Annotated in this window: 53 protein-coding genes (2 of these 53 cut by a window edge); 23 read left to right on the top strand and 30 right to left on the bottom strand. The window is 62.0% G+C overall.

The annotated features are described in order from the left end of the window. The 6 genes from AMC88_RS15590 to lgt form a co-directional block, all read right to left on the bottom strand. Positions 1-615, bottom strand: the 5' portion of a protein-coding gene (locus tag AMC88_RS15590) for a ribose-phosphate pyrophosphokinase (RefSeq protein WP_004680140.1). Its footprint begins 318 nt before the window's first position; only the first 615 of its 933 coding nucleotides appear in the window; the start codon lies at positions 613-615; the stop codon falls past the left edge of the window. Positions 616-720: 105 nt separating this feature from the next. Then, positions 721-1,539: a hypothetical protein gene (locus AMC88_RS15585; protein ID WP_012484650.1), complete on the bottom strand. Its 819-nt coding sequence runs from the start codon at positions 1,537-1,539 to the stop codon at positions 721-723. A 102-nt stretch (positions 1,540-1,641) separates the two neighbouring features. Beyond that, complete coding sequence (locus AMC88_RS15580; protein WP_012484649.1) at positions 1,642-2,793, bottom strand: M24 family metallopeptidase; 1,152 nt, start codon at positions 2,791-2,793, stop codon at positions 1,642-1,644. Positions 2,794-2,798: 5 nt separating this feature from the next. Next, on the bottom strand, positions 2,799-3,593 hold the full coding sequence (gene pgeF / locus AMC88_RS15575) for a peptidoglycan editing factor PgeF (protein WP_012484648.1): 795 nt from the start codon (positions 3,591-3,593) through the stop codon (positions 2,799-2,801). Positions 3,594-3,703: 110 nt separating this feature from the next. After that, positions 3,704-4,804, bottom strand: coding sequence for a class I SAM-dependent methyltransferase (locus AMC88_RS15570; protein WP_012484647.1), 1,101 nt, complete (start codon positions 4,802-4,804; stop codon positions 3,704-3,706). Positions 4,805-4,819: 15 nt separating this feature from the next. Beyond that, positions 4,820-5,668, bottom strand: coding sequence for a prolipoprotein diacylglyceryl transferase (lgt, locus tag AMC88_RS15565; RefSeq protein WP_041683718.1), 849 nt, complete (start codon positions 5,666-5,668; stop codon positions 4,820-4,822). A 202-nt stretch (positions 5,669-5,870) separates the two neighbouring features. On the opposite strand from lgt, the gene AMC88_RS15560 reads away from it, so the two are divergent. The 4 genes from AMC88_RS15560 to AMC88_RS15545 all read left to right on the top strand — a co-directional run bounded on the left by AMC88_RS15560 (position 5,871) and on the right by AMC88_RS15545 (position 8,203). After that, a complete protein-coding gene (locus tag AMC88_RS15560; RefSeq protein WP_004680151.1) occupies positions 5,871-6,131 on the top strand; it encodes an accessory factor UbiK family protein in 261 nt (86 codons plus the stop codon). A 390-nt stretch (positions 6,132-6,521) separates the two neighbouring features. After that, a complete protein-coding gene (locus AMC88_RS15555; protein ID WP_004680153.1) occupies positions 6,522-7,022 on the top strand; it encodes a type III secretion system chaperone family protein in 501 nt (166 codons plus the stop codon). Position 7,023: 1 nt separating this feature from the next. After that, positions 7,024-7,851, top strand: coding sequence for a pyrroline-5-carboxylate reductase (gene proC, locus AMC88_RS15550; protein WP_012484644.1), 828 nt, complete (start codon positions 7,024-7,026; stop codon positions 7,849-7,851). A gap of 10 nt (positions 7,852-7,861) precedes the next feature. Further along, complete coding sequence (locus tag AMC88_RS15545) at positions 7,862-8,203, top strand: tRNA-binding protein (RefSeq protein ID WP_004680158.1); 342 nt, start codon at positions 7,862-7,864, stop codon at positions 8,201-8,203. A 15-nt stretch (positions 8,204-8,218) separates the two neighbouring features. On the opposite strand, the gene AMC88_RS15540 is transcribed toward AMC88_RS15545, so the two are convergent. Next, the gene (locus AMC88_RS15540) at positions 8,219-8,908 is read right to left on the bottom strand and encodes an MBL fold metallo-hydrolase (RefSeq protein ID WP_012484643.1); all 690 of its coding nucleotides are present in this window, start codon (positions 8,906-8,908) and stop codon (positions 8,219-8,221) included. A 286-nt stretch (positions 8,909-9,194) separates the two neighbouring features. Between AMC88_RS15540 and AMC88_RS15535 the strand changes: the two genes are divergently transcribed. The 5 genes from AMC88_RS15535 to AMC88_RS15515 all read left to right on the top strand — a co-directional run bounded on the left by AMC88_RS15535 (position 9,195) and on the right by AMC88_RS15515 (position 13,378). Next, the gene (locus AMC88_RS15535) at positions 9,195-9,812 is read left to right on the top strand and encodes a DUF1236 domain-containing protein (protein ID WP_012484642.1); all 618 of its coding nucleotides are present in this window, start codon (positions 9,195-9,197) and stop codon (positions 9,810-9,812) included. Positions 9,813-10,018: 206 nt separating this feature from the next. After that, entirely contained in the window at positions 10,019-10,288 is a 270-nt protein-coding gene (locus AMC88_RS15530; protein WP_010024730.1) for a hypothetical protein, read from the top strand. 442 nt (positions 10,289-10,730) lie between these two features. Next, positions 10,731-11,222, top strand: a complete 492-nt coding sequence (locus AMC88_RS15525) for a MarR family winged helix-turn-helix transcriptional regulator (RefSeq protein ID WP_016733699.1) — start codon at positions 10,731-10,733, stop codon at positions 11,220-11,222. Further along, positions 11,223-11,924: a response regulator gene (locus tag AMC88_RS15520; RefSeq protein WP_004680166.1), complete on the top strand. Its 702-nt coding sequence runs from the start codon at positions 11,223-11,225 to the stop codon at positions 11,922-11,924. 77 nt (positions 11,925-12,001) lie between these two features. After that, positions 12,002-13,378, top strand: a complete 1,377-nt coding sequence (locus tag AMC88_RS15515; RefSeq protein WP_012484640.1) for an ATP-binding protein — start codon at positions 12,002-12,004, stop codon at positions 13,376-13,378. Between the two features lie 93 nt (positions 13,379-13,471). On the opposite strand, the gene AMC88_RS15510 is transcribed toward AMC88_RS15515, so the two are convergent. After that, positions 13,472-13,948, bottom strand: coding sequence for a winged helix-turn-helix transcriptional regulator (locus tag AMC88_RS15510; protein ID WP_012484639.1), 477 nt, complete (start codon positions 13,946-13,948; stop codon positions 13,472-13,474). Between the two features lie 17 nt (positions 13,949-13,965). Here AMC88_RS15510 and AMC88_RS15505 point away from each other — a divergent pair, with 17 nt between their 5' ends. Next, complete coding sequence (locus tag AMC88_RS15505; protein WP_012484638.1) at positions 13,966-14,838, top strand: oxidoreductase; 873 nt, start codon at positions 13,966-13,968, stop codon at positions 14,836-14,838. 59 nt (positions 14,839-14,897) lie between these two features. Here the strand turns inward: AMC88_RS15505 and AMC88_RS15500 are convergent, their stop codons facing one another. The 3 genes from AMC88_RS15500 to AMC88_RS15490 form a co-directional block, all read right to left on the bottom strand. Then, positions 14,898-15,359 carry a BA14K family protein gene (locus tag AMC88_RS15500; RefSeq protein WP_004680172.1) on the bottom strand — a complete coding sequence of 154 codons (462 nt, stop codon included), beginning with the start codon at positions 15,357-15,359 and terminating at the stop codon, positions 14,898-14,900. Positions 15,360-15,508: 149 nt separating this feature from the next. Beyond that, positions 15,509-15,724 (bottom strand): cold-shock protein, encoded by a 216-nt coding sequence (locus AMC88_RS15495; protein WP_003561293.1) that lies wholly within the window; start codon positions 15,722-15,724, stop codon positions 15,509-15,511. A 486-nt stretch (positions 15,725-16,210) separates the two neighbouring features. Next, positions 16,211-17,101 carry a DMT family transporter gene (locus AMC88_RS15490; RefSeq protein WP_064825493.1) on the bottom strand — a complete coding sequence of 297 codons (891 nt, stop codon included), beginning with the start codon at positions 17,099-17,101 and terminating at the stop codon, positions 16,211-16,213. Between the two features lie 99 nt (positions 17,102-17,200). On the opposite strand from AMC88_RS15490, the gene AMC88_RS15485 reads away from it, so the two are divergent. Next, positions 17,201-17,674, top strand: coding sequence for a hypothetical protein (locus tag AMC88_RS15485; protein ID WP_012484635.1), 474 nt, complete (start codon positions 17,201-17,203; stop codon positions 17,672-17,674). 4 nt (positions 17,675-17,678) lie between these two features. On the opposite strand, the gene AMC88_RS15480 is transcribed toward AMC88_RS15485, so the two are convergent. From AMC88_RS15480 to AMC88_RS15465, 4 genes are all read right to left on the bottom strand, one after another. After that, positions 17,679-18,818, bottom strand: a complete 1,140-nt coding sequence (locus tag AMC88_RS15480) for a PQQ-dependent sugar dehydrogenase (protein ID WP_012484634.1) — start codon at positions 18,816-18,818, stop codon at positions 17,679-17,681. A 61-nt stretch (positions 18,819-18,879) separates the two neighbouring features. Beyond that, positions 18,880-19,653 carry a class GN sortase gene (locus tag AMC88_RS15475; protein WP_010018330.1) on the bottom strand — a complete coding sequence of 258 codons (774 nt, stop codon included), beginning with the start codon at positions 19,651-19,653 and terminating at the stop codon, positions 18,880-18,882. Continuing rightward, positions 19,643-22,027: a marine proteobacterial sortase target protein gene (locus AMC88_RS15470; protein ID WP_012484633.1), complete on the bottom strand. Its 2,385-nt coding sequence runs from the start codon at positions 22,025-22,027 to the stop codon at positions 19,643-19,645. Before AMC88_RS15470 ends, AMC88_RS15475 begins: the two co-directional genes overlap by 11 nt. Before the next feature lie 256 nt (positions 22,028-22,283). Continuing rightward, positions 22,284-23,957 carry an ArnT family glycosyltransferase gene (locus tag AMC88_RS15465; protein ID WP_064822464.1) on the bottom strand — a complete coding sequence of 558 codons (1,674 nt, stop codon included), beginning with the start codon at positions 23,955-23,957 and terminating at the stop codon, positions 22,284-22,286. A 235-nt stretch (positions 23,958-24,192) separates the two neighbouring features. Between AMC88_RS15465 and AMC88_RS15460 the strand changes: the two genes are divergently transcribed. From AMC88_RS15460 to AMC88_RS15450, 3 genes are all read left to right on the top strand, one after another. Then, positions 24,193-25,395: a pyridoxal phosphate-dependent aminotransferase gene (locus AMC88_RS15460; RefSeq protein ID WP_012484631.1), complete on the top strand. Its 1,203-nt coding sequence runs from the start codon at positions 24,193-24,195 to the stop codon at positions 25,393-25,395. A gap of 246 nt (positions 25,396-25,641) precedes the next feature. After that, positions 25,642-26,547 carry a glycosyltransferase family 8 protein gene (locus AMC88_RS15455; RefSeq protein WP_029531422.1) on the top strand — a complete coding sequence of 302 codons (906 nt, stop codon included), beginning with the start codon at positions 25,642-25,644 and terminating at the stop codon, positions 26,545-26,547. A 45-nt stretch (positions 26,548-26,592) separates the two neighbouring features. Continuing rightward, positions 26,593-27,462: a hypothetical protein gene (locus tag AMC88_RS15450; RefSeq protein ID WP_012484629.1), complete on the top strand. Its 870-nt coding sequence runs from the start codon at positions 26,593-26,595 to the stop codon at positions 27,460-27,462. 9 nt (positions 27,463-27,471) lie between these two features. On the opposite strand, the gene AMC88_RS15445 is transcribed toward AMC88_RS15450, so the two are convergent. After that, positions 27,472-28,569: a calcium:cation antiporter gene (locus tag AMC88_RS15445; RefSeq protein ID WP_012484628.1), complete on the bottom strand. Its 1,098-nt coding sequence runs from the start codon at positions 28,567-28,569 to the stop codon at positions 27,472-27,474. 231 nt (positions 28,570-28,800) lie between these two features. Here AMC88_RS15445 and AMC88_RS15440 point away from each other — a divergent pair, with 231 nt between their 5' ends. Continuing rightward, positions 28,801-29,082: a DUF2188 domain-containing protein gene (locus AMC88_RS15440; protein WP_004671042.1), complete on the top strand. Its 282-nt coding sequence runs from the start codon at positions 28,801-28,803 to the stop codon at positions 29,080-29,082. A gap of 2 nt (positions 29,083-29,084) precedes the next feature. On the opposite strand, the gene AMC88_RS15435 is transcribed toward AMC88_RS15440, so the two are convergent. Beyond that, on the bottom strand, positions 29,085-29,600 hold the full coding sequence (locus AMC88_RS15435; protein ID WP_064822462.1) for a GrpB family protein: 516 nt from the start codon (positions 29,598-29,600) through the stop codon (positions 29,085-29,087). Between the two features lie 261 nt (positions 29,601-29,861). Then, positions 29,862-30,767, bottom strand: a complete 906-nt coding sequence (locus tag AMC88_RS15430; protein WP_064829994.1) for a LysR family transcriptional regulator — start codon at positions 30,765-30,767, stop codon at positions 29,862-29,864. 91 nt (positions 30,768-30,858) lie between these two features. On the opposite strand from AMC88_RS15430, the gene AMC88_RS15425 reads away from it, so the two are divergent. Further along, positions 30,859-31,884 (top strand): NAD-dependent epimerase/dehydratase family protein, encoded by a 1,026-nt coding sequence (locus AMC88_RS15425; protein ID WP_012484625.1) that lies wholly within the window; start codon positions 30,859-30,861, stop codon positions 31,882-31,884. Here the strand turns inward: AMC88_RS15425 and AMC88_RS15420 are convergent. From AMC88_RS15420 to trxB, 5 genes are all read right to left on the bottom strand, one after another. Further along, the gene (locus AMC88_RS15420) at positions 31,881-32,681 is read right to left on the bottom strand and encodes an aminoglycoside phosphotransferase family protein (RefSeq protein ID WP_012484624.1); all 801 of its coding nucleotides are present in this window, start codon (positions 32,679-32,681) and stop codon (positions 31,881-31,883) included. The genes AMC88_RS15425 and AMC88_RS15420 overlap by 4 nt on opposite strands. Before the next feature lie 77 nt (positions 32,682-32,758). Continuing rightward, on the bottom strand, positions 32,759-33,883 hold the full coding sequence (locus tag AMC88_RS15415; protein ID WP_041683716.1) for an alkene reductase: 1,125 nt from the start codon (positions 33,881-33,883) through the stop codon (positions 32,759-32,761). Positions 33,884-34,008: 125 nt separating this feature from the next. Further along, entirely contained in the window at positions 34,009-34,302 is a 294-nt protein-coding gene (locus AMC88_RS15410) for an ArsR/SmtB family transcription factor (protein ID WP_004671028.1), read from the bottom strand. Positions 34,303-34,855: 553 nt separating this feature from the next. Then, a complete protein-coding gene (locus AMC88_RS15405) occupies positions 34,856-35,752 on the bottom strand; it encodes a LysR family transcriptional regulator VtlR (RefSeq protein ID WP_004671024.1) in 897 nt (298 codons plus the stop codon). Positions 35,753-35,774: 22 nt separating this feature from the next. Beyond that, positions 35,775-36,749: a thioredoxin-disulfide reductase gene (trxB, locus tag AMC88_RS15400; RefSeq protein WP_004671020.1), complete on the bottom strand. Its 975-nt coding sequence runs from the start codon at positions 36,747-36,749 to the stop codon at positions 35,775-35,777. A 231-nt stretch (positions 36,750-36,980) separates the two neighbouring features. Here trxB and AMC88_RS15395 point away from each other — a divergent pair, with 231 nt between their 5' ends. Further along, positions 36,981-37,448, top strand: coding sequence for an Lrp/AsnC family transcriptional regulator (locus AMC88_RS15395; RefSeq protein WP_009992419.1), 468 nt, complete (start codon positions 36,981-36,983; stop codon positions 37,446-37,448). A gap of 1 nt (position 37,449) precedes the next feature. Here the strand turns inward: AMC88_RS15395 and AMC88_RS15390 are convergent, their stop codons facing one another. Beyond that, complete coding sequence (locus tag AMC88_RS15390; RefSeq protein ID WP_012484621.1) at positions 37,450-38,796, bottom strand: sigma-54-dependent transcriptional regulator; 1,347 nt, start codon at positions 38,794-38,796, stop codon at positions 37,450-37,452. A gap of 4 nt (positions 38,797-38,800) precedes the next feature. After that, entirely contained in the window at positions 38,801-40,675 is a 1,875-nt protein-coding gene (locus AMC88_RS15385) for a sensor histidine kinase (RefSeq protein WP_041683715.1), read from the bottom strand. A 225-nt stretch (positions 40,676-40,900) separates the two neighbouring features. Here AMC88_RS15385 and AMC88_RS15380 point away from each other — a divergent pair, with 225 nt between their 5' ends. Next, positions 40,901-42,235, top strand: a complete 1,335-nt coding sequence (locus tag AMC88_RS15380) for a dicarboxylate/amino acid:cation symporter (RefSeq protein WP_012484619.1) — start codon at positions 40,901-40,903, stop codon at positions 42,233-42,235. A 349-nt stretch (positions 42,236-42,584) separates the two neighbouring features. Here AMC88_RS15380 and AMC88_RS15375 read toward each other — a convergent pair whose 3' ends face one another. Continuing rightward, entirely contained in the window at positions 42,585-43,643 is a 1,059-nt protein-coding gene (locus AMC88_RS15375; protein WP_041683714.1) for a glycosyltransferase family 4 protein, read from the bottom strand. A gap of 26 nt (positions 43,644-43,669) precedes the next feature. Further along, positions 43,670-44,146: a transcription elongation factor GreA gene (gene greA, locus AMC88_RS15370; RefSeq protein WP_004672775.1), complete on the bottom strand. Its 477-nt coding sequence runs from the start codon at positions 44,144-44,146 to the stop codon at positions 43,670-43,672. A gap of 264 nt (positions 44,147-44,410) precedes the next feature. Here greA and AMC88_RS15365 point away from each other — a divergent pair, with 264 nt between their 5' ends. Continuing rightward, positions 44,411-45,643, top strand: coding sequence for a putative DNA modification/repair radical SAM protein (locus AMC88_RS15365; RefSeq protein ID WP_012484617.1), 1,233 nt, complete (start codon positions 44,411-44,413; stop codon positions 45,641-45,643). Next, positions 45,643-47,097 (top strand): UdgX family uracil-DNA binding protein, encoded by a 1,455-nt coding sequence (locus AMC88_RS15360; protein WP_016733675.1) that lies wholly within the window; start codon positions 45,643-45,645, stop codon positions 47,095-47,097. The genes AMC88_RS15365 and AMC88_RS15360 overlap by 1 nt, the downstream gene beginning before the upstream one ends. Before the next feature lie 115 nt (positions 47,098-47,212). On the opposite strand, the gene carB is transcribed toward AMC88_RS15360, so the two are convergent. Then, positions 47,213-50,701: a carbamoyl-phosphate synthase large subunit gene (gene carB / locus AMC88_RS15355; protein WP_016733674.1), complete on the bottom strand. Its 3,489-nt coding sequence runs from the start codon at positions 50,699-50,701 to the stop codon at positions 47,213-47,215. A gap of 170 nt (positions 50,702-50,871) precedes the next feature. Beyond that, positions 50,872-51,900 (bottom strand): zinc-dependent alcohol dehydrogenase family protein, encoded by a 1,029-nt coding sequence (locus tag AMC88_RS15350; RefSeq protein ID WP_012484614.1) that lies wholly within the window; start codon positions 51,898-51,900, stop codon positions 50,872-50,874. 484 nt (positions 51,901-52,384) lie between these two features. Between AMC88_RS15350 and ypfJ the strand changes: the two genes are divergently transcribed. Further along, entirely contained in the window at positions 52,385-53,305 is a 921-nt protein-coding gene (gene ypfJ, locus AMC88_RS15340; protein ID WP_012484613.1) for a KPN_02809 family neutral zinc metallopeptidase, read from the top strand. A 213-nt stretch (positions 53,306-53,518) separates the two neighbouring features. Here the strand turns inward: ypfJ and AMC88_RS15335 are convergent, their stop codons facing one another. Then, positions 53,519-54,511: an aldo/keto reductase gene (locus AMC88_RS15335; RefSeq protein ID WP_016733672.1), complete on the bottom strand. Its 993-nt coding sequence runs from the start codon at positions 54,509-54,511 to the stop codon at positions 53,519-53,521. 333 nt (positions 54,512-54,844) lie between these two features. Between AMC88_RS15335 and AMC88_RS15330 the strand changes: the two genes are divergently transcribed. Continuing rightward, on the top strand, positions 54,845-56,089 hold the full coding sequence (locus tag AMC88_RS15330) for a TCR/Tet family MFS transporter (RefSeq protein ID WP_012484611.1): 1,245 nt from the start codon (positions 54,845-54,847) through the stop codon (positions 56,087-56,089). Positions 56,090-56,234: 145 nt separating this feature from the next. Next, positions 56,235-57,069: the 5' portion of an MATE family efflux transporter gene (locus AMC88_RS15325; RefSeq protein ID WP_012484610.1), read on the top strand. It continues 569 nt past the right edge of the window; 835 of the gene's 1,404 nt are visible here — the first part of the coding sequence; the start codon lies at positions 56,235-56,237; the stop codon falls past the right edge of the window.

The following is a 57,069-nucleotide window of genomic DNA, read 5'->3' as shown; positions in this document are numbered from 1 at the left end:
GCCAATGATGTTCATGACTTCGGATTCACCCGGCCGGTCGCGACGCTTGTCGACGATCGACAGAAGACAGTCCAGCCGCTTGGCAAGCGCACGGGCGCGAACGACGCCGCCGACGTCAGGCGAGACGACCATGACGTTGCTGAGGTCATATTGGCTCTTGATGTCGCGCGTCAGGACCGGCAGCGCGTAAAGATTGTCTGTTGGAATATCGAAGAAACCTTGGATCTGGCCGGCGTGGAGATCGAGCGTCATGACGCGGTCGGCGCCGGCTTCCGTGATCAGGTTCGAGACGAGCTTGGCCGAGATGGGTGTGCGGCCGGAGGCGCGGCGGTCCTGGCGGGCATAGCCGAAATAGGGGAGGACGGCCGTGATGCGGCGGGCTGATGAACGACGCATGGCGTCGATCATGATCAGCAGTTCCATCAAATGGTCGTTGGCAGGATAGGACGTGGGCTGTACGAGGAAAACATCCTCGCCGCGGACGTTTTCCTGGATTTCCACGAAGATTTCCTGGTCGGCAAACCTTCGGACACTGGCTTTCCCCAAGGGAACGTTGAGATAGTTGCAGATCGCTTCGGCGAGTTGCCGGTTCGAATTGCCTGCGAAAACCTTCATGTTGGTCCGCCTGTTATGCGCTGATAGCCGCGCTTTTTAGTCAGCTTCCCCGTGAATGCAAGGGCAAAGGCGCCACAGGCTTTGATATTTGCAAAAAGTTTGTGACTAACCGCCCCGCGCCTGCCGCCAAGAGGTGAATTCCGCGATGGTTTTCGAGGCGATCTGCTGCATCACCGAAGCCGGAACGCCCGCCCAGGGGTCGGCCGCCGCCGTCTGCACACTTTCCTGCCCCTGAATGCGGTGCAGGCGGGCGCCGCCGCCGTCGAGAATGTCCCAGACATAGACCACGGTGACCTTGCCCTCGTCGCTGAAGGCGGAGAGATAGCCTTTGAGAATGTAGTCGCTGCTCGTATCGTTCGAGCTCTTGATGGAAAGGCCGTGCGCCCGCGCCTCGGCGCCGAGCTGGCGCGAGAGCGGCGTTACGGCCTGCACCGGCGCGCCGATGATCGGCAGGAAGCGCACGGTATTGCCGGAGGCGGAAGAGGCGCCGGGGGTGAGGGCGGCGGTCTGCTGCGGCTGCGCGTCGAGCGTCTGGTCGGACGGTGCCTGAGGCGCGGCATTGGTCACAGCCGGCGGCAGTGTCTGTCCTTCGATCGGGGCGGAGGCGGCGGGCGAGGTGCTGTTCCTCGACAGGGCGTCTGCCTGTTCCTGCATCGTTGTCGGTGGGGCGCCACTGCCGGGCCGATAGGCGGCCTGCGATTGATTGAAAGCTGGATGATAGCCATTCGGCTGCGAGGTTGCGGCGAAAACCGGTTGACGCGTGCCCGCCAAACCTTCGGCCTCACGCTGGGTCACCGGGCTTGACGACGGGCCTCCGGAGGATTCGCCGATGCCGACCAGCGGCGTCAGTGCGTCGGTGGTATTGCAGGCGGTGAGCAGGGCCATGGTGAACAGGAGCGTGGGCACAGTCGCAGCTCGCGTCATCCAGTGATCCGTCCTTCCCACAATCGCATCAGCCCGCCCGAATTTATGCGGGCGGGGATGGTCGTCTGTCAATTCCGGATTCTCACCGGTCAATCCCGGGCTTCAAAGGCCGATAAAATCGAGCGGATGACGCGACAGTGCGCGTGGCGCATCCGCCGTCGTCAGATAGGTCTGTCCGAGCGTCATCGCCGTCCCGGTATCGGAATCGGCAATGATCATATGCACGAAGAGCGACATGTTCGGCTCGATCGCCTGTGGATTGCCGACATGGAACATCTGATGTTCCATCCAGGAGGGCGAGAAGCGGGCGCCGAGCGAATAACCGCAGGCGTTCAGCCGGTGGCGGGCGAGGCCGCGCTCGTCCATGATGCGGGCATGCATGTCGAAGACGTCGCCGAAGGTGTGGCCGGGCTTCAGCACCGTCTCGATCGCTTCGATGGTCTCGCGGCAGGCATTGTAGAGTTCGCGATGGCGTTGCATCGGCTCGCCGATAACGATCGTGCGCATCATGGCGGCATGATAATGGGCGTAGGTGCCGGCCCATTCGAGCGTCAGCTGATCATTGGCGTCCAGCTTGCGGCGGCCGGCCTTGTAGCGGCAGAGCAGCGCGTCGGCGGCGGAGCCGATGATGAACTCATTGGCGGGATAGTCGCCGCCGCCGGAAAAAATCGCTCCCTGCATGGCGGCGAGGATGTCGGCTTCGTCAGCCCCCGGTTTCGTCAGCCGGATCGCGGCGTCGAGCGCGTCGTCGGCGAGGTCTGCAGCCCGTTCGACATAGGCGACCTCGGTCGGGCTCTTGATCAGGCGAAGACGGCTGACGAGATAGGAGGCATCGACGATCTGGCCGAAAGTGGTCAACTGCGCGTCGAGCAGGCGGGCGACGCGGCCCGTCATGCCGTGCGTATCGTACTCGACGCCGATGCGGGCACCGAGCAGATCCATCTCGACCAGCAGGTTCTTCAGGTCGAGCGTCGGATCGGCATTGACCCTGTCGACCCAGATATGCACATCCTCAAGGATCGATGTGTGTTTAGCCTGGCGAAGATCGGCCGAGCGGGTGATCAGCGCCATCGTGCCGTCGCTCTTGACGATCAACGTCTGGAAGAAGCAGTAGCCGAAGGTGTCGTAGCCGGTCAGCCAGTACATGCTTTCCTGGGCGAAGAGCAGCAGGGCGTCGAGCTTTTCTTCCTTCATCTTCTCGGTGAGGCGCGCAAGTCGGCTTGCAAACTCGGCCTTTTCGAAGTGCAGTGCCATGCTGCTCAAGTCTCCCTGATTGATATCGCTGAAATCTGGCGGCCGTAGTCCGGCTCCTTGCGATGTGTCGTCCGGCGATAGGAAAAGAAGCGTTCGCTGTCCGGATAGGTGCAGAGGCCGAGGCTTTCGGCCCGCACGCCGGCCCGGGTCAGCCTGTCGATGGTCAGTGCCGGCAGATCGAACATGGCGTGGCCCGGCGTTGCGGAAGGCATGAAGAAGCGCTCGTAATCGGGATTTTCGGCGACGAAGCGATCGACGAATTCCGGTCCGACTTCGTAGCTCTCCTGGCTGATCGAGGGGCCGAGGCAGGCCACGATGCCGCCGCGGTCAGCCCCCAGGGCTTCCATGGCTGCGACGGTGTTTTCGAGTACGCCGGTCAGCGCACCCTTCCAGCCGGCATGGGCGGCGCCGATGACGCGATTTTCGGGATCGGCAAAGAGGATGGGGCCGCAATCGGCGGCCAGCACGCCAAGCGCTATGCCGGGGACCGCCGTCACCAGCGCATCGGCATCGGGACGGCCCCCATCATAATCGGCGCCGACCGTCACGACATCGGGAGAATGGACCTGATGGACGGTTGCCAGCCGCTCGACCGGCAGATCGAACCAGGCCGCGACGCGGCGGCGGTTCTCCATTACCTTGCCCCGCTCGTCGCTGGAGCCGAGGCCGACATTGAGACCACGATAGATCCCTTCGGAAACACCGCCGGCCCGGGTGAAATAACCGTGGCGGATGGCGGTGCCGGCTGCTTTGTTCAGCAGCGTGCTTTCGATCGGTGCGGGAGAGGCCGCGTCCTGCATCTGTGATTCCGGGCTTTTCGAGAGGTTTGTTATTGTCCCGAGCGCATCGCATCGGCGGCGCGCTTCAAGTTGCTGTTCGCGCGGATGTTGGCTCAGCCGCGTGCGCCCTGTCAATCCACCGGACGAAAGGGCATGAGATCGACAGCCGGGTGCGAGACGGCCATGACCTTGAAGAGTTCGCCCATCCGGCCTTCACCGGCGCCGGCAAGCCTGTCGACCGCCGTCTGGATGACCTGCTGGGTCTGCGGCTCGCGGTCGCGTCCGAGAGCGGCGGCGCGCTCGAGAATGCCGAGGCCGGTCAGAAAGTCGCCCTGGTGCAGGGCGCCGTTCAGATGTAACCCGGCCGTGAGCGCCGTTTCGGCAAGCTGCTGGAAATCCACATGGCTCGTCAGATCGGCTTCGCCGGGATGGGCAAGCGGCGGGTCGAATTCATGCATGCGCACCGCCTGCAGCGTATCGCCGAAACCGGTGACGAGATGGCCGTAGTCGATGACGAGCGCCGTGCCGCCGAAGGCGCGCAGCCGCTCGCAGATCGCCATCATCACCGCCTGGCGGGCAGGGGAGATCTCGAAAAGTGTGCCGAGCGGCAGGTTTTGCACCGGTTCGGGAAGCAGCGCGGGATCGAGGCCGGCGACACCGGCGGCAAAGGTCAGCTCGCCGTCGGCGTCGAGCCCGACCGTGCGCTCGCGGAAACCTGTCTGCGTGCGGACAAACTGGCGGATCGGGATCGCATCGAACAATTCATTGGCGGCGATCAGGGTAAAGCCGGGCGGGACTTCGTCGAAGCCGTCGTGCCAAGCGATTTTTTCGCCATAGGCTTCGAGCGTCTGGTTCTGGACGTCGCGCAGGCGCTCGCTGGTTTCGACAAGATGCACCGTCATGGTGTCGAAAAGCGGCGGGGCAATGCGCGAGATGACACGCAGCATGTCTGATATCATCGTGCCGCGGCCAGGCCCGATCTCGACGAGGCGCACATCCGCCGGCGTGCCGTGGCGCTGCCAGGCATGGACGATGAAGACGCCGATCATTTCGCCGAAGATCTGGCTGATCTCCGGGGCGGTGACAAAATCGCCGGAACGGCCGAAGGGCTCGCGGGTGCGGTAATAGCCATGTTCGGGATCGGCGAGGCAAAGCGAGAAATAATCGGTGACGCTGATCGGGCCATTGGCCTGGATGATCGCCTTGATCTTTTCGCCGAGAGCGGTGTTCATGTGATTATCCGCCGTTCAGAGCTGGAGCGCAGCCTGGCGACGGGCGCGCAGCATCGCCCAGAGGCCGAGCAGGATCATCGGCGAGGAGAGAACCATGCCCATGGTCAGCCAGGTGGTGCCGAGGAGGTAGCCGAGCTGGGCGTCCGGCTCGCGGAAGAATTCGACGAAGATGCGCGACAGCGCATAGCCGCAGACGAAGACGCCGGTGATGAAGCCCGGAGTTTTCAGCGCACGCATGCCGTAGACGAGGGCGGCCATCACCAGAAGCAGAACGATACCTTCGAGGCCGGCTTCGTAGAGCTGGCTCGGGTGGCGGGCGAAAGGACCACCGGTCGGGAAGACCACGGCCCAGGGCACGTCGGTCAACCGGCCCCAGAGCTCGCCATTGATGAAATTGGCGATGCGGCCAAAGAACAAGCCGAAGGGAACGACCGTGGCGACGATGTCGAACAGGCTCCAGACCGGAATGGCATGGCGGCGGGCAAAGAGGACCATGGCGATCGTCGTGCCGGTCAGGCCGCCATGGAACGACATGCCGCCGTTCCAGATCTGAACCGCACGCACGGGATCGTGCAAGACGGCTGTCAGATCATAGAAGAAAATATAGCCGAGGCGACCGCCGAGGACGACGCCGAGGGCTGCCCAGACGATAAAATCGTCGAGCTGCACTCTTGATATCGGCGATGCGTTGCCGGGCCAGAGACTGTCGTTGGCGGCGAGGCGGCGCGCATAGGCCCAGCCGAGCAGGATACCGGCAACATAGGCGAGACCGTACCAGTGAATCGCCAGCGGACCGATCGAAAAGGCGATCGGATCGATGTCCGGGAAAGGCATGATGGCAAGGAGATCGGCGGCTATCGGCAAGGTTTTCCCATCCGTTGAAGTCGGCGGAACATGCCGCTGCGATCCCGGACGGTCAAGTCCATTGTTCGTGATCTCGCTTGCGCAACGCGGCCGCCGAGGACTATCCGGTGCAAAGCGCTTGCATCGCCGATGGCGAAGCCCTACCTCAATCTTCGAGGCCCTGAAGGGCCGAATTCACCGCATGCGAAGGGAGAAAAACGCCATGACGACCGGAACGAACCGCATCATGGATGAGTTCGCCAAGCTGATGACCGACGCGGCAGGTGCTGCCCAGGGAGTCCGCAAGGAGATCGAGACGGCTTTCAACGCCCAGGCCGAGCGTTGGCTGAACAGCATGGACGTCGTCAAGCGCGAGGAATTCGAAGCCGTGCGCGAGATGGCGATCAAGGCACGCGACGAAAACGAGGCGCTTGCCGCCCGCATCGCGGCGTTGGAAGCAAAGCTTGCCGGCGAGGATCGCTGATATCCCGGTATGGTGCAGACGCGGCGTTGCCTTCATGCCACACGCCGCGTCTGTCACAAAAAATTCCAGCTGAGTTTTCCACCTGTGGACACTGCCAAAAAAGCCAATTCGCAGAGTCGCTTATTCTCCCTTCTGAATTGAGTTTCGAAGAGCTTTCCACAACGGCCCGTCCGTATTTTCCTCCCAGGGGGCTGGCAGGTGGCAAGGGTCATTATACACTGATTTTAAATGATGATTCGAAGCGACTTGGTAAGCTCCGGGCAGGTTATCTGCGTTAAGTCTGGCAGCGGTTCAACGATCATCCGGTGGTAGTTTCCGGTATTTGAGTGTGTCTTTCTTGTGTTCGTACACGAAGTTAAGTCGCATTCATTCCGGTCAAGAAGGTGCTGCATGAACCTGATGGAATTGGAAGTCGAGCGTCAGTCGAACCCGGTCGATATGATCGAGTACGTGGCCTCCAACAATGACTGGTCGTTCGAACGGTCCGGCGAGGACGAGATCGCGATGACGGTCGAAGGGCGCTGGGCGGACTATCATGTCTCCTTCTCCTGGATGGAGGAATTCGAGGCGCTGCACCTTGGCTGCGCATTCGATATCAAGGTTCCCGACATCCGGGTCAACGAGGTGGTCAAGCTGCTCTCTGCGATCAACGGGCAGGTGTTGATGGGGCATTTCGACCTCTGGCGCCAGGAAGACGTCGTCATCTTCAGGCAGTCGCTGCTGCTTGCCGGCGGCGCTGAGCCCACCAACCGCCAGGTGGAGGTGCTGCTTTCCAGCGCGCTCGACACCTGCGAGGCCTATTTTCAGGCTTTCCAGTTCGTCGTCTGGTCCGGCATGGACGCGGCCAAGGCAATGGAAGCCGTGCTGTTCGAAACGGTCGGCGAGGCATAAGATGCCAGCCAAGGCTTTCTCCTCGAAACATCCCGTGGTTCTGATCGGCGCCGGCAATATGGGCGGCGCCATGCTCTCCGGCTGGCTGAAGAGTGGCGTCCCGGGCTCGGCCGTCATCGTCGTCGATCCCGGCCCATCGCCGGCGATGCTGGCGACGATCGGCGAGGCGGGAGCGACCCATCTTGCGGCTGTTCCGGCTGCGTTGAAGGCAGGCGTATTGTTCCTTGCGGTGAAGCCGCAGGTGATGGAGGCGGTGTTGCCGGCGGTGAAAAGCGCTGTCGGGCCGGAGACGGTCGTCGTGTCGGTCGCCGCCGGCAAGACGCTCGGTTTTCTCGAAAAACATCTCGGGAAAGCCGCCATGGTGCGGGCCATGCCGAACACGCCGGCCATGGTCGGTCGCGGCGTCACCGGAGCCTATGCCAATTCAGCGGTCAGCGATCAGCAGCGCGAGCGCGTCCATTCCCTTCTGCGCGTCTCCGGCCCGGTCGAATGGGTGCCAGCGGAAGCCGATATCGACGCCGTGACGGCGCTTTCCGGCAGTGGGCCGGCCTATGTTTTCTATCTCGTCGAATGTATGGCGGAGGCGGGCCGGAAGCTCGGCCTGCAGGCGGACCTCGCCATGCGTCTTGCGCGGGAAACTGTCGCGGGGGCTGGTGAACTTTTGCACCAGTCCCCCGACGATGCCTCGCGGCTGCGGCAGAACGTGACTTCTCCTGGTGGCACGACGGCGGCAGCACTCGCGGTGCTGATGGCCGAGAACGGCATGCAGCCCTTGTTCGATACGGCCCTCGCGGCAGCGCGGAAGCGGGCCGAGGAACTGGCCGGCTGAAAGAGACCTCATGGCCGAAGAGATCTCCTACGCCGATTTCGATCGTGTCGACATCCGCGTCGGCACGATCATCGAGGCCAGTCCCTTTCCGGAAGCGCGCAAGCCAGCGTTCAAGCTGGTGATCGATTTCGGCCCTGACATCGGCATGAAAAAATCTTCGGCGCAAATCACCGTGCATTATACGCCGGAAAGCCTGATCGGCCGGCAGGTGCTCGGCGTTGTCAACTTCCCGCCACGCCAGATCGGACCGTTTCGCTCGGAAGTGTTGACGCTGGGGTTCGCGGATGAGAAAGGCGCGATCGTGCTCGCCGCGGTGGAACAGCCGGTGCCGAACGGCCGCAAGATGATGTGAGCGCTGCTTACATTTCTATCGCGTTTCGCCTGATGCGCCCGACCCGGATGCTCCAGCGGTTCTGATTTCCTGCAAAAATGGATTGCTGCGCCGCTCATCGCCGATGCGGCTGCCAGGGCCGTGGCCGCAGATGAAGCCGACCTCGTCGCCGAGCGGCAGCACCTTGTCGCGGATCGAATCCAACAGTTGCTGATGATTGCCGCCCGGCAGATCCGTACGACCGATCGAGCCGTTGAAGAGCACGTCGCCGAGATGGGCGAAATTCTGCGCGCGGTTGAAATAGATGACGTGGCCGGGCGCATGGCCGGGCGCATGATAGACCTCGAATTCGTGGGCGCCGAAGGAGACCCTGTCGCCATCCTTCAGCCAGCAGTCGGGCAGGACGTTGCGCAATCCTGATATGCCGTAATTCGCCGCCTGGGCTTCGATGCGCTGCAACAGCGGCAGGTCGTCCTGGTGCGGTCCGACAATGTCGACGCCGAGGGCCTCCTTTAACTCTTTGGCGCCGCCGGCATGGTCGAGGTGGCCATGCGTCAACCAGATTTCCTTGATGGTCAGGCCGCTTTTCTCGATCGCCTGGAGAATGAGCGGCACGTCGCCACCCGGATCGACGACGACGCCTTCCTGGGTCTCGGGATCGAAGAAGACCGTGCAGTTCTGTTGAAAAGGTGTCACCGGAATGATGCCGGCCTGGAGCATGCCCATAAGTGCCTCGCTTGGTGTCTCGGGTGCCCAGGTATAGTTCGAAACGCTGGCAAGAACAGCCGGAATCTGCTGCTGCCACGCCCTGTTTCACGGCAAAAAGACCGACTGCAACACAAATTTATAGGGCCTCCCGTTAACTCCATACAGCGATAGAATCAAGTTTTCTCCCGATTTTTCAGATGCTTGCGCGTGGCTCTCTGAAGCCGCCGATTTGTCGGCGGCAAGGCGGGGGAACATCGTGGAACGTCGCGCGTTGTCCGGCCATCGAAACCAAGGAGACGCCCACATGACCTCGAAGAGAAACATCTTACTGGCCGGAGCCGTGCTCCTGGCGACCGGCGGTCTGGCACAGGCGGAGATGGTGGCGACCACGGTCAACGACCTCAACGTTCGCGCAGGTCCGGGTCCGCAATATCCGGCAGTCGGCCTTGCCACCCGCGGCTCAACCGCAGTGCTCGATGGCTGCATCGAAGGCAGCCGCTGGTGCCGCGTCGACGTCAACGGCATGCGCGGCTGGGTCTATGCCGATTATCTGCAGATGGATTATGGCGGCAACCAGGTGATCGTTGAGGAGCATCGCGCCGAAATCGGCGTTCCCGTCGTCACCTACGAATCGACTGCCAGCGTCGTCCCGGCTCAGCCGCAGCCGGCGCCAGGCGACGAACTGATCGGCCCGGTCGGGGCTGTCGAGACCATCACTCCGCCGGAAACAGTGCGCACCTATATCGAAACCAATCCGACCGAGACGGTGCGGCTCGGCGGCGATGTCGTCGTTGGGGCAGAGGTGCCGGATGACGTCACCTTCCAGACCATCCCCGACTATGAATACCGCTATACCAGGATCAATGATCGTCCCGTGCTGGTCGATCCCGGCACGCGCCGGATCGTCTATGTCTATCAATGATATGATCGATCAAAGCTGGAGTGAGGCGGCCATCGGCCGCCTTTCGTTTGAGAATGCCTCACGAGCCCGGCGGTTAGCTGCCTGTTCGCCTTAATCCCGCATCGGTTGATTTTTCTTCACGCCGTCCTCTCGAATATGATAAAATGCTAATATGCCGAAGGTTCGGCATTTAGGGGCGGTCGGGGAGACCGCCAGAGGAGGAAATCATGGAAGCGCTACTTCCGTTCGTCGTCCAATTGATTGCCGGTGCCATCGGCGGCAACGCTGCAAGCGCCGCCCTGAAGCAGCATGCAATCAACGTCGTCGCCCGGACGATCGCAGGTGCGATCGGCGGTGTCGGCGGCGGCATGCTGCTCGGCATGGTCGGCGGGGACGCCGCTACGACCGGTCTGATCGCCGACGGCATCGGCGGCCTGATCGGCGGCGGCATTCTCTCGACGCTTGCCGGCCTGGTCATGGCGCGGGCACACAGGTAAAGGGTCAGACGGGCATGCCTTGCAGCGCCGCGCATCTTCTCAGGCGTGAAAACGGTGCTGCCGCATAGCATTGCACCGATTGCATGAGGGTCTTTATCCGGCGGAAGCTGCCGCCGGATGGACTTCCTCGATGAGTTGTTCATCAGCGGGCGGTGAACTCGCCGTTGTTTCACGGCCGAAAAGAACTGAAGCCATCCTTGAACTCCCCCGGCGCTTCAAGCGCCATGCCTGTTGATTGTTGTCCCCATTACGTTTTATCCACAGAAGCAGGGGAAATTGCGCGGTGTGCCGGAACGCCGATGGGCCTTGGTTCCAAGGAAATGCCAGGCAACAAAAATCCGCGCGGGGCTCGGCCCCCGCAAAAGCCGTCACGACGCAAATTTAAGTCTGACCTAACACCGCAAAAACGTGCCGCAGCGCGGGGAAGAGAAAGGAAAGCCGAGTGTCACGACAGACCGGTCCGAAAGCGGGCAAGCCGGAGCCGCTGGCCACGCCGATGGAAGATACCGACACAATCGATTTCGAGATTATCGAGTTGTTCTTCTTTGCTTATCGCGACTTCGTTTCCGATCCCGATGCGATCCTCGAAAAGAGCGGTTTCGGCCGGGCGCATCATCGTGTCGTGCATTTCGTCAACCGTAATCCCGGCATGACGGTGGCCGATCTTCTCGACACGCTGAAGATCACCAAGCAGAGTCTTGCAAGGGTGCTGAAACAGCTGATCGATTCAGGCTATATTCGCCAGGTGGCCGGACCTGAGGACCGGCGGCAGCGAAAGCTTTATCCAACGAAATCGGGGCGCGAGCTGGCGCTTGCGCTTGCAGAGCCGCAATCGCGCCGCATTGAGCGGGCATTCGAAGGAGCCTCTGCGCAGGTGCGGGAGGGCGTGAAGGCCTTCCTCGGGGGCATGCGGGACAGAAAGAAGGCGGATTGAATGGCGGTCAAAACAGGTATTTCCGACGATGCGGCACATCTGCTGGTGGTCGACGATGACTCCCGCATCCGCGCGCTGCTCAATCGTTATCTTGCGGAGAACGGTTTTCGCGTCACTGTCGCGGCCGACGGCGCCGAAGCGCAACGCAAGCTTGCGGGTCTCGATTTCGATCTCATCATCATGGATGTAATGATGCCCGGCGAATCCGGCATCGACGTCACCCGCGGGCTTCGCGCCATCAAGAACGTACCGATCATCATGCTGACGGCGCTGGCGGAATCGGGCAACCGCATCGAGGGCCTCGAGGCCGGCGCTGACGACTATCTCTCCAAGCCCTTCGATCCGCGCGAGCTGGTGCTGCGCATCAACAACATCCTGCGCCGCAACGCCGGCGGTGAGGGGCTGAAGATCGAACAGGTCATGTTCGGGCCCTACACATTCTCCCTGACCCGCAAGGAGCTGAAGAAGGCGAGCGAAGTGATCCGGCTCACCGACCGCGAGCAAGAAATCATGCTGCTCTTTGCGCGGCGCGCCGGTGACACGATCCCCCGCCACGAACTGATCGGCAACGACACCGAGGTCGGCGAGCGGACGATCGACGTGCAGATCAACCGGCTGAGGCGCAAGATCGAGGAGGATCCGGCCAACCCCGTCTGGCTCCAGACGGTGCGCGGCATCGGATACAGGCTGAGCATCGACTAGATTTGAGGAAGGGAGCATGATGCCGATAGCGTTCACAATTTCCGGCATGATGCTCTGAAAGGCCAGGACCGACGCTGATGGCGACAATGGACAGCTTGCGGCGGGAAGACCGCGCTCCTGCTGCGGGCTGGCGCTGGATCGTCCGCTGGCTGCGGCGCCGATTGCCGACCGGACTTTACGCCCGCTCGCTGCTGATCATCATCATTCCGATGGTGCTCCTGCAGTCCGTCGTCGCCGCCGTCTTCATGGAGCGCCACTGGCAGATGGTGACCGAGCGGCTGTCGCTTGCCGTCACCCGCGACATCGCCGCGATCATCGAGATTGTCGAGACCTATCCGCAGAATTCGGACTATGGCGAGATCATTCGGATTGCGCGTGACCAGCTCAACCTGCAGATCTCGATCGAGCCCGACGGCGACCTGCCGCCGCCGCGGGTCAAGCCGTTCTTCTCGATCCTTGACGGTATCCTCACCGACGAGATCACTAACGAGATTCACCGGCCCTTCTGGATCGATACGGTCGGCAACTCGAATCTGGTCGAGATCCGCATCAAGCTGGAAAACAAGATCCTCAGGGTGCTGGCCAAGCGCAGTCAGACCTATGCCTCGAATACCCATATCTTCATCGTCTGGATGGTCGGAACGTCGCTGGTGCTGATCGGCATCTCGATCCTCTTCCTGCGGGGACAGATACGCCCGATCCTGATGCTGGCGCGGGCGGCCGAAAGCTTCGGCAAGGGGCAGAAGCCCGACAATTTCTATCCGCGCGGTGCCGACGAGGTCCGCCGCGCCGGCCTTGCCTTCATTCTGATGCGCGAGCGCATTGAGCGGCAGATCGAGCAGCGCACGGCGATGCTCTCCGGCGTCAGCCACGATCTGCGCACCATCCTGACCCGCTTCAAACTGCAACTGGCGCTCGCCGGCGACAACCCCGATCTGCATGGCCTGAACGATGACGTCAATGATATGCAGACGATGCTGGAGGCTTATATGGCCTTTGCACGGGGTGAGGTCGAAGAGGATGTCGGCGAACTGAAGCTCAGCGAGGTCTTCGCCAAACTGGAAGCCGATTTCGCCCTGCACGGCAAGACATTCACTTATTCGATCGAAGGCGACGACGAGATATCGGTCAGGCCGAACGCCTTCATGCGTCTCGTCACTAACCTCGCCTCGAACGCGCGCCGTTATGCCAATAGGCTCGACATCGAGGCCAAACACAACGCCAAATGGCTGACTGTTATCTTCGACGATGACGGGCCGGGCATTCCGGAGAAGAATCGCGAGGACGTGTTCAAGCCGTTCTTCCGGCTGGATGCTGCGCGCAACCTCGATGCGTCAGGCACTGGGCTCGGTCTTGCGATCGCCCGTGACATTGCCCGCAGCCATGGCGGCAACGTCACGCTCGGCGACAGCCCGCTCGGAGGCTTGAGGGCGACGATCCGCATTCCGGCTTAGAGCGGTTGTGGCTTTTGATGGAAGTGCAGAGCCGCTCGGATTTTTCAACGCAATTCCGAACCGAATACAGCGTCACCCTATTCCTTTGATTGCTTAGGCGCTCGTTGCCGCGAGCTTGACGGCTTTGCGCGCGTCGAAGTCGCCGAGCCGCTCGACGATCCACCGCCAAAGTGTTGCGACCTGCACGAGGAGGTCGCGGCCGAGCGGCGTCAATTCATATTCGACGCGCGGCGGCACTTGCGGATAGAGCGTACGGATGATGAGGCCGTCGCTTTCGAGCGTGCGCAGCGTCTGGGTCAGCACTTTCTGGCTGATGCCCTCGACCCGTTCCATGAGGCGCGAGAAGCGCAGAGGGGCGCCTGCATCGGAGAGCACATGCAGGATACGCAGCGGCCATTTTGCCGCCGCCCGCTCGATCAAGGCGCGCGCCCGCGCATCCTGTTCATCCGTCATATCGCAACAGAAATCGAATATGTCGCCGGCCACTTCAGTTACCTCGAGGTGTGTATGGATCGTTCCGGTACCTTCTTTCGATTGGAAAGAATAGAACCTACATGGGTCGGGAGCCAATGAAGGAGAGGTTTCCGATGTCGAGGGTCTGGTTGATTACGGGGAGTTCGCGCGGTCTCGGCCGGGCGCTGGCGGAGGCGGTTCTGGCCTCCGGCGACAGTCTGGTGGCGACGGCACGCGATCCCCTCCAGCTTGCGGATCTCTCGGAGCGCTATGGCGGCCAGGTGCTGACGCTGGCGCTCGACGTGACCGATGAAGCGGCGGCGGCTGCGGCGGTCGAGGCCGGCGTGAAGCGGTTCGCGCGCATCGATGTGCTCGTCAACAATGCCGGCTACGGCAATGTCGGCTCGATCGAGGATACCAGCCTTGCCGATTTCCGCGCCCAGATCGAGACCAACCTGTTCGGAACGATCATCATGACCAAGGCGGTGATCGCCCTGATGCGTGGACAGGGAGCGGGGCATATCATCCAGTTCTCCTCCGTCGGCGGGCGCATCGGGCCTGCCGGGCGCGGCGCCTATTCGGCGGCGAAATTCGCTGTCGAGGGCTTTTCGGAAGTGTTGTCCAAGGAGGTCGCGCCGTTCGGCATCAAGGTGACGGTGATCGAGCCCGGCGGCTTCCGGACGGATTTCGCCGGCGCCTCGACGGTGCTTGCTGAGGGGCGGGCGGAATATGCGGAGACCGTCGGAGCCACGGTGCGCTTCCAGCGTGAATATGACGGACGCCAGCCTGGCGACCCTGCCAAAGCGGCGGCGGTCGTCCTCCATATCGCCGGTCTCCACGAGCCGCCGTTGCGGCTGCTGCTCGGCAGCGATGCGGTGCGCAATGTCGAGAAGGCCGATGCCGCGCGCATCGCGGCCGATTGGGAATGGCGCGCCGTCAGCGTCTCGACCGATTTCGAGCCGGATGCCGAGGTGCAGACGATGCCCTGGGAGAAGAAGGCCGGCTGACGAAGCCAAAAACAAAAGCGCCGCTCAGGAGCGGCGCTTCATGATGAATTGTCGGAGGATTAGCCGGCGGTGCAGAAATGGCTGCGGCCGTCGTTGCCGATGTAAGTGCCGCTGCGCGGGTCGAAGGAGCGATAGCGGTAAGAGCAATAACGCTCCCACTGCGGCGACCAGGGCTCCACGGCGGTGCGGACCGGCGCATAATATCGCGGCTCTTCGACATATTGCGGCTGCTCGACATAGACGCGGCGCGGGGCGCGATAGACCGGAGCGGGCTCGTAATAGCTGGGCTCGTAGGGCGGGTCGATGTAGCGGGGTTCATCGTAAACCGGGCCGTTATTGGCATTGGCGATCGCCGAGCCGACGATCAGGCCGGTGGCGAGGCCGACCGCGCCGCCGACGAGGGCGTCATTGTTATTATGATGGCGCCAATGGTGATCGCCGGCCGATGCCTCGCCAATCGCAGAAAGGGTAAGTGCAGCAGCGGTTGCCGTCAGCAGAAGAGTTTTTGCGAGCCTGTTCATCAGCATAAAATCCTAATCCCGGGAACCGAACCCCGGTTCCTTTCTCGATGATGCTAGAGGTACAGCCCGCTAGCTGAACGAAGGCTGAATGACAAAACCCGGCATTGCTGCCGGGCTTCAACTCGAAATTCGACAGCCTTGTTAAGGGTTCAGCCTGCAATCTGCAGATTGACGGCCTTGGGGCCCTTGCCGCGGCGATCCGGCTCCGTGTCGAAGCTTACCTTCTGGTTTTCCGTCAAACCGGCCAGCCCGGAGGCCTGGACGGCAGAAATGTGAACGAAGATATCGGCGCCGCCCCGGTCCGGCTTGATGAAGCCGAAGCCTTTGTCGGTATTGAAGAATTTTACAGTGCCAGTTTCGGCCATGCGTCAGGTCCTTTTCTCTCTGCCCGCCATCCACACGGGCAGCATCATAGCATTGCCTCCTTGCGGGAGGTGTTGGCAGGCAATTCTTGAAATGTGAGAAAAAGGTCCCCTCTACCTCGGCCTGCCCCAGACAGGACTTTCGCCTGCCTTTTTTGGAACCGGCTGACCGGAATATTAGCGTTTCCGGCGCGCAAATACTTAAGGACTTCCCATGCTCGCAAAATGCCCGAACGAGGCGAGAGTGCGGCGTTTCCGGGATTTTGGCAAGCAAAAGTTTTTTAACGTGTCGTTCAGGGCACACTCCCGCCAACGGCCAATTTGCGCAGAAACGCAAAATTTCCTTCGCCGAGGGCGCATGATTAACTTTTTGTATCGTCTGCAATATAAATTTCGAGCAGATTTTGCCAAAAATGCAACGTGAACGCGTCTTTCCGGTTCCGTGAATTTTTTTTCGGATTGGCCATCCACCCATATTTGGACGCGTGTTCAGACGGCCCCCAGGCCGCGGCGGGCGAAGCTCGGCACGAGTTCGACCACAAGCATAGCGATAAACATTAGCGCGCAACCTGTATAGCCCATCGCCGACATGGACTCACCGAGCAGCAGCGCTGCGAGCGATGCGCCGAAAAGAGCTTCGGAAGAAAGGAAGATCGCCGCCTGCGAGGGCGTGGTGTAGCGCTGGCCGATCACCTGCAGCACGAAGGCCAGGCCAGAGGAGAAGATGCCGACATAGAGAATCTCAGGGGCTGCCGTCCACACCGACGAGAGACTGATCGGTTCGGCGGCGGCCGCAATCGCCAGCGCGCAGACCGCGGTGACGGCGAACTGTGTGGCGGAAAGCGCGAGCGGCCTTTTGGTCTCGGAAACCGTCGTGCCGGCAAGGGTGATCTGGATCGACCAGAAGATGGCGCAGACGACGGTCAGCAGATCGCCTGACGTCAGCGCCGAGAGATGACCGCCGGACAGGAGGTAGATGCCCGCGACGGCCGTCAGGGCGCCCGGCCAGATGATCCAATGCGGGGCACGGCGCAAGAAGAGCACGGCGATCAGCGGCACGAAGACGACATAGAGACCGGTGATGAAGCTGGAATTCGTCACCGTCGTCGTCTGCAGTCCCACCTGTTGCGTGGCGGCGCCCCCGAAAAGGGCAAGGCCGGTCAGCACGTAGAGCCCCGCATGCCGCTTGCTTGTCTTTGCCTTGGCCTTGCGCGCTTCGAAAAGGACGAAAGGCAGCACGGCAAATGTGGCGACGGCAAAACGCAGGCCGATGAACCAGAAGGGGCCGATCGCCTTCATCGCCGTCGACTGCGCGACGAAGCCGCCGCCCCAGATGGCGGCTGCAAGCAATAGGAGGAGATTCGCCTGAACGCGCGTCATGTCGGCCTCGATGGGAAGGGTATATATCCCCAGCGGTTAACAGTTGCGTTTCCTTTCGGCAAGGGTGAAGACTTCATGCCTATTGGCGGAGATGGCGGGATGCGACGCGAACAAGGCCGGCTGCCCGGCGATACGACAGCGACATCGGGGACGGCAGGCTATTCCGGCACCCCGCTCGCGAAAAAACTTGGGCTCGCGCGTGGGCAGGCGTCCGCACTTCTCGACATTCCCGAAACGATTGGCGACATCAATGGTTTCGACCGTTTCGCTTCGGTGGTTCGCGCGCTTCCTGAAACACCTCGGCGAGAATTCGACTATGTGCATCTGTTTGTGACCGAACGGGCGGCGCTGGAGGCTGTCGCGACTAAGCTCTTCGATGTTCTCAAGCCGGACGGTATGCTCTGGATTTCCTGGCCCAAAAAGAGTTCGCGGGTGCCGACCGATGTCACCGAGGATGTGCTGCGGGAGATCCTCCTTCCGACCAGTCTCGTCGACGTCAAGGTTTGCGCCATCGATGAGATCTGGTCCGGGCTGAAATTCGTCATCCGCAAGGAGCTGCGCGGGGCGCTATGATCTGTCAGCCGTTATCGGCCTCAGCGCGCGAAATCCTGAGCAACGCGCCGTCATCCTCGTCCGTCACCATCAGCAGTGCGCCGTCGGGCGCGACGATGACATCGCGGATGCGGCCGTATTCGCCTTCGAACAGGCGCTCTTCGGCGACGAAGGCGCCGCTCTCGTCGCGTTGCAGGCGCGACAGCAACTGGAACTTCAGCGCCGCGACAATGAAGTCGCCGTCCCATTCCGGAAACATGGCGCCGCGATAGATGGCGAGCGCGCCCGGGGCGATTGACGGATCCCAGTAATACAGCGGCTGCTCCAGCCCTTTTTTGGCGGTGCCTTCACCGATTTCCGCGCCGGAATAGTCGCGACCATAGGTGATGATCGGCCAGCCATAGTTCTTGCCTGCCTCAAGCTGGTTGATCTCGTCACCGCCGCGCGCGCCGTGTTCGACGGTATAGAGTTTGCCGTCCTTGGTGTCGAAGGTGATGCCCTGCGGATTGCGATGGCCTTTCGACCAGATTTCCGGCAGCGCCTTGTCCTCTTTGAACGGATTGTCGGCTGGAATGCTGCCGTCGGCATTGATATGGATGATCGAGCCGGCGTCGTCCTGCCAGTCCTGGGATCGATCGCGGTCGCCGCGGTCGCCGACGCTGATGAACAGCGTGCCATCAGGGGCGATGGCGATGCGCGAACCATACTGAATGTTGCCGGAGGTGAAGCGCCGCATGGTGAAAACAGGTGTGACGGCGTCGAGTCGCTTTTCGTCACGCGACAGCGTGGCGCTGAAGGCTTCGGTGCCGGAGCCCTGGGCTTTGGCAATGGCGGCGGTGAAATAGAGCTTTCTCGAGGTCGCAAAATCCGGCGCGAGCGCCACATCCATCAGCCCCCCCTGGCCACGGGCGCTGACCTTGGGCACGTTTCCAATTGGCTCGGACAGCTTGCCGTCGCGGATAATGCGCATGCGGCCGGGCCGCTCGGTGACGAGATAGGCGCCATCGGGCAAGACTTCGACCGCCCAGGGATGGTCGAGCCCACCGGCGAGCTTTTCGACACGGACCGTGGGGCCTTGTGTGTTGATGGTATCGGCGGCGTCAGCCGACACGGCGCCGAACAAAATAAGCGCTGCGGCGAAATGGAGGGCGGGCAGTCTCTTCATCTTGTTTCCCCGTCGTCTCTTCAGCCTCAAAGCTGGAGCGGACGGGGGAGGGGTTCAACCCTCATTCGGCCTGCAATAACGGCTTTGTGTTTGCCGGTTGAACGGAACCTGTCGTCTCGCCATCGACCAGTTCGGCTTCGAGAATGTAGCGCAGCGGCCCGCGTTCGGTCGCGTCGAAGGGCCAGCAGGTGGTCAGCACCAAGTGGCGGCCGTCGGCGGCGGGGTCGATGCCGCTGGCATCCCAAGGAGCGATGCGGCCTTCGCCGGCCTTGAAGGTCAGGACTTTGCCGTCGCGGCGGGTGACTTCGATGGCGTCGCCCGGTTTTATATATTGCAGCCAGCGAAAGTGAGTGTCGCGATGGGCGGCGATCACCGCGGTGCCTTCGTCGCCTGGCTGCGGCGTGTTGGCGAGCCAGGCGGGGCCAAAGGCGAGAGCTTCGCCGGAGGCGCCGGTAAGCACGATTGCCTCCTTGCCGAGGCGCGGTGCGCGCACCTTGGCTTCCGTGGTGAAATCCGCCCAGGGCCATGGTTTCGCCGCTTCGCCCCGCAGTTCGGCAGCGAAGGCGCGTTTCAGCAGGACCTGGGAAAGCTCTGCCTTCGCCTTCAGCAGGAAACCATCGCCGATCAGCGCCAGGCCGTAAAGCGCAAGGCCGGCAATTCCAATGGCGATTGCCTTTTCGATCGACGAAAGACGCCAGAGGAAGAAGCCCTTCTTCCGGCGCGCCTTCGGTCTGTCGTGGGCTGTGGCCGCGGCCATGGCAAGTTCCAGGTAGGTCGGAAGCGGCTCGAATTCAGCCGCTTCCTCATTGCTGCCGGTGGGGCGACTATAGGCCATTGCGCCTGCCTCCGGTGGTGAAGACGCCTTTGAGGCGCCGGCGCCATACGGCCAGTCCGATTGCCGCCGCCAGGGCCAAAAGCAGCATGGTAAGCCCGCGCGTGATCTGTTCGTCGGCGCGGGTCGCCGTCTGCGGCAGGTTCACGGTCGAGGTCTTCTGCGCGATCATGGTGGCGGCCTTTGCGGTCGGAGCGGCGGCCATCAGGTTCGCGATCTCGGGCGATGCGCCGCGCCCCCGGATGACGGCGGCAGCCTGCTGCGGTCCGGCGCTCTCGGTCGGCGTGATCGAGCCATGGTCTTGGCCGCCGCCAAGCGGCGCAGCATTTTCGCCCAACACTTTCCCGAAATCCCAACCGTCGGGCAGGTTAAGCGGCAGCTTCGCCGCGCCGAGCGGCTCGTTTGCCGGTCGCGACGGGGTGACGTCGACGGCGACGAGGCTGGTGACGCGGGAGACCAGGTGGTGGGCAAGCGCCACCGTTTCGATATCCTTGTCGAGCGCGGCAGGATCCTGGCGTTGATAGGCGCGGGCTTCGAAATCATCGATCTTGCGCCGCGCCCAGAGCTTGGAGATGCCGTTGCCGTCGGCGGCGTGAGCGATATCCATCTCGACACGCCAGGGCTGATCGCCCGTCTTGCCGACAATCTGCAGCTTGCCGGCGGGTTTGTCCCGCGGCAGCTCCGCGGTCAGCACGACGGGCTCGCCGCTATAAAGATCCGGCATCGGGTTCGGCGTGATGTCCTCGGCTTGCGTGCCTTCGAAGGTCGCGGCGATATCGGTCATGGCGGGATTCTGCAGCTTGGCGAATAACTCGCCCATGCGGCTGGCCACCTGGTCGGTCGAGCCGATCGCGGTGAAAGTGCCGCGGCCGATCTCGGCAGCCTTGGTCATGAAATAAGTGTTCGGCGCCGAGCCGATGCCGACGGTGAAGACGCGGGCATCGCCGCGGTTTGCGCTGATTTCCTGGAAGAGCTGCTGCTCATTGCCGATCGCGCCGTCGGTCAGGAACACGACTTGGCGCAGCGCGCCGCTTGCCACTGGTCCCTGGTTGCGCAGCGCATCCTCAAGAGCGGGCAGCATTTCCGTGCCGCCGTCGGCGCTCAGGCCCCTGACGTAGGTGATGGCCTTTTCCCGGTTATCAGGCGAGGCGGCGACGAGGCCGTTGAAATAGTCGGTCATCGTGTCATCGAAACGGATGACGTTGAAGCGGTCGTCCTTACTCAATCTGGAGATGGCGAGCGCCAGGCTCTGCCTTGCCTGCTCGATCGACTGGCCGGACATGGAGCCGGAATTGTCGATGACGAAGACCACCTCGCGTTTTGTCGGCGCTGCTGCCGCATCCGGCGCCGTCGGCGGGGTGACGAAAGCGAGCAGATAGGTCTTGCCATCTTTCACCTCGCGAAAGAGCCCGGCACTCGGCGTCTTTCCGAGAGCGGCCTTCCAGGTCAGCTCGAAATCCTTGTCGGCGGGAACGGCGTCCCCCTTCAGGCTCATCGTCCTCGCCTGGTCGCTGTCCTGTCGGATATCGACCGCATGGAAGGACGAATTGACGTCGCCGAGCGGAAAGCCGGCCTTGAGATTGACGGTCAGCGAGACCGGGTTGATTTTGGCATTCTCGCTCGGATCGAGCACCGAGGCTTCGATCTTCTCACGATTCTCCACCGGATCGCGCGGCGTGGCGAAGCCGGCGCCGTTGTTGAACTCGACGGTCTGGACGATCGGCGCCGGATTGTAGCGCGGAGCGACGACCATCGGGAAGCGCAGCGAAAACTCGCCGCCCGACTGGTGGACGGTCTGCTGATATTCGATCTGTACGATGATCTCTTCGCCAGGCCCGATATTGGCGACCTGGTTGGTAAAAATGTTCGGCCGCTGCTGTTCGAGCAGCGCCGTCTTCTTGCCTTCGGCCTTGGCCTGCTCATAGATCTCACGGGCTTCCTGGCGCGGCTTGATCTGGCCTTCGATGAAGCGTTCGCCGATCTGCATCTTCAGCGCGTCGACCGCGGAATTCTCCGGCAGCGGGAAGACATAGGTACCCTCGACCCAGCCCTGGCTCGGGTTCTGGAAGCGCTGTGTCACCTTCACCCTGGCGATCGGGCCGGAGACATCGATGGTGACGTCGGTCTTCAGCCGCGGCGCCTCGACATAAAAGCCGGGCTCCTTCGACGGGAAGAGCAGCGAGCCGCTGTTGACGTCGTTCGGCCGGACAAGCGCTGCAAGCTGGCCGGCTGCCTGCTGCGCCTCGGCGCGCGCGGCGGAGGCAAGTCCCAGCATCGCGGCGAGGCAGGCGACAAAAGCAGTGGCAGCGACAAGAAATGAAATGGAAATCCGGCGCATGCGCATGCGCCCGATGGCGAGCTCATCTTCCACAAACATTGGCGTACCCTCAATAACCAATTTTGGATAACGCAATGATGCGGCTTCGATCTCGGCGCGCTCGCGACCGAATTGCGGCGGCGTGCGGCATTTGTTGCGGCTTATTCGTGGCGATGACGAAATCCGCTGATCGGTCTGATTTCAAAAGACATAGGGTGACGAAAAACGCGATCGTCACCACCGCGAAAGTGTTGGCCGAGTCGCAGGTTGAAGGCGAATGCGAGGCCGAACCGTCGAGCCCGGTCGGTCGGGGTTCTTATCGACGGGTCATCCTGTAGACCAGCAAATTATCCGTATCCACCAGCTTGGTTGCGGTCCTGTCCAGATAATCAATGACCCCGTGATGATGCTGGACGAACAGCCGGTCGTCGTCGTCGGTGGCGTTCTTGGCGACGCCAAACAGATCCGCGCCCTGCGCACGCAGTTCCTCGAGCTGCGCGATCGCGGTCGCGTCATCCGCGACGAATTTTGCCCATTCGCCATCGCCCCCGCCAGGCGGGAACACCCAGCCGCGCGCCCTGCTGTAATAGACTGCGACGGGATCGCCGACATCGGGTGCGACGGCGACGACCAGGTCGCCCGGTTGCGCCAAGCGCGCCAGCTCGTCGCCGAGCAGCTTTCCGTTCATGGCGATCGGCTTCTTCATCATCCTGACGAGGGGGAGCGTCGACCAGGCAAGCGCGACGGCGACGATGCAGATCAAGCGAAGCACGACCGCTGTCGTTGGAATGATTCTCGATGCAAGCGTTGCCAAAACAAGTGCGCCGCGGCCGCAGAATATCGCGACCGGCACATGGAAGATGTGGAAGTTCCATACATTGCTGGTGATCTCGCCGGCTGCCGCCAGAAAAAGGATCACGGCCGCCGCCAGCCACACATAGGGAGTGACCCAAAGGGTGCGCTGCTTGGGGTCCTCCGGGGGGCTGGGCGGCATCCACAAGCCGATGGCGAACAGCGCCATGAACGGGTAGCCGTAGAACCAATAGACCGAGGTGTTCCATACGGATTTGAAATAGAACCTGTTCTTGACATATGTCCAGAAGCCATGGTCCCAGATATAGCCGCCGCTGCCGGCTATATGAAACGGTGGATAGCTGCGGCCGAGATAAATTGCCCAGCTGAAATAAGCGCCGATGATGGCCAGGCTCAAAAGCCCCGCCACGAAAACCCAGGCCGCCTGCTTTCTCTTCTTCTCTACGATCCAGCAGACCATCAGGTAGAAGATGACGGCGCCGGCAGCGATGCCCGGCGGCTTTGACAGCGCGCCGAGCGAGAAGCTGGCCGTGGCAAGCGGCAGGAGCCAGTTGCTACCCCCGGCCCAGAATTTGACGAACAGCCAGACACCAAGAGTGACCAACGCCAGCATCGCGGGATCAGGAAGGAACGAGCTGTCGATCATGATCGTTGCCGGCATCAGCGCGTAGGCCAGCGCCGCCGCATGGGCATGCCTCTCACCCCAGCACAGCGCCGTCAGCCTGTGCAGCGAGACCACCGTCACCAGTCCGAAGAGGGCTGCAACCACGCGGCCGAACCAGTCGTGCCAGCCGAAGAGCTGATAGAGCAGGGCGGTGATATAACTGACGATCTGGAACTCGCGGCCCTGGTAGCTTGGTCCGGGCCCGGTCCAGCTGACCTCCGGAAAGAAGATGTTCCAGCTGCGCTCTCGGAAATTGTCGGCCATCATAGCCGTGCTTATTTCGCGCCAGCTGAAGCCGTCGACCAGCGGCAAGGTGATCTTGTGGAACCTAAAGACGACCGCAATAAGCAGAATTCCAAGCAGGATCGCCGTGTCGAGGTTGAGGTAGCTGCGAGCAGCCATTTCCCGGTCGATCGTCTCCTGCGCGTCCCGCCGACGTTCGGACGGATTCAATTCCAGGTCGTCCGGCGCGAGACGCAGGGGCATGGAGGGCTTGCGGGGCGGCTTTGTCATGCCGGCAGTTCATCAGCAGCGGCTTAAAAAGCAACTCATCCAAACTGAGTATTGACTCTAATCCTCGTGCATCAATGGCAAGAGCCCCGTCTCGCCTGTATGGCGAAAGGATCAATAAGAATCATTGCCCCCATCACGCCTTTGCGCTTGAAATGCCGTCATACATTGGACATAGAGCTAACCGCAGAACTCCGGTCCCGGCTTTCTGCCAGTTTCAACCATTAGGACCGATATCATGGCCTTCCTTGCCGATGCTCTTTCCCGTGTGAAGCCTTCAGCCACCATCGCCGTCTCTCAGAAAGCGCGCGAGCTGAAAGCAAAAGGACGCGACGTCATCGGGCTAGGCGCCGGCGAGCCGGATTTCGATACGCCAGAGAACATCAAGAAGGCCGCCATCGACGCAATCAACCGCGGCGAGACGAAGTACACGCCGGTTTCCGGCATTCCCGAACTGCGCAAGGCGATCGCCGCCAAGTTCAAGCGCGAGAACGGTCTGGAATATTCCTGGGAGCAGACGATCGTCGGCACCGGCGGCAAGCAGATCCTGTTCAACGCCTTCATGGCGACGCTGAACCCCGGCGACGAAGTGGTTGTTCCGGCGCCCTATTGGGTTTCCTATCCCGAAATGGTGGCGCTCTGCGGCGGCACGCCGGTTTTCGTTTCCGCGACCCAGGAGCATAACTTCAAGCTCCAGGCCGCCGATCTCGAGAAGGCGATCACGCCGAAGACCAAGTGGTTCATCTTCAACTCGCCGTCCAACCCGACGGGGGCTGCCTATACGCATGCTGAGCTGAAGGCGCTGACCGACGTGCTGATGAAGCATCCGCATGTCTGGGTGCTGACCGACGACATGTACGAGCACCTGACCTATGGCGATTTCAAGTTCGTGACGCCTGTCGAAGTCGAACCCAAGCTTTACGACCGTACGCTGACGATGAACGGCGTCTCCAAGGCCTATGCCATGACCGGCTGGCGTATCGGCTATGCGGCGGGCCCGATCCAGCTCATCAAGGCGATGGACATGATCCAGGGCCAGCAGACTTCGGGCGCCACGTCGATCGCCCAGTGGGCGGCCGTCGAGGCGCTGAACGGCACGCAGGACTTCATTCCCGCCAACAAGAAGATCTTCGAAGGCCGCCGCGATCTCGTCGTGTCCATGCTGAACCAGGCCAAGGGCATCGTCTGCCCGGTTCCGGAAGGCGCTTTCTACGTCTACCCCTCCTGCAAGGGCCTGATCGGCAAGACCGCACCCTCCGGCAAGGTGATCGAGACGGATGAGGATTTCGTCTCCGAGCTTCTGGAATCGGAAGGTGTGGCCGTCGTTCACGGTTCGGCCTTCGGCCTCGGTCCGAACTTCCGCATCTCCTACGCAACCTCGGAGGATTTGCTGGAGGAAGCCTGCCGCCGCATCCAGCGCTTCTGCGCCGCCTGCAAGTAAGCCGGTTGCGATGACATTGATCGAAAGCCCGCCGGCGACGGCGGGCTTTTTTGTTTGCGCGTTGGCGATGCAGCTGTAGGCTCACATCCTGATTCAAGAGTTTGCGGCATCGATTCCGCTTTGCCTCGCAAGTCGTTGAAATCCGATTCAAATCGTCTGCGCGGGTCATCTCAGGTTGCGGGCGGCCGCCAAACCAACTAGATATCCCGGCATCAAGTTCAAGCTGCCGCTTTCGGAGACCGGATTTTGCAACAGAGTGCCGTCATCGTCTGTTCTGACGTTAACATGCTGCCGGCTGCCTGCTGCACCCTGCTTTCCGTCAAGCGCAATCTGGTGGCGGCCGGCGTAGAGTTCCTGCTTCTCGGCATCGACCTGAAGCCGAACGAGGTCGCCGAGGTCGAAAATTTCGCGCGCCTGCATGGCATGACGATCAAGGTGCTGCCTTATGCGACGCCGGATACGGCGCGCCAGGCGCGCGGCCGTTGGTCGGCGGCCACGTTGGCGCGGCTCTATATGGATCTGCAAATTCCCGAGAATATCGAGCGCCTGCTTTACCTCGACGCCGACGTGCTTGCGGTGGCGTCCGTCGACGAGCTCTTTGCGCGGGACTTCCAAGGCAAAGCGCTTGCCGCGGTCGATGACTATGTCATGGCCTTCCCGGAGAAAGCCGGCGCGCGGCAGCGCAAGATCGGCATGAGCGAGGGCGGGCGCTACTTCAACGCCGGCGTATTGTTATTCGACTGGTCGGTCTGCCGGGCGAAGGGGCTTTTTGCCAGGACCCGGGAAATCTTCGAGGAGCGCTCGCATCTGTTTGAGAACAACGACCAGGATGCGCTGAACGTGACATTCGACGGCGACTGGCTGGTGCTCGATCCGCGCTGGAATACACAAACGGGACTGCTGCCCTTCATCGCCCGGCCGGCGATCCTTCATTTCACCGGCCGCAAGAAACCGTGGCAGGCGACCGTTCCCTGGGTGCATCGGCGGATGGCCGATCGTTATGCCGAGGATCTCCGCGACACGCCGTGGGCCTCCTTCTGCAGGCAGCCGTCGGCGACGGGCCGAGTTGCCGGTTTCTTCTCGCATGTGGGAAAGCAGATCGGCGGGCTGACGCGGCTTGCACGGATGCGCGCCTATTTCAGCAACAGCTAGTGACGCGCCCCGAGCGCATCGTCCTTGGAAAGTGCATGTGAGCCGATGGAATTAATTCCGAGCGATACCAGGACTACGGCCACCGAAGATGGCGGATTGAATCTGTTGACACCGGAAGCGTGGAAGGCGCTGCTGTCGCGCTATTCCCACATCGTGCTTGTGGCGAATAGCGAAGCGGTCGATTTCGAACGGCTGCGAAGCGAACTGCCGGAGACGGCGCTCTACGTCTTCTTCAACAATGTCTACAAGGTGCTCGGCGAGCCCTTCGCCGGACATGCGGTGCTGGTTGCCCGCAGCGGCGTGATGGGCGCCAATATCGTCCACCGGCGCGAGGTAGGCGATGTTCTGCGCTTCTTTGCCGGCGATGACTTCCGGGGTGTCATCAATCTTCGCGTCTCCCCGGAGGAAAACTTCAGTGAAGAAAGCCGCTTCAACGGCGCCAAGGCCCGCCACCTCGATCTGACGCAAATGCTTGGCGATCTCTACCCGACGGGCAAAATCGCCACCAGCGGCTTTGCGATGGCGCTCTGGCTCGCCGAACTGCAACTGCCGGGCAAGATCCTGCTTGCCGGCTTTTCGGCCAAGAGAAGCGAGAAATGGAAGGTCTTCGACGTGCACGATTGGACGTTCGAGCAGATCTTCCTGCGTCTCTTTGCCAGAATGGGCTCGATCTCGATGATGGGCGGCGTCGATGCCAGCCCCTATTCGGCGCTGGCCAAAAGATTTCCTGACGTCCCGCCGATCGAGATCGCCATGACGGCGGCCGAAGTCTTGTCCGAGCGGCTTCACAATGCCAACGGCCAGATCGACAGGCTGATGTCGGTCACCAAATCCATTCGCGCCATCGAAAATTTCTTCCGGCGCTTCAAGCCGAAAACCCGTAAAGAGCGCTTCCTCGAAAAGTCGAGGGGGTGAGCTGCTTCTTTAAAGCCCCAGCGCCGTCAGCATGACGAAGGTGGAAAACAGGATGAAATGCGTCATGCCCTCGATGGCGTTGGTCTCGCCGTCGTTGAGATTGATTGCCGCGGCAATCAGCGTGATCGTCACCATCACCGTCTGCACCGGGCTCATCGCCATGATGAAGGGCTGGCCGGTGTAGAGCGCGATCGCCTCCATGACGGGCACCGTCAGGATTACCGTCGACAGCGAGGCGCCCATGGCGATGTTGACCGTCGCCTGCATGCGGTTCCTCAATGCCGCCCTCAAGGCGGTTAGGATCTCGGGTGCAGCCGAAATCGCTGCGACGACGACGGCGGTCACGGCGATCGGGGCGCCGCTGTCGCGCAGGCCCTCAGCCATAAACGCCGACATGAATTCCGCCAGCAGGCCGATAATGACGACGCCCGCAAGGATGGTCACGATCGAGACCGCGGTCGACGCCTCAATGTCGTGTTCGCGGTGACTTTCCTTCTTCCGCTCGGAACGCGGATAGCTGTAACTGAAGAAATAGCTGTGCTGGCCGACCTGCATGCGCAGGAAGAGGCCGTAAAGCGCAATCATCGCGACGATGGTGAAGGCGGAATAATAGTGCCACTTATCTCTCGGCACGAATTCCGGCACGATCATCGAAATGCCCATGGCGGTGAGGATCATCACGCCGTAGGTCTTGCCCGAATTGTCGTTATAGGGCTGCTCGCCGTGCTTGAGGCCGCCGAGAAGGGCGGCGAGGCCGAGAATGCCGTTGATGTCGAGCATCAGGGCCGAATAGATCGTGTCTCGCACCAGCGTCGGAGAACTCTCGCCCGTCATCATGATGGCGAGGATGATCACTTCGACGGCGAGGGCCGAAAGCGTGAGGATCATCGTGCCATAGGGATCGCCGACCTTGATAGCGAGCAGTTCGGCATGATGGGCGACGCGGATCGAGGCAAGCACGATGGTGCCGACCAGGGCTGCGGCGGCGAGCAGCGCGACACCGCGTCCCATTTCGATCACTGCGTGTTCCAGGAGATAGGCGATCATCGCAGCGGCAAGAGCCGCGATCAAGTACTTTTCGTTTTCAAAGCGTGAAGCGATGCCCAAATCCCGGCTCCCGTTCCGATCTATGCCTCTTAACTAAGTCACTGATTCCGGATGGGTAGCACGCCACGGCACTCTGCTATTTGCAGTCTTCCGCGTTTAATGGAATACTGAACGCCATCGGGGCCGGAAAGCAGATCGCGGCGTCCTCGTATTCTCGTCAAGCGGCCGCGATGATCCGGATCCTGTCCGGAAGCGTGCGAATGCGCAACAGAAAGATGAGGAGACGGATGCATGATCAAGGTGGTCTACGAAGTCGTGCCGCATGACGGCGGCTGGGCCTACAGACTGGGTGGCGTCTATTCCGAAGCGTTTCCGAGCCATGCCGAGGCACTCGAAGCTGCGCGTATCGTCGCGGCCGAACAGCAGGTCGGCGGCGATTCCGCCGAGATCAGCTGGCAGGACGAAAACGGCAAGTGGCATGAGGAATACGCCGAAGGCGGAGACCGGCCGGAAACGGAAGTGGTGGACGGCCTGTGGCAGGATCGCGCAGCCGGGGCCCCGCATGGCGCGTGACGCTAAGCACTGCCCTCCAATGCCCGCGCAACGATCGTATCGACAAATTCACGCTTCTGCGCGGTATAGCGATCGCCGTCCGTTCTGAACTCGGCTGCCAGTCTGCGTTTGAGCGCGGCATACTCGCTCGCTGACATCGGATGCGCGATGAGATAATCCCGGAAAGCCAGTCTGTTTCGATGTGTGCCGTTGCAGGCCGGGCAAAGGTAGACCCGCTCCGCTGGTACCGAACCTCTCGATAAAAATGCCCAGACCTCGTCGTCATAGCGATTGCCGCGCGGTTCATAGCCTTCCGCCAGAAGCACCGCTGTGGCATCTGCGATATGCTCGAGGCCGGGAAGGACGATGTCGATATCGATGAGAGGCTTGGCGGTCATGCCCGGTATCGATGTGCTGCCGATATGATCGATGAAGAGCGCCTGCGGCAGCCAGGTGAACAACCGGTTGCGGATGCGCTGGAAATGCGCCGGCCATTGCGGATCGTAAGGCACCAGTTCAACCGGATTGTGAGGTGTCATGCTTATCCTGTGAGAGCAATTTCAGCAAAATGGTGATGTGGCTGGTGTCCGTAATCGCCTGAAAAACAATGGTATGAAGTGATACGCATCCGGTAGAGACGGACTGCCGGACCCCTTGAATTGTGCATGATTCTTTTCGGAAATCGATGTGACTGTCCGCCAGAGCATGGTGCCGAAAGTGTGAGCGGTTTTCGGACGACATCATGCTCTCACTCTTTAATTCAGAACAGGATTCAGATTTCAGGCCGACTGGGCCCAAAATCATCCTGTTCTAGTCGAATGCCGGTAGTAATCCTGCAGGCCGTTGACCAGCGTGTCGAAAGTAACGCGGCAGCGTGGCGAGGATTTCAGGCTCTCATGCATCGCCACCCAGGTGCCGAGCGGGATGTTGAAAGCATCGGCCAGGAGATGCACCAGATCGGGATTCTCCCGTGCAAGCCCGATCTGGCAGAGGCCGATGCCGACGCCGGCGCGGATCGCGGCAAGTTGGGCTAGATTGCTGTCGGTCCTGTAGGCGAATTTGATCCCATCGGGGACTGGATAGCGCTTCATCACCAGGCGGACATAGGCCGTCTGCCGGTCAAAGCCAATAAGCCGATGATTGGCGAGATCAGCCACGCTTTGCGGAATGCCATATCGTTCGAGATAGCGGCGATGGGCGTGGAAGCCGAGCGGAATATCGCCGATGCGGCGCACGACGAGCGCATCCTGCTGCGGTTCGGCCATGCGCACGGCAATGTCGGCCTCGCGGTTCACCAGATCTTCGATCGCATCGGAAGCCGAAAGCTCGATCTGGAGCTCGGGATGGGCGTCCTGTAACGGCCCGAGAATCGCAGGCAGCACTTCGACGGCGATGACCTCGCTGGCGCTGATCCTGATCGTTCCGGCGACGCGTTCGCGTTGGCTGGATGCGGTCCGCAAAAGCGCGGCGGTGGTTGCCGCCAGCGTCTCGGCATAGGGCTTCAGCGCCAGTGCTGCATCGGTCGGCAGCAGACCGTTCGGCGATCGGGTGAAAAGCTCGGCGCCGATCGCGAGCTCCAGGGCATCGACATGGCGGCCTATGGTCGGTTGGGTCAACCCCAGTTCGCGGGCGGCGGCCGACAGCGATCCGTGCTGGAGCACGGTGAGAAAACTGCGATAGAAATCCCAGCTCGGTTCGGAGCTCATATATTTTTGTATATCGGATCCACTGTCGTCAATTTCGTTTACCTGAAAGCGGGAGCATATTCATTGCATGTGATCGAAGGAGATGCACGTGATGAGCAAAGAGATGAACATGACCGCCCTTGTTCTCGGCGCCACCGGCGGAATTGGTGGCGCGATTGCGCGAAAGCTGCTGGCGCGTGGCTGGCGGATCCGCGCGCTGAACCGTGACGCGGAACGGGCGATGCGGAACGCGCCGGCATTCGAATGGGTGCAGGGCGATGCGATGAATGCCGGCGACGTCCTGAAGGCCGCCGAAGGCGTCGGGCTGATTGTCCATGCCGTCAACCCGCCGGGCTACCGCGACTGGGCCAAGCTGGTGCTGCCGATGCTCGACAATAGCATTGCCGCGGCTCGCGCTTTCGGCGCGCGCATCGTGCTGCCCGGCAACGTCTATAATTTCGGTCCCGATGCCCTGCCGATGCCGACGGAGGAGAGCCCACAGCATCCGGTGACCAGGAAGGGCGCGATCCGGGTCGAGATGGAGGAACGGCTGAAGGCGGCGGCGCAAGCCGGCATCGGCGTCATCATCGTCCGCGCCGGCGATTTCTTCGGTCCGGGCGCCACAGCCAACAGCTGGTTTTCATCCGGCCTGGTGACGCCGGGCAAGCCGGTCGGCACGATCAAAAACCCCGGACGGCGCGACGTCGGTCATCAGTGGACCTACTTGCCCGACATGGCGGAAACAATGGCGCAGCTCATCGAACGGGCCGATCGGCTGCCGTCCTTTGCCGTCTATCATATGGACGGCTTCTGGGACGCCGACGGCATGCAGATGGCAGAAGCGATCAGACGCGTTGCCGGCGGCAAGGCGAAGATCGGGCGTTTTCCCTGGTGGATCGTGCCGCTCGCCGCGCCCTTTCTCCCGATGATGCGGGAGATCAAAGAGATGCGCTATCTGTGGAAGGTGCCGTTGCGGATGTCGAATACCAAACTGACGGCTGAACTCGGAAAAGAGCCGCGCACACCGATCGACGAGGCCGTCAAGGCGACGCTGGTGGCGCTCGGCTGCCTGCCCGAACCGCAGCACCGTCAGGCAGCGTCCGCCTTTATCGGGCATTCGCTGCAGGACGGACGTTAAGCCTCAAGTTCACAAAGGGCGAGCCGGGCGACCGTCAGAGCCGTCTCGACTTCAGGCGTGTTTGCGTCTGCCAGAAACCAGGCAGCGGAAAGGCCGGAATAGGCGGCGATCCACTGCAAAAGCCGCTTCGGCTCCAGCCTCGCTTCCATCGAGACGATGGCGAGCTGCCGGCGGAAACGGGTGGGATCTGTGATAACAGGCAGCTCCTCGTTGGCAAAGATATTGGCGAAATCGAAGCCGCGTTCGCCATGAAGGCGCTTCGGATCGATCGCCAGCCAGCCGCGTGTCTCGAAATCGAGAACATTGCCGTGGTGAATGTCGCCGTGCAGGATGGTGACGTCTAGCGGGTCGGAAAGAAGGGCCTTGGCGACCGTCGAGCAATCGGCAAATGTGCCGCCAACTTTTTCGGCCGTCGGTTCCAGGTCGCGGAACCAGCGGGTGAGGGGTATGGGATCGGGAAGCGGCTTTTGGCGCGGCGCATGCAGCCTTGCGGCCGTCCGGCAGAGGATACGGCTTGCCTCGTCATCTTCGCCATTCATCGCCATGGCAAGCAGCGATCGTTTGCCCGTCGCCCGTTCCAGAAGCACGGCGTCGCCCTCATGGGCGTAGACATGGGCCGCACCGTCGCCGTCCCACCATTGCATCAACAACGCGCCATATCGTTCGTCTTTGTCGGTCGCCACCTTCAGCATGGCGGGCCTATCCTGCCAGAGGACCGGCAGCAGGCGGCTCGAATGGGTGAGGATCGGCTCGCCGTCTGATATGAGCGACCAGCGATCGAGATAGGGGGCGAACATGGCGACACCGTACAAAGATGCGGCGGAAATGGAAATCCCGCCTCTCGGCGGGATTTCGCAATTCGCATCCGAAGGGCTCAGGCGACCTTCTCGACAGCGGAATAGTCGATGTAACCCTTGGCGGTGCCGCCGTAGAAGGTCGACTGGTCCGGCGTGTTGAGCGGCAAGTTCTTTGCCAGCCGTTCGACGAGATCGGGATTGGCGATGAAGGGCTTGCCGAAGGCGACGAGATCGGCGCGACCACTTTCGACGACATCGACCGCGAGGTCGCGATCATAGCCGTTATTGACCATCCAGTTGGCCTTGCCGCCGGCTTTTTCATAGGCCTGGCGAAGCGCCTTGTAGTCGAAGGGAGGATTGTCGCCCTGCTTATAATCACGGTCTCCGCCCGTCTGGCCTTCGATGACGTGGATATAAGCGAGGTCGTATTTGGCCAATCCTTTGACGACATGGGCGAAGGTCGCCTGCGGATTGGAATCGTAGCTCTCGCCCGAGGGCGTTACCGGTGAAATGCGGATCGCGGTACGGCCGGCACCGACTTCGCTCACGACGGCGTCCACGACTTCAAAGGCGAGCCGCGTGCGGTTCTCGATCGAACCGCCATATTGGTCGGTGCGGTCATTGACGCCGTCACGAATGAACTGGTCGAGCAGATAGCCGTTGGCGCCGTGGATTTCGACACCGTCAAAACCGGCGTCGATGGCGGCGCGGGCAGCCTTGCGGTAATCCTCGACGATGCCAGGGATTTCGGCGGTTTCGAGCGCGCGCGGTTCGGAGGTATCGGCGAAGCTGCCGCTGCCGTCGGCGTTGACCAGATAGGTCTTGGCCTTGGCGACGCGATTGGTCGAGGAGACCGGCCTGCCGCCATCCGGTTGCAGCGTCGTGTGCGAAATGCGGCCGACATGCCACATCTGAACGACGATCTTGCCGCCGGCGGCGTGAACGCCGTCGGTCACGCGCTTCCAGCCTTCGAGCGCTTCCTTGCTATAAAGACCGGGCACGTCGGCATAACCCTGGCCTTGATGGGTGATCGCAGTCGCCTCGGTGATGATCAGCCCCGCCGTGGCGCGCTGACGGTAATATTCGACGTTAAGGTCGTTGGGGATCGCGCCCGGCGAGCGGTTGCGGGTGAGCGGCGCCATGACGATGCGGTTCTTGACGGTGATGTCGCCAACCTTGGTGGGTTCGAAAAGCTTGGCCATGATGGTCCTTTCTTTTGCGGGAGGATCACTCGGCAGGCGCAGGGCGGGCCCGGCCCCGGGCAGAGAGATGGTCGAGCGCCGCTGCGTCAAGGCCGATCAGGGCCATCAGGGCTGCGGCGGGCATTTTACAGATCCTGTGTCAGCTGCTTGAGGAAGGCTGCAATGGTGTCTTCGTTACGCTTGTAGAAGATCCACTGTCCGACACGTTTGGTGGTGACCAGACCGGCGCGGTGCAGGGTTCCGAGATGGGCCGAAACCGTCGACTGCGACAGGCCGCACCGTTCAAACTGGCTGGCGCAGACCCCCATTTCGAATGGATGTTCCTGCGTGAGGAAATGTTCCTCGGGATTTTTCAGCCAGCTCAGAATGGCCATCCGGGTGGGATGCGCGAGCGCCTTGATGATCTCGTCTTTGTCCATCGCTGTTTGTCGATCCATAAATCGTATATTCTCGATATATGGATCGATGCTGGTCGATATGCAAATCACGGAGACGTGAGGTGCAGCCTGCCGCGGGGTGCGCAAATTTTGGGCAAAAAAAGAGGGCCACCGGAAAAACCAGGGCCCTTATAATTGTGAAGGTCAAAAACCTCCAGAGGGGAACAGCTAATGCGGTGGTACTGGGAGAGAAACCACGAAATGCATCAGCTGAGAGGGATATGGTGCTTCCTTAGGCAGGTTTCAATGCTTTTTTGTGCATGCCTGCTATGCGCCGCACAAATTTTTTGCGATGCACCATTGCCCCGCGCGACAAGGCAAAAAAAGAGGGCCGCTGGAAAACCAGGGCCCTTATAAGTGTGAAGGTCAAAAACCTCCAGAGGGGAACAGCTAATGCGGTGGAACTGGGAGGAAAAGCCACCATGTGCATCAGCTATGTGCGATATGGTGGTTTAATGGGCAAACGGCAACCCACATTTGTGCATGCCAGTCATGCGCACACTGCATAGTATGGAAAATATTCCATAAAACTGGGTTAGAAGTTCCAGTTTCTGGCCTTGCTGACGATGAAATCGCGGAAAGCCTTCAGCTTGGCGGCGTTCTTGATCTCGTCAGGGTAGCAGAAATAGGTGTCGAAGGACGGCACGTCGGCATTGATCGCCAGCTGAATCAGGCCGGGATCGCGGCCGACGATGTAATCGGGCAGGCAGGCGACGCCGATTCCGAGCAGGCAGGCGCGCTTGATCGAGGTCTGGCTGTTGATCTGCAGATGCGGGATGCGCTTGTTGTCCGAGGAGCGGCCGGCAACCTCGAGCCAGTTGACGTCGAGCAGGTAGCTCGGCGCCGGCTCGCCGAAGGTGATGATGCGGTGGTTGTCGAGATCTTCGATCTTCTGCGGCTCGCCGTGGCGGTTGATGTAGGAGGGAGCTGCATAGACGTGCATGTGCACGGTGAAAAGCTTGCGCTGAATGAGATCGGACTGCTGCGGCTGACGCAGCCGGATCGCGCAGTCGGCATGGCGCATGTTCACATCCACTTCCTCATTGTCGAGGATCAGCTGGATCTGCACATCGGGATAAAGCTGCAGGAATTCCTGGATCTTGTCGGTCAGCCAGCCCTGGCCGAGGCCGACGGTCGTCGTCACACGCAGCTTGCCGGACGGCGTCTCGGTCGTCTCGGTGAGCTGCATCTTCACGGTTTCGAGCTTCAGCAGCACGTCATGGGCGGTGCGGTACAGCAGTTCGCCCTGTTCGGTCAGGATCAGGCCGCGGGCATGGCGGTGAAACAGTTTGGTGCCGACATCCTGCTCCAGCGCGCTCACCTGGCGGCTGATGGCGGATTGGGACAGATGAAGTTTATCCGCCGCATGCGTGAATGAACCCGCCTCGGCAGCTGCGTGGAAAATACGCAGCTTGTCCCAATCCAGTGGCATTCCCCCGCCTCTCATGCCGATCTTACTCCGCGGCCACGGCGACGGGCATGTGGCCCGTCAGATATCGCTCGGCCTCGAGCGCTGCCATGCAGCCCATGCCGGCGGCGGTGACGGCCTGACGGAACGTATCGTCGGTCACGTCGCCGGCGGCATAGACACCCTCGAGACTGGTCGCGGTCGAATCCGGCGCGGTCCAGAGATAGCCGTTGTCCTTCAGCTTCAGCTTGTCCTTGAAGAGTTCGGTTGCCGGTGCATGGCCGATGGCAACGAAGACGCCGTCGATCGGCATTTCGGTGATCGCGCCGGTTCTGACGTCACGCAGGCGCGCGCCCGAGACCGACTGCGGCATCGGGGGCTTGGCCGCCGTGCCGGTGATTTCGGCCACTTCGGTGTTCCACAGCACCTTGACGTTTTCCCTCGCGAACAGGCGTTCCTGCAGGATTTTCTCGGCGCGGAAGGTGTCGCGGCGGTGTACCAATGTGACCGACTTGGCGATGTTGGAGAGATAGAGCGCCTCTTCGACAGCGCTGTTGCCGCCGCCGACGACGATCACATCCTTGTTGCGATAGAAGAAGCCGTCGCAGGTGGCGCAGGCCGAAACACCGAAGCCCTGGAAATGCTGTTCGCTTTCGATGCCGAGCCACTTGGCCTTGGCGCCGGTGGCGATGATCAGCGTGTCTGCTGTCCAGACCTGACCGCTGTCGGTGCGGGCGACGAAGGGACGCTGGTTCATGTCGACTTCGGTGACGAGGTCGCTGACGATCTCGGCGCCGACATGTTTTGCCTGCTGCAGCATCTGCTCCATCAGCCAGGGACCCTGGATCGGATCGGCAAAGCCCGGATAATTCTCGACATCGGTGGTGATCATCAGCTGGCCGCCTTGTTCGAGACCGGCGATCAGCACCGGTTTCAGCATGGCGCGCGCGGCATAGACCGCGGCGGTATAGCCCGCGGGTCCGGAACCGATGATGAGCACCTTGGTATGGCGGGCGGGCATGTCATTTCCTTTCGACTGGCAGGAGGGCGGCGGCTAAATAGCGATTGCGGCCGTTTCGCGGTCCATGCGCCATTTATGAACGACCAATGCTTTTATTCAAGGGCAGCCTTGCGTTACCAACAAGGCAAATGACCCCGTTGTGCAAGAATCCGTCATCATCGTGAAACTTTCTTGCGTATTCCGCGGCTTTATATAGAAGCTCGCCGCGGCGAATTAAAGAAAGGCCATGATGTGGGTCGCACCGAACTCGACGTCATCGACATAAAGATCCTCCGCGAGCTGCAGGCCGACGGCCGCATGACCAATGTCGAGCTCGCCGACCGCGTCGGTATTTCGGCGCCGCCCTGCCTGCGCCGTGTGCGCAAGCTCGAGGAAGCCGGCATCATCGAAGGCTATCACGCCATGTTGAACAGCCCGAAGCTCGGCTTCGATCTGGTCGCCTTCTGCATGGTCGGGCTCAAACATCAGTCGGAAGGCAATCTCAAGGCCTTTGCTGCCGCCACCACCGAATGGCCGCTGGTGCGCCAGGCCTGGATGGTTTCGGGCGACAGCGATTTCCTGCTGCATTGCGTGGCGGAGAATCTGACCCACTTCCAGGATTTCGTCATCGAGGTGCTGACGGCGAACGAGCATGTCGACACCGTGCGCACCATGCTGACGATCCGGCAGGTGAAGAAGCTCGGGCTTGTGGAAGTCTGAGCTATTTGCGCGAGGCATAACCACCGCGGTTGATGCCATGGCGCTGGAGCTTGTCGTAGAACGTCTTTCTCGGAATGCCGAGCGCTTCGATGGTGCGGCGCACGTCGCCGTCATTGCTGGCGAGCGCGTCACGGATGATTTCCGCCTCGTAGCGCTCCAGCCGCTCGGGCAGCGTCCCGCCGGTCGACTGGGGGGAAGGGGATGGCGCTCCGCCGCCCTCGACGCCAAGCACCACGCGTTCGGCATAGTGGGAGAGTTCGCGGACGTTGCCGGGCCAGGAATGCGAGGCAAGATGGCGGCGAACCGCCTCCGAAAGCTGCGGCACCTCGCGGCGGAAACGCTCGGCGGCGCGGGCGGCAAAGTGGGAAAACAGCAGCGGAATATCGTCGCGACGTTCCCTCAGCGGCGGAATCGAAATCGTCACGACATTCAGCCGGTAATAGAGGTCCTCGCGAAAATCGCCGCGCACCTCGGGATCGCCAAGGTCAATCTTGGCGGCCGCGACGACGCGCAGGTCGACCGGGCGCACCTCGTTGGTGCCGAGCGGAGTGATTTCGCGCATCTCCAGCACCCTCAGCATCTTGACCTGCGTGGCGACAGGCATGCTTTCGATCTCGTCGAGGAACAGCGTGCCGCCGCTTGCATGTTCGATGCGGCCGGTGCGGCGCTTCTGGGCGCCGGTAAAGGCGCCGGCCTCGTGGCCGAAGAGCTCGCTTTCGATGACGGTTTCCGGCAGCGCCCCGCAGTTCAGTGCCACGAAATTGCCCTTCCGGCGATGGCTCCACTGATGCAGGATCTGGGCGACCACTTCCTTGCCGCTGCCGGTTTCGCCGGCGACCAGCACATCGACATCGGTATCGGCAATGTGGCGAAGGATCTTCCTGAGATTGTCCATGACCGGCGTCTGGCCGATCAGCGGCAAGGTCTCCTGTGCCTCGTCGGCCGCCTTGCGCAGCATCCGGTTTTCCAGAACGAGCCGACGTTTTTCGCTGGCGCGGCGCACGCTTTGGACGAGCCGGTCGGCCGGGAAGGGTTTGGCGATGAAATCATAGGCGCCGTCCTGGATGGCCTGGACGGCCATCGGGATATCGCCGTGGCCGGTCATCAGTATCACCGGCAAGTCGGCATCCATGTCCTTGAGCATCGTGAAGAGCTGCAGCCCGTCGATCTCCGGCATGCGGATGTCGGTGACGACGGGGCCGGCAAAGTCGGCCGCCAGCTCGTCCAGCGCCGCTTTGGCGCCGTCATAGGCGGAAACGGCGAAGCCGGCGAGCTCCAGCGTCTGGGTGGTGGCGCGGCGCAGATCGCCGTCATCGTCGATCAAAGCAACGGGTATGGCCATGTCCATGATCTCAAGCCTTCCTCAGATGAACGATGAAGCGGCTCCCGTCGCCATCGCTTTCAACTTCCATCCGGCCGCCGTAATCGCCGACGATATCCTTGGAGATGACAAGCCCGAGGCCGAGACCTTTTTCCTTCGAGGTGTTGAACGGCGTGAACAGGCCCTTGCGGATTTCGGGCGAAATGCCGGGGCCGTTGTCGGCAACCGTCAGCGTTACTGTCTCCGCATCGGCCGATGTCCTGACCTCGACGCGCCCCGCTTCGGCCTTCGGCGCCACGGCCTCCAGCGCGTTCTGCAGCAGGTTGATGAGCACCTGCTCGAGACGGATCCTGCTGCCCATGACCTGCAGCTCGGCGGGCGGCAGCTCGATGTCGAGCGTATCCATGCGGCCGGCAAAACGGCTGCGCAGCAGCATCACCGCCCCCTCGATGACGTCCTTCAAGCCCGTTGGTTCGGCGCTGCCGCGGCCCTTGCGGGCGAAGCTTTTCAGCTCCTCGGTGATCGAGCCTATGCGCTCCGTCAGGGCGGCGATATTTTGAAGATTTTCACCGGCCGGCGCCGTCTGGCCGCGGTCGAGGAAAGTGCGGGCATTGTCCGCATAGGCGCGGATGGTCGCCACCGGCTGATTGATCTCATGAGCGACACCGGCGGCAACCTGGCCCAGGATCGCCAGCCGATTGGCCTGCACCAGATCCTGCTGCACCGCCTGCAGCTTCTGCTCGGTGCTGCGATGACCGGCGATCTCGGCCTGCAGACGATCCCGCGCCTGGCTGAGATCCAGCGTCCGCTCGGCCACGCGCTGTTCCAGTTCTTCCCGCGCCTGCTGCTCGCTGAAAATTCTCAGGGTGATCGTCTGGCGGCGGCGCAAGAGGAAGGCTGACCCCGCCAGGAGCGGCAAAAGCAAGAGCAGCGCCAGCATGCGCGTTTCGCGGACCGCCGCATCGACGGACGGCCCCAATGCAACAAGATGCTGTAGATTCCAGCCGGTTGCAGGGATCGGCATCCCGACCTCGAGGAAGCTGGTCTTTCCGGCGCCGCCGGGCGTGACGATCTCGACGACAGCAAGCCTGTCGCCAAGGTGCCTGATGACATCGAGCGGCAGCGGCTGAAGCGGCGCGTCGCCGAATTGAAGGCTCTCGCGGATCGCGGTCAGCCGATCCTCGGCAATGCGGCCGATCGTCATGAACCGCCAGGAGGGAACGCTGGTGATGAGGACGATGCCGCGATCGTCGATGACGTAGGACGGGGCGCCCGAGGCGTTCCAATCCGCCTCGACATCGTCGAATTCCACCTTGACGACGACGACGCCCAGGAGACCGTCACTGCCTGATATCCGCTCGGAAATATAAAGACCGGGCTTCTTGCTGACGGTGCCGAGCGCGAAATGCTCGGCCTGCCCTTGAGCGACGGCGCCCTGAAAATACTCGCGGAAACGATAGTCGTTGCCGACGAAGCTCGTCGGTTCACGCCAGTTGCTGGCTGAAACCGCGATACCATCCTTGTCGATGACATAGATGACGGCCGCTTTCGTACCGGCGGCCAGCGTCTCAAGCTTCCGGTTCAACTGCTCGAACGTGCCGGCGTCGCGTCCCGTCAGGGCGGTGGCGAGCGCGGTATCTTGCGACAGCACGAAGGGCAGCGCCCGGTATTTTTCGAGGACGGTGCGCAGCAGCGCCACGTTCATCCTCGCATCGGTGCGGGCCTGTTCCTCCAGGGCCGCTTCCGCCCGGCGCCGGCCGACCTCGCCACTCGCCAAGAGACTGCCGGCGACGGCCGAAAGGGCGAGCACCGCATAGGCCCACCACATTCGGCGAATGCGGTGGTGCAAGGGCAGGGAGGGCCAAAGCCTTTGCGAGACTGACAAGGACATGACGGATTTGTGCATTTTTCCGCACGGGACGCAAATGGATTTGTGTGAGTTTCCGCATCGTCAGGATAGGTAGTTGGCCCGTCAGATATTTTTTCTGACATATAAACAAGGGCTTAGGCGGATGGCGCGAAACTGGCACGGCTATTGCGAAGAACAGCGCAACAACGGCTGAGCTGTTGGATTGAAGCGAACGGCTCGGGAGGCCGGAGTTGGTTCCGGGCGAGCCCTTAGGAGGACATCATGATCGCAGCACCACTCGACGCAGTCGCAGACAGCAAGGGCAGGAAGCCCTTTTATTCTCATCTTTATGTTCAGGTTCTCGCCGCCATCGCGGCGGGTATCCTTCTCGGCCATTTCTATCCCGAGCTCGGCACCCAGCTGAAGCCTCTCGGCGACGCCTTCATCAAGCTCGTCAAGATGGTGATCGCGCCGGTCATCTTCCTGACGGTGGCGACCGGCATTGCCGGCATGAGCGACCTGAAGAAGGTCGGCCGCGTCGCCGGCAAGGCGATGCTGTACTTCCTGACGTTCTCGACGCTGGCGCTGGTGATCGGCATGATCGTCGCCAATGTCGTCCAGCCCGGCGCCGGCATGAACATCGATCCGGCTTCGCTCGACCCGAAGGCCGTTGCCACCTTCGCCGATAAGGCGCATGAGCAGAGCATCGTCGGCTTCCTGACGAATATCATCCCGACGACGATCGTCGGCGCCTTTGCCGACGGCGACATTCTGCAGGTGCTGTTCTTCTCGGTGCTCTTCGGCATCGCGCTCGCCATGGTCGGCGAAAAGGGCGAGCAGGTCGTCAATTTCCTCAACGCCCTGACGGCTCCGGTCTTCAAGCTCGTCGCCATTCTGATGAAGGCTGCGCCCATCGGCGCCTTTGGCGCCATGGCCTTCACCATCGGCAAGTATGGCGTCGGATCGATCGCTAACCTCGCCATGCTGATCGGCACGTTCTACATCACGTCGCTGCTCTTCGTCTTCATCGTGCTCGGCGCGGTCGCCCGCTACAACGGCTTCTCGATCGTGGCGCTGCTGCGCTACATCAAGGAAGAGCTCTTGCTGGTGCTCGGCACTTCGTCGTCGGAAGCCGCCCTTCCGGGCCTGATGAACAAGATGGAAAAGGCCGGCTGCAAGCGCTCGGTCGTCGGCCTCGTCATTCCGACTGGCTATTCCTTCAACCTCGACGGCACCAACATCTACATGACGCTGGCAGCCCTCTTCATCGCCCAGGCAACCGGCATCAATCTCTCCTGGGGCGACCAGATCCTGCTGCTGCTGGTGGCGATGCTGAGCTCCAAGGGTGCCGCCGGCATCACCGGCGCCGGCTTCATCACCCTTGCCGCGACGCTCTCCGTCGTGCCGTCGGTGCCGGTCGCCGGCATGGCGCTCATCCTCGGCATCGACCGCTTCATGTCGGAGTGCCGGGCGCTGACCAACCTCGTCGGCAATGCGGTGGCGACGATCGTCGTGGCACGCTGGGAAAACGAGCTGGATACGGCGCAGCTCGCCAGAGCCCTGGGCGGCCAGACAGAAGAGGGCGCTCCGGCCGGCGGACTTCAGCCGGCGGAATAACCAGCCACTCGCCAGTCTCGGATATTTGCAACGGCCCGTCATCCAGCGGGCCGTTCGCTTTTTGACAAGTCCCGCTCTCTACTCGCCGTTATCCCCGGGCCTTGAGCCATAGCTGTCCGGTTCATGCGAATGATTGCCCCTCACCCTAACCCTCTCCCCGTTCTGACGGGGAGAGGGGACGTGCCCTGCGAGAGGTGGGAGAGGGACGACGGAAAGGCTGCGGCATACCCCCTTCTCCCCGCGCGCGGGGAGAAGGTGGCGGCAGCCGGATGAGGGGCGGGCGCCGATCTCTTAGGGCGACTGATCACCAGAGGCACCTTACTTCAACACGGGCCGCTTCTCGTTCCGCTCAGCCGCGATTGCCGCCGAGAAGGCGATCGTAAAAGGCGCCGATCGCGTTTGCTTCCTTTTCCAGCGCAAAATTCGCCCTGACATGGCGCAGCGCATTCTCGCCATGGGCGATCGCCAGCGCGGGATCTGCTATATAGGGGGCAATCGCCCGGGTCAGCGCCTCGCCGTCGCCGGCGGTGACGACCGAGCCGGTCTCGCCTTCGGCGATGAGTTCGGCGTAGGCGCCGGCATCCGAGGCCACCACCGCCGTGCGCGAGGCCATGGCTTCAAGCGGCGTCAGGCCGAAGCCTTCGTTGCGGGAAGGGGCGACATAGAGCGTCAGGCGGCGATACCAGACTTTGATATCGGGCACTTCGCCGAGGAAGAGGATCCTGTCGGCAAGCCCTGCGGCCTTGACATCGGCCTTCAGCTTGTCGCCGAAGGCCACGTGCTCCGCCGTTACCCGGCCGGAGACGACGGCCGTCCATTCAGGGTGCCGCGGCAAGAGTTCGATCATCGCCTTGACGAAGAGATCGGTGCCCTTCTGATGGCGCACACGGCCGAAGCAGCCGACCAGATAGCGGCCGGGCAGACCCGTCGCGGCGATGCCGTCCTCCGCCGTTTCCGGCGGGTGGAAAAGGGACAGATCGACGCCGTGCTGGATGACGGTATGGGGAACTTCGAGGAAGGAGCCGGAACGGTCGCTGGTTGCGATCACCGCGTCCATGCGGCGGATCAGCCATTTCGTGTAGGCGGTGTGGCGGCGCTGCGCGGCCGAGGTGAAGATGAGCTTCAGCGGCATGCGCAGGAAATGGCGGAGCAGGATGCCAACGGCCATCTCATTGTTGCGGCGGGCGTGCCAGACGCGATGGCGCCGACGCGCCGGCCTGCGCCACAGACCAGGGAGCTGTGACCATCTCAGTTTCGGCAGGCCTTCCGGCAGGCCGGGGCCGAGGGTTGCGATCCGGATGCCGAGCCGGATCTGGCATGGGATGAGCTGGACGATGGTCGACGTGACGCCGGAGAGCCGGCGCTTGAAATTGGGCGCGATGATCTCGACGTCACGCATATCAGGCAAGGATGGATCTCATGTCTGGCGGGCGATCAGCCCCAGGAAACCTGGAGGATTTCGTAGGCCTTGGAGCCGCCGGGGGCATTGACCTCGATGGAATCGCCGACTTCCTTGCCGATCAGTGCACGGGCGATCGGTGAGGAGATGGAGATGCGGCCGGCCTTGACGTCGGCTTCCTGGTCGCCGACGATCTGATAGGTCTTTTCTTCCTCGGTGTCCTCGTCGACGAGCTTCACCTTGGCGCCGAACTTGATCTTGTCGCCGGACATCTTCGTGAGGTCGATGACCTCGGCGCGCGCCGTCAGGTCTTCCAGCTCGGTGATGCGGCCTTCATTGTGGCTCTGGGCTTCCTTGGCGGCGTGGTATTCGGCGTTTTCGGAAAGGTCGCCATGAGCACGGGCTTCGGCGATCGCCTCGATGATTCGCGGGCGCTCCTCCTGCTGACGCCAGCGCAGCTCTTCCTGCAGCTTGACGAAACCACCCTGTGTCATCGGTACCTTATCAACCATTTTTCTGTCCTTCATTCCCTGTGGCCGCCGGCCCTTGCTCCGCGCAGTCGGGTACACACAAAAGAAAACAGGTCCCGAAGGGGAGCTTCGGAACCGTGCCACAATCCTAGTTACGTGCTTATAGCAGATCGCCAAGGCCGATTTCCAGAAAATTCGCATAAACCCAACGCGTGCCCTGCGAAAACGGATGCTGCGCCGGAAAAAGGGAAGAGGCGGGAGTAGCCGGATTGACTTCCGTCATTGGAACATATAGTGAACATATGGATGAAGAAGTCGCTCGCAGAACGCTTGGCCATTCTTTCCGACGCCGCCAAATATGACGCTTCCTGCGCTTCCAGCGGCACGGTGAAACGCGATTCGAGCACAAGCGGCGGGCTTGGCTCAACCGAGGGATCGGGCATCTGCCATGCCTATGCGCCGGATGGCCGGTGCATTTCGCTCCTGAAGATCCTGCTGACGAACTTCTGCATCTACGACTGCGCTTATTGCGTCAATCGCTCGTCGAGCAATGTCGAACGGGCGCGCTTCACGCCTGAAGAGGTGATCTGGCTGACGCTGGAATTCTATCGCCGCAATTACATCGAAGGTCTCTTTCTTTCCTCCGGCATCATTCGCTCGTCCGATTACACGATGGAAGAGATGGTTCGTATCGTCCGCGAATTGCGGGTCACCCATAATTTTCGTGGCTATATCCATCTGAAATCGATCCCCGAGGCATCGCCGCGGCTGATCGAGGAGGCGGGGCTTTATGCCGACCGCCTGTCGCTCAATATCGAACTGCCGACGGACACCGGCATCACCCGCTTCGCGCCGGAGAAGAAACCGGCCAATATCCGGCGGTCAATGGGCGAGCTGAGACTGAAGATCGAGGCTGCCGCCGAACCGACGCTGAAGAGCAAAAAACGCCAGCGCTTCATTCCGGCCGGCCAGAGCACGCAGATGATCGTCGGTGCCGATGGCGCGAGTGATGCGACGATTCTGGCGACCAGCGGCAGGCTTTACAGCAGCTACGGCCTCAAGCGCGTCTATTATTCGGCCTTCAGCCCGATCCCGGATGCCTCCAAAAATCTGCCGCTGATCAAGCCGCCGCTGATGCGCGAGCACCGGCTTTATCAGGCCGACTGGCTCTATCGGTTCTACGGCTTCGGCATCGACGAGATCACCGCGAACCAGACGGGCGGCATGCTCGATCTGAACCTCGACCCGAAGCTTGCCTGGGCGCTGGCCAACCGGAGCGAATTTCCCGTCGATATCAACAGGGCCGAGCGCGAGCGGCTGCTGCGTGTGCCGGGTCTCGGCACCAAGACCGTCAAGGCAATCGTTTCGGCGCGCCGCTTTCGCCGCCTGCGGCTCGACGATCTCTCTCGGCTCGGCGTTTCGATCAAGAAGGTCCAATCCTTCATTTGCGCCGAAGGCTGGTCGCCGCGCCGGCTGATCGACAGGCCGGACCTCCGCGCCATGTTCGAGCCGCAGCCCGAACAATTGTCGTTGCTGTGATGCGCCGGGTTGTGCTCGCAGGACGCGGAGAGCTTGGCGAATGGCGCGATGCCGCACGCGCCTTGGCGGCCGCCGGCATCGTGCCCGACGAGATCGACTGGCGCGAGAAAAGCGCGGAGGCCGATCTTTCCTTTCAGCGCGACGCCATGCCGCCGGCGCCGGCGGCATCACGCAAGCCGATGACCGTGCCGCCCGCCTTCATCGAGCTTGCCGAGACGGTCCTCTGTCACTCCGATCCGGCGCGGTTTGCGCTGCTTTACCGCCTGCTCTGGCGGCTGCAGCTGGACCGGCAGCTGCTCGAGGTGACCTCCGACCAGGATGTCGTGCGTGCCCGGCTGATGGCGAAAAACGTGCATCGCGACGCGCACAAGATGACGGCCTTCGTCCGCTTCAAGGAGGTCGGCGCGATTTCCGCGGGGCGGCGGAAATTCATCGCCTGGTTCGAGCCCGACCACCACATCATCAGGCGCACGGCACCCTTCTTCCAGCGGCGTTTCACAGACATGGACTGGTTGATCGCCACGCCCAAGGGGTCGGCCGCCTGGGATGGCGAGCGGCTGACGATCAGCGACGAACCCTGCGAGAAGCCCAATCTTACCGACGTAACCGATGAGCTCTGGCGCACCTATTACGCCAGCATCTTCAATCCGGCTCGGGTGAAGCTGAAGGCGATGCAGGCGGAAATGCCGAAAAAATACTGGAAGAACCTGCCGGAAGCCGATCTCATTCCTGGCTTGATCGCATCGGCCGAAAGCAAGGTGCGGGAGATGGCGGCAAGGGAGGCAACGCGCTCGCTGCCCTTTCACGACCGGCTGCAGCAGGCTGCGCGCAATCTTCCCACAGAACCCGAAGCGCCGGCCGGCACGCTGGAGGCGCTGCGCGCGCAAGCCTCCGTCTGCACCCGTTGTCCGCTTCACGCCAACGCCACTCAAACCGTGTTCGGCGAGGGGCCGCGCGATGCGGCGGTGATGTTCGTCGGCGAGCAGCCGGGCGATCAGGAGGATATTGCAGGACGCCCCTTCGTCGGCCCGGCCGGCCGGCTTTTCGATCAGGTCATGGCGGAGGCGGGCATCGACCGTTCGATGGTCTACGTCACCAACTCAGTCAAGCATTTCAAATACGAGCCGCGCGGCAAGCGGCGCATCCACCAGAAGCCCACTATGGGCGAAGTGAAGCATTGCCGCTGGTGGCTCGATCTGGAATTGGCGCTCGTCGAGCCGAAGCTGATCGTCGCCATGGGGGCGACGGCGCTTGCGGCGCTGACGGATGTGAAAGGGCGCCTGCAGGACGTCAGAGGCAAGGCAATGGCAATTGAAGGAGGGCGCACGCTCTTCGTGACGGTGCATCCATCCTATCTGCTGCGCATTCCCGACGAGCGGTTGAAGGCGGAGGAGATGGCGCGCTTTCGTCAGGATATGTCGGAAATTCAGGTGCTTATGACGTCAGCCGGATAAATGGATTCCGCTTGAAGTCGCGTCACCGCTCATCGAGCGGTGACGCTGTTCTTTGTTTTTTCCGCAATTCCGGAGGCAAAGCCGCGGGCGCAGATTTGCTTGAATTGCTTCAATCTCAGGCGAAGTAGCTCTGCAGCGGCCGCACTTCGAGATTGCCGGCCTTCAGCGCCTTGATTGCCTGGGCGGCGGCCTCGGCGCCGGCCATCGTCGTGTAATAGGGCACCTTCTGCATCAGCGTCGCGCGGCGCAGCGACTTGGAATCCGAGATCGCCTTGTTGCCGTCGGTGGTGTTGATGACGAGCTGGACCTGGCGGTTGCGGATCGCGTCCTCGATATGCGGACGGCCTTCGAGCACCTTGTTGATCTTGGTGGCGGTGATGCCGTTTTCGCCGAGGAAGCGGGCGGTGCCGCCGGTCGCCAGCACCTTGAAGCCCTGTTCAACGAGGATGCGGATCGCCGGCAGCACGCGCGACTTGTCCTCGTCGCGCACGGAGACGAAGACCGTGCCGTCACGCGGCAGCTCGACGCCGGCGCCGAGCTGCGACTTGGCGAAGGCCAGCGCGAAATCGGTATCGAGACCAATGACTTCACCGGTCGAGCGCATTTCCGGGCCGAGCAGCGTGTCGACGCCGGGGAAACGGGCGAAGGGGAAGACGGCTTCCTTGACGGCGATGTGCGTCAGCTTCCGCGGATCGGGCTTTTCGCCATAGGCGGCGAAGGTCGCATCGAGCTTCTCGCCGGCCATGACGCGGGCAGCGATCTTGGCGATCGGCGCGCCGATGGTCTTGGCGACGAAGGGCACGGTGCGCGAGGCGCGCGGATTGACTTCGAGCACGTAGACGGTGCCGTCCTTGATGGCGAACTGGACGTTCATCAGGCCGCCGACATTGAGCGCCTTTGCCATGGCTTTGGCCTGGCGTTCCAGCTCGTCGAGCAGTTCGACGGGCAGCGAGCGCGGCGGCAGCGAGCAAGCGCTGTCGCCCGAATGAATGCCGGCTTCCTCGATGTGCTCCATGATGCCGGCGACATAGACGTCGGTGCCGTCGGAGAGGCAGTCAACGTCGACTTCGATGGCATGAGTCAGGTAGCTGTCGAAGAGCAGCGGGTTCTTGCCGAGCAGGGTGTTGATCTGACCGGTCTTGTCGTTCGGATAACGCTGCTTGATATCTTCGGGCACCAGTTCCGGCACCGTGTCCAGCAGGTAGGTCTGCAGCTGGCCTTCCGAATGCAGGATCTGCATGGCTCGGCCGCCGAGCACGTAGGACGGACGCACGACCAGCGGGAAGCCGATTTCAGCGGCGACCAGACGGGCCTGCTCGACCGAATAGGCGATGCCGTTGTTCGGCTGGTTGAGGTCGAGCTTCATCAGCAGCTTCTGGAAACGATCGCGATCTTCGGCAAGGTCGATCATATCGGGCGCGGTGCCGAGGATCGGAATGCCGTTTTTCTCGAGCGCCTCGGCAAGCTTCAGCGGCGTCTGGCCGCCGAACTGGACGATGACGCCGACGACTTCGCCCTTTTCCTGCTCTGCGCGCAGGATCTCGATCACGTCTTCGGCCGTCAGCGGCTCGAAATAGAGGCGGTCGGACGTGTCGTAGTCGGTCGAGACGGTTTCCGGGTTGCAGTTGATCATGATCGCTTCGTAACCCGCATCCTTCAGCGCGAAGGCGGCGTGGCAGCAGCAATAGTCGAACTCAATGCCCTGGCCGATGCGGTTCGGGCCGCCGCCGAGGATGACGACCTTCTTGCGGTCCGAAACCTGAGCTTCCGAGCGGGCGGAGCCGACGAAGGGCGTCTCATAGGTCGAATACATGTAGGCGGTCGGCGAAGCGAATTCCGCCGCACAGGTGTCGATGCGCTTGAAAACCGGGCGGACGTTCAGGCCGTTGCGCAGCTCGGCGACTTCCTTGGGGCGCTTGCCGGTCAGGGTCGCCAGACGCGCGTCGGAGAAGCCCATCGCCTTCAGCATGCGCAGGTTGTCGGCATCGCCCGGCAAGCCATGCTCGCGGATGCGGGCTTCCATGTCGACGATGTTCTTGAGCTCGGCGATGAACCACGGGTCGATCTTGCAGCCCTCATGCACCTCTTCGATGCTGAGACCCTGGCGCAGCGCCTGGGCGACCATGCGCAGGCGATCCGGCGTCGGCGTGCCAATCGCGGCGCGGATGGCGTTCTGGCTGGATTCGCCTTCCTCGAAATCAGGGATTTCGATTTCGTCGAGGCCGGTCAGGCCGGTTTCAAGGCCACGCAGCGCCTTCTGCAGCGATTCGGCGAAGGTGCGGCCGATCGCCATGACTTCGCCGACCGATTTCATCGCAGTCGTCAGGACCGGCGAGGCGCCGGGGAATTTCTCGAAGGCAAAACGCGGGATCTTGGTGACGACATAATCGATCGACGGTTCGAAGGAGGCAGGCGTGGCGCCGCCGGTGATGTCGTTTTCCAGTTCGTCGAGCGTATAGCCGATGGCGAGCTTGGCGGCGACCTTGGCGATCGGGAAGCCGGTCGCCTTGGACGCCAGCGCCGAAGAGCGCGACACACGCGGGTTCATTTCGATGACGACAAGGCGGCCGTCCTTGGGGTTGACGGCGAACTGGACGTTCGAACCGCCGGTCTCGACGCCGATCTCGCGCAGCACCGCGATCGAGGCGTTGCGCATGATCTGGTATTCCTTGTCGGTCAGCGTCAGCGCCGGGGCGACGGTGATCGAATCGCCGGTGTGAACGCCCATCGGATCGATGTTCTCGATCGAGCAGATGATGATGCAGTTGTCCGCCTTGTCGCGGACGACCTCCATCTCATACTCCTTCCAGCCGAGCACGGATTCTTCGATCAGCACTTCGGTGGTCGGCGAGGCGTCGAGGCCGCCGCCGACGATCTCGAAGAATTCCGAGCGGTTATAGGCGATGCCGCCGCCGGTGCCGCCCAGCGTGAAGGAGGGGCGGATGATAGCGGGCAGGCCGACATGATCGAGCGCCTGGGCGGCGATCGCCATGGCGTGGTTCAAATAACGCTGCTTGCGGTCGCTCTCGCCGAGGTTCCACTGGTTTTCCAATTCGTCCAGCGCCTTGTCAAGGTCGGAGCCGGAGAGGCTTTCGCGCAGCTTGCTGCGCTCGGCCTCGTGCGTCTTGCGGTCGAGATCCTTGATGTCGGTGGCGTTCGCCAGCATCGAACGCGGGGTTTCAAGGCCGATGCGGGCCATCGCCTCGCGGAACAGCGCGCGGTCTTCGGCCATGTCGATGGCGGCCGGCTTGGCGCCGATCATCTCGACATTGTAGCGGTCGAGCACGCCCATGCGCTTCAGCGACAGCGCAGTGTTTAGCGCTGTCTGGCCGCCCATAGTCGGCAGCAGCGCATCCGGGCGCTCCTTGGCGATGATCTTGGCGACGACCTCGGGGGTGATCGGCTCGACGTAGGTGGCATCGGCCAGGCCCGGATCGGTCATGATCGTCGCCGGGTTGGAGTTGACGAGGATGACGCGGTAGCCTTCCTCCTTTAGCGCCTTGCAGGCCTGGGTGCCGGAATAGTCGAATTCGCAAGCCTGGCCAATGACGATCGGTCCCGCGCCGATGATGAGGATCGATTTGATGTCTTGGCGCTTCGGCATGGGCGATATCCATTGTCTGGCTGCGCAAAAAGCCGGCCAGGGTGGGAGATCACCAGGTCGGGTCGCGCATTGAGGTCTTTTCAGGCTAGAAGCGGCTTATAGGCAAATGTATTTGCAAACGGAACCCCATAAATCGCGGAATCGACAGGAATCCGGATATGGCGTGAAACCTATTTCCCGTCCGGCACGACGAGCACCCGGATTTCGCCTCCGCGAGCCGGATTGGTGATCGCTTCCGGGGCCTCCTCAAGCCCGATCCGCCTGGATATCAGCGGCCCGACCCTGATCCTGCCGGAGGCGATGAGATCGGCGGCGCGGGCATGGGTGAAAGGATTGACGAAGGAGCTAATCAGCGCGACTTCGCGAAACAGCAGGTCGAAGGGTTCGATCTCGATCGTGGCGCCCTGAGGCATGACGCCCAAAATGACGGCGGTGCCGCCGCGCCGGGCAAGCCGGGGCGCCTGCTGCATCGTCTCGGCCACACCGGCGCATTCGAAGACGACGTCGGCGCCGCCGGGCAGAAGCCCGTCTTCGGCGATGATACGGGCAACGATATCGCCGTCGCCGGGATCGGCCGTTGCCGTCGCGCCAAGGCTTTCGGCCAGCCGGCGCTTTTCGGCGCTGCGAGTCACCAGCACGATGCGGGTAGCGCCGGCAAGCCGTGCCAGCTGAATCGTGAGCAGGCCGATGACGCCGCCGCCGAGCACGACGGCCGACGAGCCAGCCCTTAACCCGGCGAGATCGACGCCGTGGATGCAGCAGGCCAGCGGCTCGCAGAAGGCGCCGTGCAGCGGGTCGATATCTGTCGGCAGGGCAAAAGCCTGGCTTTCAGGCATGCAGACATATTCGGCGAAGCCGCCGTCGCGGTGAATGCCGATCGCCTGCAGCTTCCGGCAGAGATTGACGCGGCCGCGCCGGCATTCCTCGCAGCCGCCGCAAGAGATGTTGGGATCGCCCGTCACGCGCATGCCGGGGCGGAAATCGGTAACGCCGGCTCCAACCGCCTCGACGATGCCTGCAAATTCATGGCCGAGCGTCACCGGCGGCTTCGAGGGAAATTCGCCATGGAAGATATGGCGGTCGGTGCCGCAAATGCCGCAGGCTTCGACGCGGACCAGCAGGTCGCCCGGCCCTGGTGCTGGTTTTTCGACCTCGCACAGCTGCAACTGTCCTGTCGCTTGCAGGCGTATTGCTTTCATGGCCATCTCCTCCCGCATTCTCCGCCTTTATCAGAAAGAGCAAAAGCAGGAGTCGGGTCAAGCGGTTGATGCATTTTCTTTAAGTAACGGAGACGGACATCGAGGCACCTCTCCGGCGAGCGGGGTGGATCGTGACAGGATGACGAGATGGCGCTCGGAGCTCACTTACTCTGTAAGGGGAACAATATCCCGTTCTTTCAAGTTTGCAGTCGAGAACATGGAGGTCGTGATGGTGGATCCGAGAGACAGGAAACCGGCGGAAGGCTCGCGGGAGACCGTTGAGAGAGAGCTGGCCCGCCAGGGGGAGACCCAGCATAGCAGCGCCGGAAAAGGTGGTGGTCAAAAGGGGCCGGCGCAGCAAAGCCCGAGGAAAAAGTGAGCTGTTCAGCCGCCTGTTTTGCACGTGGATGAAGCTGCTGGAATTCCTCCCGCGGCCGGTTATATAAATTCGTTGAAGACAAGCACATTGCCGGGGAGAACGAAGATGGAATGGAGAGGCCGGCGTCAGTCCGACAATATCGAGGATCGCCGCGGCGAGCCGAGCAGCGGCGGTTTCGGCCGCGGCGGCGGCTTCAACTTTCCTTCCGGCGGCGGTGTTCGCCGCGCCGGCGGCGGCTTGAGCATCGGCACGATCATCTTCCTCGTCGTCATCTATTTCATCTTCAAGATGATGGGCGTTGACCTGCTGCAGGTGCTTGATAATGGCGGCATGTCGAGCGGCCCCGGCTACGAGCAGAGCCAGTCCGACGGCACGCGCACGCCAGCCAATGACGAGATGACCGCTTTCGTGCGCACCGTTCTGGCCGAGACCGAGGATACATGGAACGGCATTTTCCAGGCACAGGGCCGGAATTACGAGGAGCCGCGCCTTGTACTTTTCTCAGGACAAACGCAATCGGCCTGCGGCTTTGCCTCAGCCGCGACTGGTCCATTCTACTGCCCCGGCGATCACAAGGTCTATCTCGATACGGATTTCTTTCAGGAACTCTCCGACCGGTTCGGTGCTTCGGGCGACTTTGCCGAAGCCTATGTTGTCTCTCATGAGGTCGGCCACCATGTGCAGAACCTTCTCGGCATCCTGCCGAAGTTCAACGAGGCCCGCCAGCGCATGAGCGAGGACGACGCCAACAAGATGTCGGTGCGCGTCGAGCTGCAAGCCGACTGCTTCGCTGGCATCTGGGGCAAGTATACCCAGCAGAAGGGCATATTGGAGGCCGGCGACCTGGAGGAGGCGCTGAATGCCGCCCAGCAGATCGGCGACGATACGCTGCAGAAGCGGACGCAGGGCTACGTCGTGCCCGAGAGTTTCAACCACGGCACCTCGGCCCAGCGGGTCAAATGGTTCAAGCGCGGCTTCGACAGCGGCCAGCTGTCGGCCTGCGACACGTTCTCGGGGCCGGTTTGAGGTTGCCAAGGTTTGCGCGTGTCGCCCCCTCATCCGCCTGCCGGCATCTTCTCCCCGCTAGGGCGAAGGGAACTTGCCGCAACGTCTCGATTCCCTCTTCCCCCGCGGGGGTCCGAAGGACGGGTTGAGACCCGTGGCTCAACCCTGGTCGGTGCCCGTAGGGCGGATGAGGGGGCTACACGGCACGACGCTTCCGTCTTTCAATCCACCTTGTTACTTCTCACTATCCATATGCTGCAGCATCTGCTCCGGATAACGCCCGCCGGCGGCGGCATCCTTCGGCACGGCGCGTTCGATGGCTTCGAAATCCTCTGCCGACAGATCCACCGCGCGTGAGCCGAGCGCCTCGGTCAGCCGGTCGCGGCGGCGCGCGCCGATGAGGGGGACGATATCCTTGCCCTTGGCGGCGACCCAGGCGATGGCGATCTGCGCGACCGACACGCTCTTTGCCTCGGCGATCTCGCGGAGTTTTTCCACGAGAGCGAGGTTCTGCTCGATATTGCCGTCCTGGAAGCGCGGGCTGTAGGCGCGGAAGTCGCCTGCCGCGGCCTGGCCCTTCTGCCAGTGGCCGCTGATCAGACCGCGCGAGAGCACTCCGTAAGCGGTAATCGAGATGCCGAGCTCGCGTGTCGCCGGCAGGATCTTCTCCTCGATGCTGCGCGAGATCAGCGAATATTCAATCTGCAGATCGACGATTGGCGCAACAGTGGCGGCGCGGCGGATCGTCTCGGCGCCGACTTCCGACAGGCCGATATGTCTGACATAGCCTGATTTGACCAGATCGGCGATGGCGCCGACGGTGTCCTCGATCGACACATTCGGATCGAGGCGGGCAGGACGGTAGATGTCGATATAATCGACGCCGAGACGCTGCAGCGAATAGGCGAGGAAGTTCTTCACCGCGACCGGGCGGGCGTCGATGCCGCCCCAGCCGCCGGCGGGGTCGCGCAGCGCCCCGAACTTGACGCTGATGATGGCGTTTTCCCGCCTGCGGCCCTTCAAAGCCTCGCCGATCAGCATTTCGTTATGGCCCATGCCATAGAAATCACCGGTGTCGAGCAGGTTGACGCCGGCGTCGAGCGCGGCATGGATCGTCGCGATGCTTTCGGCGCGGTCAGAAGGGCCGTACATGCCCGACATGCCCATGCAGCCGAGGCCGATGGCCGAGACTTCGGGTCCCGTTTTTCCCAAGCGATAGGTCTGCATTGTCGTCTCCTTGATTTGCGCCCGAGCGGCGCCGTCCTATGCCGTTTTACTGCCTATGCACCTCAGCGATAATCCGACGGACGCCGGACGGGCTGCGCGTGGGCATGCACAACGAATGACGCTGCTCTTGATGATCTGGACGCCATTGCCGCGAGGGCAATAGCTGGCGACCGGGCCGCCGCCCCCGGCGGTTGAGGGCTTTCATAAACTTCCCGTACGACTGCATCAAAAACTTTGAAATGTTCACGGATTGTTTCGTGTTTCTTTCTGAGCTATGTCACTTGAGCGGCGACGAGATCGTCTTTTCAGAAACAAACGCTGTAGAGATGCCTCATGCTTGACCCGAAATTCGTTCGCCGCGGCCTTTTCCTGGTCTTCGTCATCCTCTTCCTCGACATCATCGGCATCGCCATCATCATGCCGGTGCTGCCCGCCTATCTGGAGCAACTGACCGGCGGCAGTGTCAGCGATGCGGCGATCGACGGCGGCTGGCTGATGCTCGTCTACGCCGGCATGCAATTCCTCTTCGCACCGCTGCTCGGAAACCTGTCCGACCGTTTCGGCCGTCGGCCGGTGCTTCTGCTTTCGGTGCTGACCTTTGCGATCGACAATTTCATCTGCGGCATCGCCACCAGCTTCTGGATGCTGTTCGTCGGCCGCGTGCTTGCCGGCATCAGCGGCGGCAGCTTCGCCACCTGCTCGGCCTATATCGCCGACATCAGTACCGAGGAGAACCGGGCGAAGAATTTCGGGCTGATCGGCATCGCCTTCGGTGTCGGCTTCACGATCGGCCCCGTCATCGGCGGGTTCCTCGGAGAGTTCGGGCCGCGGGTGCCGTTCCTTGGCGCGGCAGCGCTGTCGCTCCTCAATTTCATCGCCGCCTGCTTCCTGCTGCCGGAAACATTGGAAGCGAAGAACCGCCGCCGCTTCGAGTGGAAGCGCGCCAACCCGCTCGGCGCGCTGCGCCAGATGCGCCGCTACCCCGGCATCGGCTGGGTCTGTCTGGTGATGTTCCTGTTTTTCCTGGCGCATGCCGTCTATCCCTCCGTCTGGTCGTTCGTCTCGACTTATCGATACGGCTGGAGCGAGGGGCAGATCGGCCTGTCGCTCGGTATCTACGGCATCGGTGCCGCGCTCGTCATGGGTTTCGTCCTGCCGCGGATCGTCCCCTTGCTCGGCGAGTGGAAGACCGCTGTCCTCGGTCTCTGCTTCTCGGCTGCAGGACTGACCGGCTATGCCTTCGCCTGGGAGGGGTGGATCGTCTACGTCGTCATCGTCGCGACCGTCATGGAAAACGTCGCCGATCCGCCGCTGCGCAGCATCGCCGCCGGCAAAGTGCCGCCTTCGGCGCAGGGCGAGCTGCAGGGCGCGCTGACCAGCCTCAGCAGCATCACCACGATCGTCGGGCCGCTGATCTTCACGCAGATGTTCGGCTATTTCACCCGGCCGGAGGCGCCCGTCACCTTTGCCGGTGCGCCTTATCTCACCGCCGCCGTGCTCATCCTGCTGGCCGCCGGGGTATTCCTGACCAGGGTTCGCGTCCGAGAGCCGGCCGAGGCGCTGGAAGCGGCGGGCTGATCAATCAGAAATAGTGATGTCATGATGAATTTTTCATCATCTGCCCGTTCTGGGGTAGTTCTTTGCGAGGCTTTGATTTAAGTCCGAAGGATATTTTGCCGCCTACTTACGCGGCGTTGCAGATTTCAATCACAGGACTGGTGTCATGGACACGCCGATCGACGCGCGCAGGCTTGCGCCGACAAACGATAACCGTTGGGGCGCACATTTCCGCGCAACGTTGGCGCTCGGCATTCCTCTGATCGGCGCCCAGCTCGCTCAGCTCGGCATCAACACCACCGACGTGATGATTGTCGGGCGTCTCGGCGCCGAGCATCTGGCGGCGATGGTACTGTCGGCCCAGTTCCTGTTCACGATCCTGATCTTCGGCTCGGGTTTTGCCATCGCCGTCATTCCGATGGTGGCTCAGGCCTATGGCCGCGGCGACGTCGTCTCCGTGCGCCGGGCGCTGCGCATGGGTCTCTGGGTGGTGATCGGATACTGGGTCATCATGCAGCCCGCCTTCTTCAATTCCGAGCAGATCCTTCTCTTCGCGCAGCAGAAGCCCGAGGTCGCGAAACTGGCCCATGGCTACATCAGGATCGGCCAGTTCGGCGTGCTGCCGGCGCTGCTCTTCAACGTCATGCGGGCCCTCGTCAGCGCCATCGGCAAGGCGGGCATCATTCTCAACGTCACCATTGTCACCCTGGTGATGAATGCGATCTTCGCCTACGCCCTGGTGCTCGGCCATTTCGGCTTCCCCGCGATGGGGCTTGAAGGTGCGGCCATCGTGTCGGTCGTGGTGCAGGCAGCCGGTTTCCTCTTCATCCTTGCCTTCGTCCAGAAGCGGGCGGAGACACGCCGCTATGAGATCTTCGTGCGGTTCTGGAAGCCCGACTGGCATGCGCTGCGGGAAGTCATCCGGCTCGGCCTGCCGATCAGCGTCACCATACTTGCCGAGGTCAGCCTGTTCACGGTGGCATCGCTCTTGATGGGCTATA

It is taken from the genome of Rhizobium phaseoli (assembly GCF_001664385.1).
GTDB lineage: Bacteria > Pseudomonadota > Alphaproteobacteria > Rhizobiales > Rhizobiaceae > Rhizobium > Rhizobium phaseoli.
Note: the sequence above shows the minus strand (reverse complement) of the source record. Positions and strands in the feature narration are given on the sequence as shown.

Bases quoted from the DNA above. Each gene is read 5' to 3' on its own strand.
- AMC88_RS15430 (WP_064829994.1), bottom strand. From the start codon at position 30,767: ATGAGCTCCGAACCGAGCTGGGATTTCTATCGCAGTTTTCTCACCGTG.
- AMC88_RS15580 (WP_012484649.1), bottom strand. From the start codon at position 2,793: ATGGCACTGCACTTCGAAAAGGCCGAGTTTGCAAGCCGACTTGCGCGC.
- AMC88_RS15440 (WP_004671042.1), top strand. From the start codon at position 28,801: ATGATCAAGGTGGTCTACGAAGTCGTGCCGCATGACGGCGGCTGGGCC.
- AMC88_RS15490 (WP_064825493.1), bottom strand. From the start codon at position 17,101: ATGACGCGCGTTCAGGCGAATCTCCTCCTATTGCTTGCAGCCGCCATC.
- AMC88_RS15350 (WP_012484614.1), bottom strand. From the start codon at position 51,900: ATGAAAGCAATACGCCTGCAAGCGACAGGACAGTTGCAGCTGTGCGAG.
- AMC88_RS15475 (WP_010018330.1), bottom strand. From the start codon at position 19,653: ATGGCCTATAGTCGCCCCACCGGCAGCAATGAGGAAGCGGCTGAATTC.
- AMC88_RS15415 (WP_041683716.1), bottom strand. From the start codon at position 33,883: ATGGCCAAGCTTTTCGAACCCACCAAGGTTGGCGACATCACCGTCAAG.
- AMC88_RS15495 (WP_003561293.1), bottom strand. From the start codon at position 15,724: ATGGCCGAAACTGGCACTGTAAAATTCTTCAATACCGACAAAGGCTTC.
- ypfJ (WP_012484613.1), top strand. From the start codon at position 52,385: ATGGAATGGAGAGGCCGGCGTCAGTCCGACAATATCGAGGATCGCCGC.
- AMC88_RS15385 (WP_041683715.1), bottom strand. From the start codon at position 40,675: ATGCACAAATCCGTCATGTCCTTGTCAGTCTCGCAAAGGCTTTGGCCC.
- AMC88_RS15365 (WP_012484617.1), top strand. From the start codon at position 44,411: ATGAAGAAGTCGCTCGCAGAACGCTTGGCCATTCTTTCCGACGCCGCC.
- AMC88_RS15545 (WP_004680158.1), top strand. From the start codon at position 7,862: ATGGCCGAAGAGATCTCCTACGCCGATTTCGATCGTGTCGACATCCGC.
- AMC88_RS15540 (WP_012484643.1), bottom strand. From the start codon at position 8,908: ATGGGCATGCTCCAGGCCGGCATCATTCCGGTGACACCTTTTCAACAG.
- AMC88_RS15425 (WP_012484625.1), top strand. From the start codon at position 30,859: ATGAGCAAAGAGATGAACATGACCGCCCTTGTTCTCGGCGCCACCGGC.
- AMC88_RS15520 (WP_004680166.1), top strand. From the start codon at position 11,223: ATGGCGGTCAAAACAGGTATTTCCGACGATGCGGCACATCTGCTGGTG.
- proC (WP_012484644.1), top strand. From the start codon at position 7,024: ATGCCAGCCAAGGCTTTCTCCTCGAAACATCCCGTGGTTCTGATCGGC.
- AMC88_RS15470 (WP_012484633.1), bottom strand. From the start codon at position 22,027: ATGTTTGTGGAAGATGAGCTCGCCATCGGGCGCATGCGCATGCGCCGG.
- AMC88_RS15410 (WP_004671028.1), bottom strand. From the start codon at position 34,302: ATGGACAAAGACGAGATCATCAAGGCGCTCGCGCATCCCACCCGGATG.
- AMC88_RS15485 (WP_012484635.1), top strand. From the start codon at position 17,201: ATGCGACGCGAACAAGGCCGGCTGCCCGGCGATACGACAGCGACATCG.
- AMC88_RS15500 (WP_004680172.1), bottom strand. From the start codon at position 15,359: ATGAACAGGCTCGCAAAAACTCTTCTGCTGACGGCAACCGCTGCTGCA.
- AMC88_RS15515 (WP_012484640.1), top strand. From the start codon at position 12,002: ATGGCGACAATGGACAGCTTGCGGCGGGAAGACCGCGCTCCTGCTGCG.
- AMC88_RS15465 (WP_064822464.1), bottom strand. From the start codon at position 23,957: ATGACAAAGCCGCCCCGCAAGCCCTCCATGCCCCTGCGTCTCGCGCCG.
- AMC88_RS15555 (WP_004680153.1), top strand. From the start codon at position 6,522: ATGAACCTGATGGAATTGGAAGTCGAGCGTCAGTCGAACCCGGTCGAT.
- AMC88_RS15530 (WP_010024730.1), top strand. From the start codon at position 10,019: ATGGAAGCGCTACTTCCGTTCGTCGTCCAATTGATTGCCGGTGCCATC.
- trxB (WP_004671020.1), bottom strand. From the start codon at position 36,749: ATGCCCGCCCGCCATACCAAGGTGCTCATCATCGGTTCCGGACCCGCG.
- AMC88_RS15360 (WP_016733675.1), top strand. From the start codon at position 45,643: ATGCGCCGGGTTGTGCTCGCAGGACGCGGAGAGCTTGGCGAATGGCGC.
- pgeF (WP_012484648.1), bottom strand. From the start codon at position 3,593: ATGCAGGACGCGGCCTCTCCCGCACCGATCGAAAGCACGCTGCTGAAC.
- greA (WP_004672775.1), bottom strand. From the start codon at position 44,146: ATGGTTGATAAGGTACCGATGACACAGGGTGGTTTCGTCAAGCTGCAG.
- AMC88_RS15570 (WP_012484647.1), bottom strand. From the start codon at position 4,804: ATGAACACCGCTCTCGGCGAAAAGATCAAGGCGATCATCCAGGCCAAT.
- AMC88_RS15420 (WP_012484624.1), bottom strand. From the start codon at position 32,681: ATGTTCGCCCCCTATCTCGATCGCTGGTCGCTCATATCAGACGGCGAG.
- AMC88_RS15380 (WP_012484619.1), top strand. From the start codon at position 40,901: ATGATCGCAGCACCACTCGACGCAGTCGCAGACAGCAAGGGCAGGAAG.
- AMC88_RS15330 (WP_012484611.1), top strand. From the start codon at position 54,845: ATGCTTGACCCGAAATTCGTTCGCCGCGGCCTTTTCCTGGTCTTCGTC.
- AMC88_RS15480 (WP_012484634.1), bottom strand. From the start codon at position 18,818: ATGAAGAGACTGCCCGCCCTCCATTTCGCCGCAGCGCTTATTTTGTTC.
- AMC88_RS15335 (WP_016733672.1), bottom strand. From the start codon at position 54,511: ATGCAGACCTATCGCTTGGGAAAAACGGGACCCGAAGTCTCGGCCATC.
- AMC88_RS15450 (WP_012484629.1), top strand. From the start codon at position 26,593: ATGGAATTAATTCCGAGCGATACCAGGACTACGGCCACCGAAGATGGC.
- AMC88_RS15585 (WP_012484650.1), bottom strand. From the start codon at position 1,539: ATGACGCGAGCTGCGACTGTGCCCACGCTCCTGTTCACCATGGCCCTG.
- AMC88_RS15535 (WP_012484642.1), top strand. From the start codon at position 9,195: ATGACCTCGAAGAGAAACATCTTACTGGCCGGAGCCGTGCTCCTGGCG.
- carB (WP_016733674.1), bottom strand. From the start codon at position 50,701: ATGCCGAAGCGCCAAGACATCAAATCGATCCTCATCATCGGCGCGGGA.
- AMC88_RS15460 (WP_012484631.1), top strand. From the start codon at position 24,193: ATGGCCTTCCTTGCCGATGCTCTTTCCCGTGTGAAGCCTTCAGCCACC.
- AMC88_RS15390 (WP_012484621.1), bottom strand. From the start codon at position 38,796: ATGGACATGGCCATACCCGTTGCTTTGATCGACGATGACGGCGATCTG.
- AMC88_RS15505 (WP_012484638.1), top strand. From the start codon at position 13,966: ATGTCGAGGGTCTGGTTGATTACGGGGAGTTCGCGCGGTCTCGGCCGG.
- AMC88_RS15405 (WP_004671024.1), bottom strand. From the start codon at position 35,752: ATGCCACTGGATTGGGACAAGCTGCGTATTTTCCACGCAGCTGCCGAG.
- AMC88_RS15560 (WP_004680151.1), top strand. From the start codon at position 5,871: ATGACGACCGGAACGAACCGCATCATGGATGAGTTCGCCAAGCTGATG.
- AMC88_RS15435 (WP_064822462.1), bottom strand. From the start codon at position 29,600: ATGACACCTCACAATCCGGTTGAACTGGTGCCTTACGATCCGCAATGG.